We start from the raw sequence: 47,049 nt of genomic DNA on the forward strand, positions 1-47,049 counted from the left end.
CACCGGCAACACCGGCAACACCGGCAACACCGGCAACACCGGCAACACCGGCAACACCGGCAACACCGGCAACACCGGCAACACCGGCAACACCGGCAACACCGGCAACACCGGCAACACCGGCAACGGGCCGACGGTGGCGGAGACCGGTGAGTTCGGGCTGATCCGGGCGATCACCCGACGCCTCCCCGTCGGGGCGGACGTCCTGCTCGGGCCCGGTGACGACGCGGCGGTGGTGGCCGCTCCCGACGGACGGGTGGTCGTCACGACCGACCTGCTCGTCGAGGGTCGGCATTTCCGGCGCGACTGGTCCTCCGCGTACGACACAGGGCGCAAGGCGGCGGCGCAGAACCTCGCCGACGTCGCCGCCATGGGCGCGCGCCCGACCGCCCTGGTGGTGGGTTTCGCCGCGCCCGGCGAGCTGCCCGTCGCCTGGGCCGAGCAGCTCGCCGACGGCCTGCGTGACGAGTGCGCGCTGGTCGGCGCGTCCGTGGCCGGCGGCGACGTCAGCTCGGCCGCCGGGATCGTGCTGGGGATCACCGCGCTCGGCGACCTCGCCGGACGAGCCCCGATCCGCCGGGACGGCGCCCGCCCCGGCGACCGGGTGGTGCTGGCGGGACGGATCGGATGGGCCGAGGCCGGCCTCGCCCTCCTGCGCGCCACCGAGCTCCCCCCCGAGATCCTGCGGGCGCACGCCGAGGTTGTGGACGCGCACCGGCGGCCCCACCCGCCCTACGCGCTCGGCCCGCTGCTCGCGGCGGCGGGGGCGCACGCGATGTGCGACGTGTCGGACGGTCTCCTCGCCGATCTCGGCCATGTCGCGGCGGCCTCCGCCGTGTGGATCGACATCGACCCCACGGCGCTGCCGGTGCCCGGACCGATCCGGGACGCCGCCGCGGTGCTGGGCGCCGATCCGCTGACCTGGGTTCTCACTGGAGGTGACGACCACGCGCTGGTCGCCTGCCTTGCTCCTACCGCCCTGCTCCCGGCCGGCTGCGTCGTCATCGGACGGGTACTGGCCGTCCCCGCCCATGTGGGCCCGGACGGGACCCGGCCTGATGACCGCGGCGCGGGTCACGGGGTGCTCGTCGGCGGGCTCGACTACCGGCGGGGCACCGGATGGGACCACTTCCGCCAGGCCACCTGAGCCCGCGGGCTCGACAACCCCCGGACACGACGGCGCCCCGTCCTCTGGAGAGAGGACGGGGCGCAACGTGTTAGGGCGCCGGCCCGCCAGGTCGCCTCGCGGCGCGATGTCGCACGTAGCGACTCAATTTGGGTCCGGGGGCCATGATACGGACCGGCGCTGTTCATAGTAACGGCCCACACCCCGACCCTGTTCCCGTTCGCTGGATACCCGTCAAACAATCCAGCGCCGCCCACCCGACTCCGTCAGACAGCGGACGGCGGACGGGTTCAGACGGCGGACGGCGTCGTGTGGGTGAGGACGATCGTCCCGATGTCGTCCACGACGCCGGTCCAACCACGGCGGAGCAGGCAGGTCGCCTCGGCGAACTCCACGACGGCCGGGCCGGTCACCGTGTCTCCCCGTCCGAGGGCCGCCCGGGGGATCACGTCGATCTCGTGCCACGCGCCGTCCGTCCAGGCCCGGCGCCGGCCGCGGCGCGCCGTGGGGTCGGGGCGCGGGGCGACCGGTCTCGGTCTGGGCCCGGGCACGGTCACCACCAGGCGGACGGCCACCGTCTCGATCTCGCGGCCCGCCGCGATGTGCCCGTAGCGGCGCAGGTGCTCGGCCTCGAAGGCAGCACGGACGGCGTCGACGAGCCCGCCGGCCCCCGCCGCACCACCGCCGCTTGCCGCACCACCGCCGCCCGCGGCCTCGCTGCCGCCGCCCCCGGGCTCCGCCACGTCGATGGTCAGCTCGTGGGACTGCCCCACGTAGCGGCAGTCCAGCCGGTGTTGGAGCACGACCGCGCCCGCGGAATCGTGGCCCCCGGCCAGGCCGGCGCCTGCCGCGAGGTCGGCGCTCGCGACGAGGTCGGCGAACGCGGCCGCCAGGTCGACCTCGCCCAGACGGCCGATCAGCGGGCGGGCGTGGTCACGCCGGACGTCGCCGATCGCCAGGCCCAGCGCGGAGAGGACGCCGGCCGCGAGCGGGACGAGGACCCTGGTCATCCCGAGCTCCTCGGCGAGCGCGCAGGCATGCGTCCCACCGGCTCCGCCGAAGGCGACCAGCACGAGCTCGCGCGGGTCGAGGCCGCGTTCCACGGAGACGACGCGCAGGGCACGGGTCATCTCGGCGTCCGCGACCGCCACCACCCCGGCGGCGGTCTCGACCGGTGAGAGCCCGAGGGGAGCGCCCAGCGCGCCCAGCGCGGCCTCGGCCGCCGCCCGCGAGAGGGTGACCTCGCCGCCGAGCCCGGCGCCGTCGGCGAGGTATCCGAGGCAGAGGTCGGCGTCGGTCACCGTGGGCCGCGTGCCGCCGCGGCCGTAGCAGGCCGGTCCCGGGTCCGCGCCGGCGGAGCGCGGGCCGACGCGCAGCGCGCCGCCGGCGTCGACCCAGGCGATCGACCCGCCGCCGGCGCTGACCGAGTGGACGTCCACGGTGGGCAGCACGATCGGTACCCCGGCGAGCACCGACTCGGAGGTGGTCAGCGCGCGGCCGTCGAGGACCGGCGCCACGTCGGTGGAGGTGCCGCCCATGTCGAAGGTCAGCAGGTCGCGCACGCCGGACAGGCCGGCCACGTACGCGGCGCCGACCACTCCCCCGGCCGGCCCGGAGAGCACGCAGCGGGCGGCGTGGCCGGCCGCCTCGGCCAGCTCGGTGACCCCGCCCGAGGACTGCATGATCATCGGGACGGTGACGTCCCGGGCGGCGCAGCGCCGCTCGAGCGCCCGCAGATAGGACGACAGCCGCGGGGTCAGGTAGGCGTCGGCGACGGCCGTGGTGAACCGTTCGTACTCGCGGAAGACCGGCAGGACCTCGCTGGAGGCCACCACCGTGACCCCGGGCAGCCGGGCGCGCAGGGCGGCCGCGACGGTGCGTTCGTGGTCGGGGTGGGCGAAGGAGAACAGCAGGCACACGGCGACCGCGTCGAGGCCGGGGACGGCCGCGACCTCCTCGACGACCCGGTCCACCTCGGCGGCCCGCAGCGGCTCGAGCACCCCGTGCGGGCCGCACCGTTCCGCCACGGTGAAGCGCAGCTCGCGCGGGACGAGGGCGGGCGGCCGGTCGAGGGTCAGGTCGTAGAGCGACGGCCGGTTCTGCCGGCCGATCTCGATCACGTCCCGGAACCCGCGGGTGGTCACCAGGGCCGTGCGGGCACCGGCCCGCTCCAGCAGCGCGTTCGTGGCGACGGTGGTGCCGTGGGCGAACGTGCCCACGAGTGGTCCGTCCAGCCCCGCGGCGGTGAGGGCGGCGAGCACTCCGTCGGACGGGTCGACGGGCACCGAGGGAACCTTGGCGAACCGCACCGCGCCGTCCGGGTCGACGGCGACCAGGTCGGTGAAGGTGCCGCCGACGTCCACCCCAAGGCGGATCTTGCCGCTTGGACGGACCCGGCCGGCGGATGACTCCTCGTGATCGACCACTCGGCTTTCCACCCCTCTGACGGCTCCCCTGACGTGCTCACTCCCGCGCCCGCCACCCTCCGGCAGGCAGTCACCCAGAGCGACGGCGCCGGGCCTCCCGATCGGCCGGTGAACGTCGGGCGCGAGCCTGGCACCGGGAGCTCCGGACGGGCGTCACAAGACCTCGCGCTCTGCACCGGACGGCCGACGCGAACCGGGTCCGTGGCCTGACCATTGCTTCTGGTGTCAGGGAAAGCCACCGACGGCCGACGGGCGGCACGGCGAGAACGCCGGCCGACCGATCGACCCGGCCAAATGGTGTCAATTGTGATGTGACGTCCGGCAGGGCACCTCAAGCGGGTCCGTCCACAGCGGGTAACCTGAGCAGACGGTAGCGAAGGGCCTGTGAACAGGCAGAGATGTACACCGTGGATAGAGGCGATTGGCCCCGTGACAGCACCGACGGTACCCGCGTCAGAACCTGACTTCGGCCCCAACGAGTGGTTGGTCTTCGAGATCTACCAGCAGTATCTCGAGGACCCGGAGAGCGTCTCCGCCGAATGGCGTGAGTTCCTCTCCGACTACCGTCCCGCGAACCCGTCCGCCCCGCATGTGGCGGGCACACTGGTCGCCGGCGACGGACAGGCGGCCGCCGCCACCGACCCCGGTTCACCGCGCCCGCCCGTGCCCTCCGCACCCTCCCCGGCACCGGGGGCGCCCGCAGCCGCGGCGGCTCCGGCGCAGGCCCAGGCCACGGCGCCGGCTGCTGCGCCCGTGGCGAAGCCGGCGGTGGCGAGGCCCGCCGCAGCCGGGGCCCAGACCCCGCTGCGCGGCGCGTCCGCCCGGGTGGTCTCGAACATGGAGACCTCGCTGCACATCCCGACGGCGACCTCCGTGCGCGCCGTGCCGGCGAAGCTGCTGGCCGACAACCGGATCGTCATCAACCGGCATCTCGCCCGGTCCAGCGGCGGCAAGATCTCCTTCACCCATGTCATCGGCTACGCCATGGTCAAGGCGCTGGTCGACCACCCGGCGATGAATGCTTCGTACGCCGAGGTCGGCGGCAAGCCCACCCTGGTGCAGCCCGAGCACGTCAACCTTGGTCTCGCCATCGACCTGGTGACGCCCAAGGGCCGCCAGCTCGTCGTCGCCGCCGTGAAGAAGGCCGAGACGCTCGACTTCAGCCAGTTCTGGCTGGCGTACGAGGATCTCGTCCGCCGTGCACGGACGAACAAGCTGACGATGGACGACTTCGCCGGCGTCACGATCAGCCTGACCAACCCCGGCGGCATCGGGACGGTGCACTCCGTCCCGCGGCTCATGGAGGGCCAGGGCACGATCATCGGCGTCGGGGCCATGGAGTACCCGGCCGAGTTCCAGGGCGCGTCGCAGCAGACCCTGTCGAAGCTCGCCATCTCCAAGATCATGACTCTGACCAGCACGTACGACCACCGGATCATCCAGGGCGCGCAGTCCGGAGAGTACCTGCGGCGCATTCACGAGCTGCTGCTCGGCGCCGACGGGTTCTACGACGAGATCTTCCACTCGCTGCGCGTGCCCTACGTCCCGGTGCGCTGGCTGCCCGACATCTCCGCGCACCACGAGGGCGACCTCGACCACGGCGCGCGGGTACTCGAGCTCATCCACGCCTACCGGGTGCGCGGGCACCTGATGGCCGACACGAACCCGCTCGAGTTCGCCATCCGCAGCCACCCCGACCTCGACATCATCGGGCACGGGCTGACCCTGTGGGACCTCGACCGGGAGTTCCCCGTCGGCGGGTTCGCCGGCCAGCGCACGATGTCGCTGCGTGACGTGCTCGGCGTGCTGCGCGACTCGTACTGCCGCCGCGTCGGCATCGAGTACATGCACATCCAGGAGCCCGCGGAGCGCACCTGGATCCAGGCCCGGGTCGAGCGCTCGGCCGAGCGGCCCGACCCGGCCGAGCAGCTCTACGTGCTGGAGCGCCTCGGCGCCGCCGAGGCGTTCGAGTCCTTCCTGCAGACGAAGTACGTCGGCCAGCGCCGGTTCTCCCTCGAGGGCGCCGAGTCGACGATCCCGCTGCTCGACGAGGTCCTCAGCCGGGCGGCGGAGGCCGCCATGGACGAGGTCGTCATCGGCATGGCCCACCGCGGGCGGCTCAACGTGCTGGCGAACATCGTCGGCAAGTCCTACCGGCAGATCTTCGACGAGTTCGAGGGCTACGTCGACCCGCAGACCGCCCACGGCTCGGGAGACGTGAAGTACCACCTGGGTGCCGACGGCGTCTACACCGACCAGGACGGCCGCACCGTCCCCGTGTCGGTGGTGGCGAACCCGTCCCACCTCGAAGCCGTCGACGCGGTGCTCGAGGGCGTGGCCCGCGCCAAGCAGGACGTGCTGGACAAGGGCTTCAGCGGCTACACCGTCCTGCCGGTGCTGATCCACGGTGACGCCGCGTTCGCCGGCCAGGGTGTGGTCGCCGAGACGCTGAACCTCTCCCAGCTGCGCGGCTACCGCACCGGCGGCACCGTGCACGTGGTCATCAACAACCAGGTCGGCTTCACCACGTCGCCGACGTCCAGCCGCTCCTCGGTCTACGCCACCGACGTGGCGCGAATGGTGCAGGCGCCGATCTTCCACGTCAACGGGGACGACCCCGAGGCGTGCGTCCGGGTCGCCACGCTGGCCTTCGCCTACCGGCAGGAGTTCAACAAGGACGTCGTCATCGACCTCGTCTGCTACCGGCGCCGCGGCCACAACGAGATGGACGAGCCGTCCTTCACCCAGCCGCTGATGTACGACACCATCGCCTCCAAGCGCTCGGTGCGCAAGGTCTACACCGAGGCGCTGATCGGCCGTGGGGACATCACCCGCGACGAGGCCGAGCATGCGATGAAGAGCTACCGCGCCGAGTTGGAGAAGGCGTTCGCCGAGACCCGGGAGACCACGACCCGGCCCACGCCGCAGCCACGGATCGTGACCACACCGGCGGAAGCAGCCGCGGCCGCCGCGGTCACCACCGCGGTGTCGCCCGAGGCGGTCAAGAAGGTCGTCGACACCCAGGTCAGCCTGCCGGACGGGTTCGTCATGCACCCGCGCCTGCGCCCGCAGATCGAGCGCCGGGCGCAGATGGTCGAGACCGCCTCCATCGACTGGGCCCTGGCCGAGACCATCGCCTTCGGGACGCTGCTCCTCAACGGCGTCTCGGTGCGGCTCACCGGCCAGGACAGCCGGCGCGGCACGTTCGGCCAGCGGCACTCCGTGCTGGTCGACCGCTACACCGCCGAGGAGCACACCCCGCTGCGCACCCTGCGCGAGGAGGGTGACTCGCAGGTGGGCACCTTCTACACCTACGACTCGCTGCTCTCCGAGTTCGCGGCGATGGGCTTCGAGTACGGCTACTCGGTGGCCCGCTCCGACACCCTGGTGCTGTGGGAGGCGCAGTTCGGCGACTTCGCCAACGGAGCGCAGTCGATCATCGACGAGTTCATCTCGGCCGGTGAGGCCAAGTGGGGCCAGCGCTCGTCGCTGACGCTGCTGCTCCCGCACGGCTACGAGGGTCAGGGCCCCGACCACTCCTCCGCCCGCATCGAGCGCTTCCTCTCACTCTGCGCGGACGGCAACATGACCGTCTCGGCGCCGTCCAGCCCGGCCAGCTACTTCCACCTGCTGCGCCGGCAGGCGTTGTCGCCCGTGCGCCGGCCGCTGATCGTCTTCACACCGAAGTCGATGCTGCGGCTCAAGGCGGCGGCGTCCTCCGTCGAGGAGCTCACCGGCGGTTCCTGGCAGCCGATCATCGACGACGCGGCGGTCAGCGACCCGGCCAGCGTGAAGCGCGTGCTCCTGTCCGCCGGCAAGGTCTACTACGACCTGGCCGCCGCGCGGGTGAAGCGCAACGACGCGCAGCGGTTCGCCCTGCTCCGCGTCGAGCAGCTCTACCCGACCCCCGGGCCGGAGCTCACCGCGCTGCTGCGCCGCTACCCGAACGTGACCGACCTCGTCTGGGTCCAGGAGGAGCCGGCGAACCAGGGCGCCTACCCGCACATGGCGCTGAACCTGCCCGAGTCGCTGCCGGACGGCCTGCGGTTGCGGCGGGTCTCGCGGCGGGCCGCGGCCGCCCCCGCGGGCGGCTCGTCCTCGGTGCACGAGCGCGAGCAGGCCGCGCTGGTCGAAGCGGCCTTCGAGGGCTGATCACCCCGCGGGCACACCCGTGCCCGCTGGCCGCATGCCGGTCAGGAGACATTCGGCGGTGAGCCGGGCCCGCTTGCTCCGGGCCCGGCTCACCGCCGGACCTCGTTGAGGCCGCCGCAGCGTCGGGACGGATACCTTTCCACCATGTACTTCACCGACCGGGGCATCGAGGAGCTGGCTGCCCGCCGCGGCGAGGAATCGGTGTCGTTCGACTCGCTCGCCGACGCTCTGCGCACCTTCGTCGACCTGCACCCGCAGTTCGAGGACGCCGTCGAGCAGCTCGCGACCTGGCTGGCCCGCCCCGACGACGACCCGGACCTCTAGCGCCACCGGCCGAGAGCAGGCCGGCGCGCCGTGCCGCGCCGGGATCAGCCCGTCGCTGTCGGGTTCGGGGGAACGGCGCCCTGTCGGCCGATCACCCGAGCGTCCCCGAACACGGTGCTGCTGCGGTAGTAGGCATAGCTGCTGTCGACGGTCTCCTCCTCGCCGAGGAGCGTGGTCGACAGCCTCAACCGCAGGATGCCGGTCACATCCAGGTCGACCTGCTCCGCCTCGCCGAGGCCGAGGGTGTACTCCGTGAGCCGGCGGCCGTCACCGTGCACCTCGACCAGGTATTTCACCGAGCTCGTGGCGTCGTCGGCGAGACCGACCGTGGTCTGGAAACGCAGGAAGTGCCGGCCCAGGTCGAACTCCACCTGACCGACCTTCAACGGCTCTTCGTGGTAGGAGTACGCGACGGCATTGATGATCAGACTGCGCGGTTGCGCGACACCGCCCACCGTCGCCTGCCCGGTCTCCACCGACCCCCGGACCTGTAGTTGCCTGCTGTCGGCGAGATGGACGGTGACCTCGGCGTTCGGGTCGTCCGAACCGTTCTCCGCCAGTGCGGCGGCCGGATCCCGGGGACCGGACGAGCGTTCCTCGACGGCGTCGATCGCCCCCAGGACCACCCCGAGACCCACCAGACCGGCAAACGGCACGATCAGCACCAGCAGGAGGATCCCCACGGGGCGCCGCCAGAACGACCGCGGGCGGCGCGGTGGCGAGTGCGGCCAGGTCACATAACCCGCCGGACGGCCCGGTGCGGGCGACCACGCCTGGCCGGCTGCCGGGTGTCGGTACTGCGGCACGGGAGTGTGCGGCGCCGGGGACCGCTGCCACCACTGCGCCGCGGGGACGGCCGCGGAGGCCCCCGGCCAGTGAGCATGCCCCGGACGCGGCGCGGGAGCGGGCCCAGGCACCGATCGCGACGTCGGGTCCGGAGAGGACGCCGGCTCAGGCCCCGCGCCGGGCTGCGACCGCGGATACGGCGGGTCGGCCCCACCTCCCGAGTCCGCCCCGCTCACGGCCCGTGCGGCCGCCCCCTCCGCGGCATCAGCCGCTCGTGCGGGCTCGTTCTCCGGTCCCGGCGCCGCCAGGGCGTCGGCGGCGGGCCGCGGATCGGCTGCGGCCGGGTTCTCGTCACCGGGCCCCAGTTGCTCCCACGAGTCGTACTTGCGGGTCCCCATCCGCGTGGGCCCGGTGTCGAGGACCGCCGCTGCCGGGCCCGACACCCGGGTACCCGCCGGCGGGACGTCCAGTGCCGGCCAGGGTGGCAGGCCCTCAAGCCCCTCGGCCGCCGCCGCCAGCATGCGCACAGTGTCCTGTGCCGTCCGCGGGCGCTGAGCCGGATCCTTCTCGAGCAGGCCGGCGACGACGTCCCACAGCGGCTCGGGGATACCGGGTGGCCGGCCAGGCACGAGGTCGACGTGCGCGCGCAGCGCGGCGATGGGCGGGCGGTCCGCGAACGGGCTCACCCCGCAGAGCAGCTCGTAGAGGACGACTCCGACGGCGTAGAGGTCGGCGGCGGTGTCGGCCCGGCCCGCCTCGATGGTCTCCGGTGCCATGTAGTGCGGGGTGCCGAGCACCCCCGACAGCTTCGTCAGGCTCGTCGAGCCGTCCAGCAGCCGGGCGATGCCGAAGTCGGTGACCATGGCCCGCCAGGCATCGGTGTCGCCCCGCGCCATCAGGATGTTCTCCGGTTTGAGGTCACGGTGGACGATCCCGAGCTCGTGGGCGGCACCGACGCCGTGGAGGATCTCGCTCGTCGCGGTCACGGCCTCCAGCGGGGCCAGGGTGCGGCGGCGGCGGATCTCCCGGCGCAGGTCGGATCCGTCGACGAGGTCCATGACGATCGCGAGCTGCCCGCGCTCGGCCACAAGGTCGTGCACCCGCACCGTGTGGGGCGAGTCGAGCCGGCGCAGGATGGAGCGCTCACGCAGGAAGCGGGCGACGAGCTCCTCGTCGGTCGCCAGCTCGGCGCGCAGCACCTTGAAGGCGAACACGGTCCCGTCGTCGGAGCGGCCGCGCCACACCTCACCCATGGCGCCGCGGCCGATCAGGGAATCCAACGTGTACGCACTACCGAGGCGTTGGGCCAATGTCCCGTCCCGTGTTCGTCATGCCGGCAACCGCGTCCACGCCCATGACACCGCGCGGACGGGATGGTCGACGACATAGTGTCGCAGATCGGACGCGGAACGGCGCAGAACCACAGAAGCCCAGGTACCGGGTCCTCCCACTCGCCGGGAGCGGTCAACCGGCTACGGCGTGAGAACGAGTTTCCCGAAGACCTCGCCATCCGCGAGACGCTCGAACGAGGCGCGGGCGTCGGTGAGCGGGCGGACGTCGTCGATCAGCGGGCGGGTACCGGTGCGGTCGAGGAGCTCGACGAGGTCCGCGAGTTCGCCGCGGGTGCCCATCGTCGAACCGATCACCGAGAGCTGCAGGAAGAAGATCCGGTTGAGCTCGGCCGGCGGGTTCGGGCCGCTCGTGGCGCCGGAGCAGACGATCCGTCCGCCCGGGCGCAGTGAGCGCACCGAGTGCGACCAGGTCGCGGCCCCGACCGTCTCGATCACTCCGTCCACGCGCTTCGGCAGGCGCGCGCCCGACTCGACGGCGAGATCGGCCCCGAGCTCGAGCGCCCGCCTACGCTTGGACTCGTCCCGAGAGGTGACGAACACGGTGTGACCGGCCGCCTTGCCGATCACCAGGGCCGCGGTGGACACTCCGCCACCGGCTCCCTGGACGAGCAGCGTCCCGCCACCACCCGCCGGCAGGCCCGCCCGGTTGACCACCATGCGGTACGCCGTGAGCCAGGCCGTGGGCAGGCAGGCCGCCTCCTCCCACGACAGCGCCGCCGGCTTGGGCACAAGGTTCCCCCGCGGGACGGCGATCCGCTCCGCGAGCGTGCCGGGATGCAGCTCGGAGAGCAGGGTCCGCTTCGGGTCCAGGGTCTCGTCACCGCCCCCGCGAGCCGGGTCACCGATGACGGCATGGACGATCACCTCGTCGCCGTCCGCGCTGACCCCGGCCGCGTCGCAGCCCAGGATCATGGGCAGGCGCTCGGGCGGCAGCCCAACTCCGCGCAGGCTGAACAGGTCGTGGTGGTTGAGCGCGGCGGCCCGCACGGTGACCGTGGTCCAGCCCTCGGGCACGACCGGTTCCGGCTGGTCGCCGACCACGAGGCCGGCCAGCGGGTCGTCCGGGTTGATGGAGACGGCGGCGGCGGCGAGCACGAGGGTAACCCTAGGATGACGCTCCCCACCAACGCCACCGAACCGTCCGCTCCACGCTCGGTCCGATCCGTGTCCGATCCGTGTCCGGTTCCGGTGAACGCGGCATACGACAGCGCCCGACGCCGCCGTTGCTCTTCGTCATGGTTCGCCCCGATCCCGCCGCACGCCGCGGAAGCCGGGGAGATCGACCACAGGCCGATTGACAGGCTTCGGGCAGCCCGGCCGTCGCGCGGTCGGACCGGATGTGTTGAACTCAATCCCGTGGTTACACAGGGGAGTACGCCGGCCCCCCTCAGCCGGGACACAGTCAGCCGGGACGCAGGCGGCCGGGACGGGGGCGGCCGTCGGTTCGGCTGGCGACGGCGCCGGCCGGCGCCCGTACCGGAACCGCCGGTGGTGCTCGTGACAGACGGCGATCCAGTGATCATCGTCCCGTCAGCGGACTTCGTCTGCTGCTCCTACAAGGGCTGCGGCGCGCTGCGCCCACTGACCGAGGCCAGCGAGAACCGCCCCTGCCCCGGCTGCGGCCGGGTCTGAGGCGGCGCCCCGGGCTCCTGGGCGGCGGCGGTCTCCCGGATTCCGAACGGCGACCGCCGCGGAACTCTGAGGTTCCGCGGCGGTCGCGTTAGGCTCTGTCTTTCCCTGCCCGCAGCGCTCCGGACGACCCGAGCCCTGCCGCGGCGGAGGTGCTAGCGGCGTGCGACTCCGTCGGCGCGGGCTGCCGCGGCAACCGCGGTCGAGACCGCGGGCGCGACACGCTCGTCGAAGACGCTCGGGATGATGTGGTCGTCGGCCAGCTCGTCGGCGATCACCTCGGCGAGTGCCCGGGCGGCCGCGAGCTTCATGCCCTCGGTGACCCGGCTGGCGCGGACGTCCAGCGCACCGCGGAACAGACCCGGGAAGGCCAGCACGTTGTTGATCTGGTTCGGGTAGTCGCTGCGGCCGGTCGCCACGATCCGGGCGTACTTGTGCGCGATCTCGGGGTCGATCTCCGGGTCCGGGTTGGCCATCGCGAAGACGATCGCCTCCGGCGCCATCGTGGCGACGGCCTCCTCGGGCACCTTGCCCGCGGAGAGGCCGAGGTAGACGTCCGCCCCGGCGAGTGCCTCGTTGATCGAGCCGCGCAGGCCGGCCTTGTTCGTCTCGGCGGCGAGGGCGGCCTTGACCGTCGTCAGGCCGTCCCGACCGGGGTAGATCATGCCGCGACTGTCGCCGACGGCGATGTCACCGATGCCGGCGGCGAGCAGGATGCGGGTGACGGCCACACCGGCGGCGCCGGCGCCCGACACGACGGCCCGCAGGTCGCCGAGGGTCCGCCCGGTCAGCCGGGCGGCGTTCTCCAGCGCGGCGAGCGCGACGATCGCGGTGCCATGCTGGTCGTCGTGGAAGACGGGGATGTCGACGCGGTCCTGGAGCATCGACTCGATCGCGAAGCACCGGGGGGCCGAGATGTCCTCGAGGTTGACGCCACCGAAGCCCGGGGCGAGGCGGGCGACCGTGTCGACGATCTCCTCGACGTCGGTGCAGTCGAGGCAGATCGGCACGGCGTCGACCCCGCCGAAGTGCTTGAAGAGGGCGGCCTTGCCCTCCATGACCGGCAGGGCGGCCGCGGGGCCGATGTCACCGAGGCCCAGGACGGCCGTTCCGTCGGTCACCACGATCACGGTGTTGGAACGCCAGGTGTACTCGTCGGCCAGGGCCGGCGTCTCGGCGATCGCCGTGCACACCCGGGCCACGCCGGGGGTGTAGGCGAGCGAGAGGTCCTCGCGGTTGTTCAGAGGTGCGGTCAGCCCGATCCCGATCTTCCCGCCCCGGTGCAGCGCGAAGGCGGGGTCGTCGTCGGACGGGCGCGGGCTCGGCCCGTCGAACCCCGGCGACGTCACCGGTGCCGCGGGCGAGACGGGCCCATCGGTCGGGGCCGCGAGGGACGAGTCGAGGGTCGTGTGGTCTGTGGTTGCGGTCACGAAAGGGGCTCCTCGGACAAGCCACGGCGGTTCCGTCCGGCGAACGGTGTCACTGACCGGACGTGGCTGGACGTTCCCGGGGCCCCGGCGAAGATCGGGCGTTCGCGGGGCGGCGGGCACTGCTGCGCCACCTCGACGTGTGAGGTGGCTGGACTGCCACATGCCTGCGACGGGGGTGGCCCGACGCTGCTTCCAATATGGCACGCGCGAGGCTCCGGGCCTCCCGGTCCGGTTCACCGGCGGCCAACCCGGGATGACATCCGCGTGAAACATGCGTGCGTCGCCCGGGCGCCGTGACGTAGCTGAACTGTGACGTAATGGCACTTGTCGGGCTCCCCGGGATGAGTCCAACCTCCGCCGCTCACAACCGTCTGTCGCCTCGTGTTTCCCTACCTGTCGCCCATCCGACTCCGACGGGCGGTGCCGCCGGAGTCCGCACCGCCAGGTCCGGCACACCCGGCCGCCTGCCAGGCCCACCTGAGGGCCGGGGCACGGCGGGAGCCAGGGCACACGACGGCCGGCCGCCGCACGTCCTCGCGCCGGCCACCCTACCGATCAGCCGATCAGCTCCCCGGCCGCGCCCGCCAGCCGACGCGGGCCGGCGCCGGTCCGCTCCCGGGGACCCGCTGGAAGGCCGCCACCGGAGCTGCCGTTGCGTTTCTGGAAACGACCTGAAACCGGCCCGCATCGTCCGACCCGGGTGCGGAATCCACCGCGTTTCAAGCCGGTTTCCACACAGGCGCGACGGCAATGATCTCGTGCCTCGCGACACATCCACGACCGATAAAGCGTGAGACGATTCACTCGAAACGCGAGCGTTGTTCGTCCGTGGACCTGCGGAGTGCGACAGGCGACACGCGGGGGTTTCGAACACGGCTCGAGCCGGCCCGCGATCACCATCCGCCGACCGTCATCTCACAGAGCGGAAGCCCCGCGTGTCAGGCTGATCCTGATGTCAACCAGTCGAAGCGGGACGTCCACCGACGGCACACGGCAGGCGACGAGGCTGACCGGGAATCGCCGCGCCCAACCTAGTAGCGTGCGTTGTCGTGGAGGTAACCGAGCTGCCGATCGCCGATGCCTGGTTGTTCACCCCTCGCCAGCACTCCGACCCGCGCGGAACATTCCTCGAATGGTTCCGCGTCGACGCGCTGGAATCGGTGACCGGGCACCGGCTTGAACTCGCCCAGGCGAACGCCAGTGTCAGCCGGGCGGGAACGCTGCGCGGCGTGCACTACGCCCAGGTGCCGCCCAGCCAGGCAAAGTACGTCACCTGTGTCAGCGGCCGCGTGCTGGACTGTGTCGTCGACATCCGGGTCGGTTCGCCGACCTTCGGGTCGCATGCGGCCGTCCTGCTCGACGACGTCGACCGGCGGGGCCTCTATGTCTCCGAGGGGCTCGGGCATGCCTTCATGGCGTTGACGGACGGCGCCGCGATCACCTATCTGTGCTCCACGCCGTACACGCCGGAGCGCGAGTTCGGGATCAACCCGCTCGATCCCGACCTGGCCCTGCCGTGGCCGGCCGAGCTGACCCCGCTGCTGTCGGAGAAGGACACCGCCGCGCCGACACTGAGCCAGGCCGCGGCGGCGGGCCTGCTCCCCACCTACGCCGACTGCCGGGCGTTCTACGACTCGCTGCGGCCGCTGAGCACCGGCGCGAGCCGCGGCTGACCCGCCGCCCGCCCGGGCGGCTCACGCCCGGGGTGGCCGGCTGCGGCGCAGTGCACGCGGGCGCGGCCAGTACCGCGCCACGACCCGACCGAGGACGTCGCCGGCCGGGATCATCCCGAACGTCGCGCTGTCGGTGCCGGTGCGCACGTTGTCCGAGCGCAGCCACCAGGATCCGTCCGGGTCGGTGAACTCGGCCCGTTTGACCCCCAGCCCGCGCTCGGGCAGCCGCGCCACCACCACGTCACCCGGTCTGGGTGACGCGCCCCACAGCACGAGGCATGTGTCGCCGTCGTTCAGGGTTGGTTGCATCGACTCGCCGCGGACAGCGACCGCCCGCACGGAAACACGTGGCCTCACGGGGGTAGGTTGCCAGAAGGCGGGAAACTGGTCCGCGGACTCCTACTCGCGATCCACGTCCCGCGATCGCAACCACCCAGGGCCGACCCGCCCGGCGCGGACGCGGCCGCCCCTGGGCGACAGACCCGAGGCGATACAGAGAGGACGGCGGCATGAGCCTGCTGCATCCCGCGATCAGCGTCAGTGCCCACTGTGACCTGCCCTGCGGCGTCTACGACCCGGCCCAGGCGAAGGTCGAGGCCCAGTCGGTCAAGGCCATCCAGGAGAAGTACCAGGCCAACACGGACCCGGAGTTCCGGGCCCGGGCGCTCGTCATCAAGGAGGAGCGCGCCGAGCTGGTCAAGCACCACCTCTGGGTGCTCTGGACCGACTACTTCAAGCCGAACCACCTCGAGAAGTACCCCCAGCTGCATGACCTGTTCTGGCAGGCCACCAAGGCAGCCGGCGCGGCCGGCGCCAAGGGCTCGGTCGACCCGACACAGGGCCAGAAGCTCCTGGACCTGATCGACGAGATCTCCACGATCTTCTGGGAGACGAAGGCCGCCGCCTGAGACTCGGGCGACAGGTAGGGCCGGGCGTTCCCCCGGGTGGCCGAGTGCCATCCCGGCGGGGGCGCCCGGTTTTGTGTGTGGGTCGGGTGTCCCGTCGGCCGGTGGGGCGAGCGCCTGTGATCCCGTCCACCGGGGATCTAAATGATCACATCCCGGGAGCGGACATGATCAGACCTGCCCGGCACGGGGACGTCGAAGCCGTCCTCGCCCTGGTCCGCGGCCTCGCCGCCTACGAGCGCGAGCCGGACGCGGTCGCGATGACCGCCGACGACCTCACCATGGCCCTGTTCGGCGACCCACCCGCGGCGCACTGCCTGGTGGCGGGGTCGCCGAACCCGGCCGGCGACGTGGCCGACGTTGTGGGCTTCGCGATGTGGCACCCGACCTTCTCCACCTGGACGGGGAAAAGCGGGATGTACCTGATCGACCTGTTCGTCCGGCCCGAGCACCGCCGCGCCGGGCACGGCCGGGAGCTGCTGACCGAGCTCGCCCGGATCTGCGGGCGGCGCGGCTACCTGCGGCTGGAATGGGCCGTCCTGGACTGGAACACCCCCGCGCACGCCTTCTACCGGTCGGTGGGGGCGGCACCCACCTCGGAGTGGACCACCTGGCGGCTGGACGCCCGCGCGATCGACACGCTGGCAGGCCCCCGCCCACATCACGACAGCGTTACCTGACGTGCGCCTTCCCGGCTGAAACCGTGCCCTGAAGGTCACTGTCACCTGACCTCCGCACCGGCACCCCGGCCGCCCGCGGCCACCTGGTCGGCCGTGCCCGGCGCCGAGAACACCCAGGTGGCCGGGCAGGAAGCGGCCATCCGCGACCAGTCGGGCCTTCGGCGCCCTCTTCTGATCACCCGACCTGCGATACCCCAGGCGGGCTGGGTACGGTGGTGAACGACGGGGCCCACGCGAGTCGGACCTCCTCGGCAGGGCCATCATCGGAGTAACGCCCCGATGGATCGGGCAGGCGCCGGCACCGGAGTGTCGTCCGGAAACGGACGCAACACCACGGGTCGCGGGAAACCCGCCTCGCAGCGCCGGCGACCGCAAGACACCGGCAACAGCAAGGCACCGATCACGGGACGGAACCCGAGCCAGACCCAGCCAGATCGAGATCCACGAACGAGCGACACCCGGTGGCGGAAACACCCGACACAAAGGCACGAAGACCGACATCATCGACGAGGACCTTCCTCGCACGACCCGGGCTCTTGGGGGTAGGAACGTGAATCCGACGCCTTCGACCGGCGGCGCGGAGAACTCCGGCGGCACCTCGGGCGAGGCCACCCACGGCGGCGGCCCGCACGACGTCGTCCAGCTCACCCTGCCCGCCGCGAGCGCCTATCTGACCGTCCTGCGGACGGCCACCGCGTCGCTCGCGGCCCGGCTGGACTTCACCCTCGACGACATCGAGGATCTCCGGATCGCGGTGGACGAGGCGTGCGCGCTGCTGCTCGTCTCCGCCGTTCCCGGCTCGTCGCTGGAATGCAGGTTCGCCCTCGAGCCCGGCGTCATGAAAGTCCTGGTAACCGTCGAGAGCCTCGACGGCGAGCCGCCCTCCACCGAGACGTTCGCCTGGACGGTGCTGACCGCGCTGGCCGGCGACGTCTCCAGCTCGACCGGTCCGGGCTCCCGGGTAAGCATCGCCCTCCAGAAGCGCCGCGGTGTCCGGGCCGACCTGGGTGAGCCCCCGGCCGGGCACGTCCGCGGCTCCGGCGCGGCCTCCACAGCGGCCCTCGGCGACACGGTAGGCACGTCGTGACTTCAGCCGGCAGAACACCCACCACCCCTCGTACGGTCCCCACGAACCGCGCGGGCGACCCGGTCGCGGCACTCAGCCAGCGCGGTGCCGGCGACATCACCAGCGCTGACATCGCCAGCGCTGACACCGCCGGCCCCGACGTCGGCGGGATCACCGGGACGGCGCACGAGGCCGACGGCCTGGCCGAACGCGGATCCGGGCCTGGCGCCGAGCACGGTGGTCCGCCGCCCGCCTCGGCCGTGGGCGAGCAGGCCCAGCCCGACGAGGCCGTCGACGCCGCCGGTGCGGGCTCCCGCTCCGGCGCGTCCGGGCACGGCGCCGGGTCGCCGGATCGGATCCGGGCCCGCGCGCTGTTCGTCCGGCTGGTGTCGCTGCCCGAGGGAGATCCGGAACGGGCCGCCCTGCGCGACCAGCTCGTCCGCATGCACCTTCCCCTCGTCGAGTACCTCGCCCGGCGGTTCCGAAACCGCGGCGAGCCGCTCGACGATCTGGTGCAGGTCGCGACCATCGGGCTGATCAAGTCCGTCGACCGGTTCGACCCGGAGCGCGGGGTCGAGTTCTCGACCTACGCGACCCCGACCATCGTCGGGGAGATCAAGCGGCACTTCCGCGACAAGGGCTGGGCGATCCGGGTGCCCCGTCGGCTCCAGGAGCTCAAGCTCTCGCTGACGAAGGCGACCTCCGAGCTGTCCCAGTCGCTGGGCCGCTCGCCGACGGTCAGCGAGATCGCCCGTCACCTGGAGATGAGCGAGGAAGAGGTCCTCGAGGGCCTCGAGTCGGCGAACGCCTACTCGGCCGTCTCGCTGGACGCGCCCGACTCCGGGGACGACGAGGCTCCGGCCGTCGCCGACACCCTGGGGGTGCAGGACGAGTCGCTGGAGGGCGTGGAGTACCGCGAGTCCCTCAAGCCGCTGTTGGAGAAGCTTCCCCCGCGGGAGAAGCGCATCCTGCTGCTCCGCTTCTTCGGCAACATGACCCAGTCGCAGATCGCGAACGAGCTCGGCATCTCGCAGATGCACGTGTCCCGGCTGTTGGCCCGCACACTGGCCCAGCTCCGCCGCGGGCTACTGGAAGACGGCTGAGCCGACCAGCATTCGGTACGCCCCGGGGCCGCACCCCCGCCCCTGGCCCGGCCAACCGCCCGGCCTGAGCCTGACTGCTCACCAGCAGCAGCCCGTCCAGCACCTGTCTGTCCAGCAACGCCTGTCCAGCAACGCCTGTCCAGCAACGCCTGTCCTGTTCGCTGCCCGTCCGACCCGCGCTCGGCGCGGGTGCCGCACGGCACAGCCTGCCGGCGAACCGACCCCTGGGCCCGGGTCGGTTCAGCTCCTCACCCGGCCGCCCAGCCCGCCACGATCAAGCGTCGCCATCTTCGGCCGGCCTGGCGTACCCGCCGCCGAAGCCCAGGGACACGATGATCGCGAGCGGAACTACCACCAGCGGCACACCATAGCCGTACAGACCACCCTGCAACAGGCCCCAGGCAACGGGGAGACACAGAACCTGTGTCACCAGCGCAGGCGACCGGAAACCGGACCGGCCGCGCAGGACCCCCCAGGTCACCAGGCCCAGGCAGGCCGCGCCCACCAGAGCGAGCACACCACCGGTCTCCGCCCGGCCGACGTCCTCGATGTCGGAACCGAAGCCCCGGACAACCAGCAGCGCGCCCAGGCCCGCGAGCACCGCCGTCTCAACGCCGAGCAGCACGCCAGCGGCAAGCAGCGGACGCGGTACGACCCGCGCGCTCGGTGCCGGAGCAGGGCCGGACGCCCCGACGGGGCCGCGGTTGGTACCCATCCGCCGAGATTACGTCCCGTTCGCCACGACGGCGCTGGGGACCACGCCGCGAGGCCCACGCCACGGCGCGGGATCCGCACGGACGGTGTGAGAGTTTTCCCAGCCGACGCCCGGAATGGTTGCGCAGGCTACCGTATTGGCATGCGCGGGCTGCTGGTCGTCAATCCGGTCGCGACCACCACTACCGAGCGGGTCCGCGACGTGCTCGCCACCGCTCTCGCCGCGGACGTCGCCCTGGAGACGGTGGTCACCAAGGGGCGCGGCCACGGGCTGGAGCTGGGTGCCCGGGCCCGCGAGCTCGGCATCGACGTGGTGATCGTCCTCGGTGGCGACGGCACCGTGAACGAGATCGTCAACGGCCTGGTCGAGAGCGGCCCGGCGGGCGAGGGCCCGGCACTCGCCGTCGTCCCGGGCGGGAGCACGAACGTCTTCGCCCGAGCGCTCGGGTACTCGGCGTCGCCGGTGGAGGCCACCGGGGAGCTGCTTGCCGCGCTGCGCGAGGGCCGCTCCCGGCAGGTGAGCGTGGGCCGGGCCCGGTACGGCGACCAGACCCGCTACTTCACCTTCTGCCTCGGCATGGGTCTCGACGCCGATGTGGTCGCCGCGGTCGAGCGTCGCCGTGACAAGGGACGTCGCAGCACCGCCGGGCTCTTCCTGCGCTGCGCGACCGCCGAGCTCGTCCGCCGGGTCGGGCGCTCCGGCCCGGCGATCAGCATCACCGCGGCGGGCGGCATCCTGGGTGGGGTGGCCACCGGGCGCGCGGCGCCCGACGGCGACGCGCCCGACGGCGACGCGGCTGACGGCGACGCGCGGGACACCGAGGCCGGCGGGGCGGCCGGCACCGGGGAGACCGGCGGGGCGGCTGTCGACCACTCCGAGCCCGGGGCGCAGGGCCGTGAGCCCGTCGAGGTGTCGCTCGCGATCGTCTGCAACACCCGGCCCTGGACCTACCTGAACAACCGGCCGGTCGCCGCCTGCCCGGAGGCCTCCTTCGACACCGGCCTCGACCTGGTGGGGCTGCGCCGCGCCAGGCTGTCGAGCGTGCTGCGGACGGGGCTCCAGATGCTGGGCGACGAGCCGACCCCCCGGGGGCGCAACGTCGTCACGCTGCACGACGCGGCGGCGGTGACCCTGCGGGCCGATCAGCCGGTCGCGGTGCAGATGGACGGCGAGGTCCTGGGGAACTTCGAGCTGGTGGAGCTCACCGACCACCCGCGGGCACTGCGCGTCATCGCCTAGCCCGACCGAATCGCCCGAGGCTCCTGAGCGTCGTCACCTGAGCCGGGACCGAGTCGACTGAAGCTCCTGAGCCGACTGAGAGCGCTCGCTCAGGGGCGCCGCAGCGCCTGGCCGACGCCCACGGGGTCGTCACAGATCACGCCGTCCACACCGGCGTCGCGCAGCTCGATCGCCGTCGCCGGGTCGGTGACCGTCCAGGTGACGAGGCGGAGGCCGGCCCGCCGCGCGCGCGGGACCGCGTCGGTCACGCCCAGCACGGCGGACACGTGCGCGTGCAGCTCCGTGTGGCCCGCCGAGCGGGCGTAGGCGACCCCGCCGCTCACCGACATCCGCGGCATCGTGAGGAACGCGGTCGCGACGCCGAGCCCGGCGTCGCGGATCGCCTCGATCGCGAACCAGTCGAAGGACGAGACTGTGATTCCCGACACAGATCGGCTTGCCGGCGCCGGGTTCCCGGTGGAGCTCGGCCCACTCGATTCGCCGGCCGGCCCACTCGATTCGCCGGCCGGCCCACTCGATTCGCCGGCCGGCCCACCCGCCGAGCCGGTCGCGGAAAGCGCTCCGTTCGAGGGAAGCGCTCCGTTCGCGAATGGCGTACCGGGGCCGGGCGGCGCACCGGCGGCCAGCTGGGCGAGCTGTGGGTCGACGTCGGATGGCGCACCAGGGGCCGGCGCTGTCGCCTGATCGAGGTGCGCGCCGGTGACGGAGGAGCCCGGCAGCCCGCGAGCCCGCAGCAGCTCGATGAGCGCGCGGGCCGTCCGCTCGCGTGGAGCGTCGAAATCCGGCTGGCCCGGCTGGTTCTTGATCTCCAGGATGAGGCGGCCACGGCCGTCCCAGACGTCGAGCATCTCGGTCAGCAGTGGGATGCCACGGCTGGCGAGCTCACTGGTCGACCGGCGGATGACGGCCCGACCGCCCAACCGCGGCAGCCGCGCGTCGTGCACACACACCAGGTCGCCGTCGGCGCTGCGGCGCACGTCGAGCTCGACGCCGTCCGCACCTGCCCGTAACGCGGCGTCTACCGCCTCGAGCGTGTTCTCCGGACCGGGTGTCCGGCTTCCACGATGGCCCAGAACCTCCATCGCCCCATCCTGCGCGGTCCGTTCCATGCGGTCACGCCGCGTGGAGAGTGGATCGGTCGGGTGTTCCGCGACTCACCTGCCGTCGGTTACCTGCGGTCAGTTCACGTGCTGGTCGTATGCCCCGCCGTCAGCGCGGTTGCCTGCGTGGTCCTCAGTGCTACGCCGGCCGACCGCGCCACTCCACACGGCGACAGCCAGATCGACACCAAGAGGGCAGCCTAGCACGAGATGACTAACCGGCATCACCCGACAGGCCAACATCGTTTGACCCTGCGGGGCGAGCCGACCCATCGTTACGCCACAACGATTCAACATGATCCGAAGGGCCTCGAAGTACTACAAACCACGGGATCCACTCGTGATGACCACCGGCCGACGTAGGGCAGGGTGATCCTTGGTCCGCTTGTGTCCCCGTCGGACAGGTGGCGGCCAGACCGGGCGTGACGGACCATGCAGGTTCTTGCGCCCCTGCCCGTTCCGGTGGGAGGGTGGCGAATGTCCGAGGTGGATGCACGTGCAGTTGGGTCCGCACACATGCACTCGCACAAGCCCCGGTCGCCGCGACCCGATCAGACATCCGGAATTTTCTTCTGGGACGCGACGCAACCAAGGCGGCTCACCGAGCGTCTGATGTGCAGTGTGACCCGAGACGAGAGAGGGAGTAGTACGCATGGACTGGCGCCACAGAGCGCTCTGCCGTGAAGAGGACCCCGAGCTCTTCTTCCCGATCGGTACGACCGGTCCGGCAGAACGCCAGGTCGAAGAGGCGAAGGCCGTCTGCAGGCGGTGCGCAGTCACTAGTGACTGCCTCAACTGGGCACTGGACACCGGGCAGGATTCCGGCGTCTGGGGCGGGTTGAGCGAGGATGAACGTCGGACGCTCAAGCGCCAGGTGCGGCTGAGAGTCCGGACCGCCTGAGTCCGGACCACCCAAGCCCGGGGCGCCCCACACTGGGCGCGATCGAGCCGGTCGGCATCAGGACCGATCAGGCCTACCTGAGGTAGGCCGCACACAACCGAACAATGATCGTGAACCGCCTGTCCGCGTACGGACGGACCGGATGTCCACTGCGGAGCCACGCAGTGGTCCGTTCCCATCCGCTCGCGGGTCGATCGACGCATGCCCGAGGCGAGATTCACGATACGCATCACCATCGGCCGCTCTGTCCGCTGGTCCGGCGCACACCCCTGCGCGGACCCGGACGGAGCGGCCGAAAAATCTTTCGGGTCGGCATCCCCTTCGGGGTACTCGGCCTCCCCGCCGGCACCATCGGCGGCGCCCGATGCGCCACGACCGCCCTGCGGCGACGACACGACCGCCGTACGCGGGTCGTGAACAGAGGACACATTGGCCTGCATACCCGCGCCAGCGAGGCCCAAACACACAACTTCAAGAAAGTGGGATCGACAGGAGCGCCTCGGTCCCTCGTGCCGGACCGGCCTGCAGCCGGATGGTCCCGCGCATCTCGCCCAGCACCAGCTGACGGACGATCTGCAGCCCGAGTCGGGGTGAGTGCTCGAGCTGGAAGTCGTCCGGCAGGCCGGCGCCGTCGTCGGCGACCACGACGTCGAGGCGGTCCTCGGCGCGCCGCACGCGGAGCTCGATCGCTCCCGACGATCCATCGAACGCATGTTCGACAGCATTCTGCAGAAGTTCCGAGAGCACAAGGGCCAACGGCGTGGCGAGTTCGCCCGAAAGCCGGCCGAACGACCCGATCCGCCTGGTCGTCGCGCGGGTCCCGGTCGACGCGAGGTCGACGGTCACCGAGGTGATCTGGTCGGCGATCTCGTCGAACGGGACGGACTCCCCCAGCGTCTGGGAGAGCGTCTCGTGGACGACGGCGATCGAGGTCACCCGGCGCACCGACTCGCGCAGCGCGTCGCGGGCCTCGTCCGCCTTCGTCCGGCGCATCTGCAGGCGCAGCAGCGCCGCCACGGTCTGCAGGTTGTTCTTGACCCGGTGGTGGATCTCCCGGATCGTCGCGTCCTTGCTCAGCAGCTGGGCCTCCCGGCGCCGCAGCTCCGAGACGTCGCGGACGAGGACCAGCACCTCGCGGATCGCGCCGGGGAAGAGCGGGATGGCCCGCAGCAGCACGACCGTGCTGCCCACCTCGATCTCGACCTCGACCGGCCGGCGCCGGCTGATCGCGTGCCAGACCGCGGGTGTCGTGGCCGGCAGGTTGAGCGCGCGGTGCACGGTGCGCAGGTCCTCACCGGTGACGTTCCCGGTGTGGCCGAGCCGGCGGTACGCCGACAGCGCGTTCGGGCTGGCGAAGATCACCTTGCCGGCGCCGTCGAGGCGCATCATGCCGTCACCGACCCGCGGCGCCTCGGGCAGCTCGGCGGAGCTGCCCCGGAACGGGAACGCACCCTCGGCGATCATCAGGGCCAGGTTGTTCGCGCCCTGCAGGTAGGCGGACTCCAGCGCGCTCGGCGTCCGGGTCGTCGCGAGGTTGGTGTCCCGGGCCAGGACGGCGATCACCCGGTCGCCGTGGCGCACCGGGATCGCCTCGGTGCGCACCGGCACCCCGCCGTCCCACTCAGGCTCACCCTCCCGCGCGATCCGGTGCTCGCGCCAGGCGTTCTGCACGACCCACCGGTTGATGACGACGCTGCCGACCTCGTCGTTGTGATACGCGGTGGGTCCGGTCGTGGGACGTACCTGCGCGACGACCTGGAACTCCATGCCGCCGGCGTGCCCCGCCCGCACCGAGCCGGACCGCACCGGGACAAGCAGCAGCAGGTCCGCGAAGGACAGATCGGCGAGCAGGGCCCAGTCCGCGACGAGCGCATGGAGATGGTCGATGTCGTCGCCGCTGAGATCGGTGCTCGCTCGCAGGGCGTCGGCGAGGGTTCCCACGGGACGCAGACTGCCAGACGCCGTGGTGGGCGTGCCGGGCGGCCGGGCCGGAATGCGCCGTACGCTCGCCGACGTGACGCCCGACAGCACCATCACCACCCCATCCGCGACCTCGGCCGACGCATCGGACGGCGTCCCGGCCAGCCCCGCCGGCACCGTGCCCGGCCCCGCGGGCGGCGCGACCAGCCACGCGAACAGCCCCGCCGCCAGCCCCGCCCCGCTCGGCTGGCTGGGCGAGGCGGCCCGGCTGCGGGCCGAGGCCGGGCTGCACCGCGTGCTGCGCCCCCGGGCGCCCCGCGCCGAGCGCGGGCCCACGGGCGCGCCGGCGCTGCCCGCACACGGCTCGCTGCAGCCGTGGACCGACGGTGATCTCCTGCTCGACCTCGCCGGCAACGACTACCTCGGGCTGGCTCGCCATCCGGAGGTGGTCGAGGGCGGCATCGCCGCGCTGCGCGCGTTCGGCGCCGGGTCCACCGGCAGCCGGCTGGTCAGCGGCACCACGACGCTGCACGGGGAGCTCGAGTCCGCGCTCGCCGAGCACCTCGGCTTCGGCTCCGCGCTCGTCTTCTCCTCGGGCTACGCCGCCAACCTGGCGATGCTGACCGTCCTCACCGGGCCTGGTGACCTGGTGCTCTCCGACGAGCGCAACCACGCCTCACTGGTCGACGCCTGCCGGCTGTCCCGCGCGGACGTCCTGGTCACGCCACATTCGGACGTCGATGCGGTCGACGAGGCGCTGGCCACACGTTCCTGGCGGCGCGCGTTCGTCCTCACCGACTCGATCTTCTCCGCGGACGGCGATCTCGCCCCGCTGGCCGCCCTGCACGCGGTCGCCCGGCGACACGGCGCCGTCCTGCTCGTCGACGAGGCGCACGGGCTCGGCGTCGTGGGCCCGGGCGGGCGCGGGGCGCTCGCCGCGGCCGGGCTGGCCGGCGAGCCGGACGTGATCGCCACCGTGACCCTCTCCAAGTCGCTGGGCAGCCAGGGCGGTGCCGTCCTCGGGCCGGCCGCGCTGCGCGACCACCTGATCGACACCGCCCGGACGTTCATCTTCGACACGGGGCTGGCGCCGGCGTGCGCGGGCTCCGCACTGGCGGCGCTGCGGCTGCTCACCCGACACCCGGACCTGCCGGAGCGGGTCCAGCGGCGGGCGCGGGAGATCGCCGCCGCGACCGGGGCCCCGGAGCCGGCCGGCGCGGTGGTGTCGGTGGTGCTCGGCGATCCCGAGCGGGCCGTCTCGGTGGCCGCGGCCTGCCGCGACGCCGGGGTCGCCGTCGGCTGCTTCCGGCCCCCGACGGTCCCCGCCGGGACGAGCCGGCTGCGGGTGGCGGCCCGCGCCGACCTCACCGAGGCCGATGTGAGCCGCGCGGTCGGCGTGATCACCGACGCCATCGGCCGGTTCCCCGCGCCGTGAGCGTGCTCATCGTCACCGGCACCGGGACGGAGGTCGGCAAGACCGTGGTGACCGCCGCCCTCGCCGCCCTCGCCGCGGACAGGGGGACGGCGGTCGCCGTGGTCAAGCCGGCGCAGACCGGCGTCCGGGCCGGCGAGCTGGGCGACGTCGACCTCGTCCGGGACCTCTCCGGGGTCGACGACGTGCACGAGCTCAGCCGGTACGCCGACCCGCTGGCGCCGGTGAGCGCCGCGCGGCGGGCCGGCCTGCCCACGCCCGACCTCGGCACGGTGGCGGTGGCGGTGCGGCGGCTGCAGGCCGACCGCGGGCTGGTCCTCGTCGAGGGCGCCGGCGGTCTGCTCGTCCGGTACGACCACGACGGCTCCACCCTCGCCGACCTGGCCCGGACGCTGGCGGCACCGGTTCTCGTGGTCACGACCGCCGGGCTCGGCACGCTGAACGCGACGGCGCTCACCCTGGAGGTCATGGCCAACCGCGGGCTCGACCTGGCGGGCATCGTCGTGGGCTCCTGGCCGGCCGAGCCCGACCTGGCCGCGCGCAGCAACATCGTCGACCTCGAGCTGCTCGCCGCGCGGCCGCTGGCCGGGGCGGTGCCGGCCGGGGCCGGGCTGCTCGGCACCGGGCAGTTCCTGCAGATCGCGCGATCCTCGCTCGAACCGGCCCTCGGCGGCGCATTCAACGCCGCGGAGTTCCGACGCCGGTACGCCGTGTGACGACCCCGGCCGGACTCACGTCACAACACGGGCACGAGTCACGAGGATGACTGAACAATGGTCTCGGCGCGGATCGACCGGCCCCGGCCGGCCACAACCCCCGCCACCCGACCGCTGATACGAGAAGACGGACGTCCAGCCCGACCGCTGGCCGCGAGCCACGCCGCCGGCACGACCTCCTGATGGAGATCACCTGTGACCGCACCTGTGACCACGCCCGCGACCGCGGAAGCGTCCCCGACCGTCGAGACCACCAACGTCACCGAGGCACCCCGACCCGTCGACGACGACATTCTCGCCCGTGCCCGCCGGCAGGTGCTCGACGAGGGGCGCGGCCTCGACGAACAGGACGTGCTCGCGGTCCTCCAGCTGCCGGACGAGGCACTGGGCGACCTGCTCGCGCTCGCCCACGAGGTGCGGCTGCGCTGGTGCGGGCCGGAGGTCGAGGTCGAGGGCATCATCAGCCTCAAGACCGGCGGCTGCCCCGAGGACTGCCACTTCTGCTCCCAGTCCGGCCGCTTCGACTCCCCCGTGCGCTCCGCCTGGCTGGACGTCCCGTCCCTGGTCGAGGCGGCGAAGGCGACGGCGGCCACCGGCGCCACCGAGTTCTGCATCGTCGCCGCGGTCCGCGGCCCCGACCAGCGGCTGATGGAGCAGATCCGCGAGGGCGTGGCGGCGATCCGGGCGGCCGTCGACATCAACGTCGCCTGCTCGCTCGGCATGCTCACCCAGGAGCAGGTGGACGAGCTCGCCGGCCTGGGCGTGCACCGCTACAACCACAACCTGGAGACGGCGCGCTCGCACTTCCCGAAGGTGGTCACCACCCACAGCTGGGAGGAGCGCTGGGAGACCTGCGAGCTCGTCCGCGCCGCCGGGATGGAGCTGTGCTGCGGCGCGATCATCGGTGTGGGCGAGTCCCTCGAACAGCGCGCCGAGCTGGCCGCCCAGCTCGCCGCTCTGGAGCCGGACGAGGTGCCGCTGAACTTCCTCAACCCGCGACCCGGCACCCCGTTCGGTGACCTGCCCGCGGTGGACTCACGCGAGGCCCTGCGCACCATCGCCGCGTTCCGGCTGGCGCTGCCCCGCACGATCCTGCGCTACGCCGGCGGGCGCGAGATCACGCTGGGCGACCTGGATGTCCAGGGAATGCTCGGCGGCATCAACGCGGTGATCGTCGGGAACTACCTGACCACGCTCGGCAAGAATCCGGAGAGCGACCTGGCCATGCTCACCGAGCTGCGGATGCCGATCAAGTCCCTGCAGGCCACGCTCTGAGCAAGTGAGTCCGGACCTTCCGTCACCCTAATGTTGATCTATCATCGGGGGTTCGTGTCCGGTTCGGGTGTTCCGCGGAGCACCGCGGTCGACCGTGGTTCGTGGTGATCACGGCTCGCGGGAGTTCGGGTGTTCCGCGGAGCACCGCGGTCGACCGTGGTTCGTGGTGACCACGGCACGGCCAGCCGTCATTTATCGGACAAAACCCCTACACGTCGGGGTGGCCTGCTCGCCGTTTGACATCCTTCTCGCCCTCCCAGAGCGAACGTCGCAGGGCGTGCCGTCTGAAACGGCGAGAAAGAAACCAAACGGCGAGTAGCCGAGCGCGCGGAAGCGAACCGGAGCCTGGACGGTCGGCACCGAGGGCGAAACTGTCGGACTACTCGTCCAGACCACGAGCCCCGCCACCGACCCAGGGCCGGGTAGCGGGACGAGCCCGGCCCCGCGGCCAATGCTGGGAAGCGGCCACGGGTCAGGCCGACACCGACGTCCCGTGCTCGGCGCAGCGCGCGCTCCAGCCCAGCGGGGTCACCTGGACGACGAGGCGACGCCGACAGGACGAGCAGTACCGCGGTGGTTCCAGCGCGCGCGCCCGCGCGCAGACGTCATGACTGCCAATGCTCGCGAGCTGGCCACACCGGTCGCAGAACGAGGCCTCCATGACAGAGCAGCCTAGGGCACCCGGCCCGCGACCGGCGGCGGGAAGTCCGCGCCGTCACGTCACCACCGGTGGCCTGCCGGGCGGCTGCCTGCCGGGCCGTCGCGGGCCACCGGCGGCAGCATGTCACCCGCGCAGCATGTCACCGGTGACCGGTCAGGAGTCGACGACGGCGATCAGGTCCCCATCCTGCACGACGTCGCCCTCGTTGACGGCGATGCTGGCGACGGTGCCGCCCTCCTCGCTGATCACCGGGATCTCCATCTTCATGGAGTCGAGGATTACCAGGGCGTCACCCGCCGCGACCGAGTCGCCGACACCGACGACGACCTTCCAGACGTTGGCGACCATCTCGGCACGGACTTCCTCGGACATCGGAATCCCTTCTCCACGTCGACCGCTCTCCCGGTCGACCGCGCTGCGGCGCCGGCTGATGTGAGCGTAGTAGCCGCCGGGTCGGCGCAGGATCGCAATCGACCCGACGCGCCATCCGGACGACCCGCGGCGGGGCCGCGCCCGGCTGGGAGGACGACCCCACACCCCCGGGCCATGCCGGTGCGCGGCGCCGGATCGGGCGCCCACGCGGGCACGGGCCGCGACCTCGTCGTCGGCGCCGTCGTCGGCGCCGCTGCGTCCCGGGCCCGTCGCGGAAGGGTCACACCGGCGGGCGGTGCTGCGCGATCGAGCGGCGACCCTCCACACTTACGGATGTGCTCGTACTCCTCCTCCTGACCCTGTTGTGCGGGTTGGCCGTGGGGCTCGCGAGGGGCGGAACCCTCGACGCCCTCAGTCGCGTCCACGTCGCCAGGCCCTGGCTGTTCGTCGGCGTACTGGTCGTGCTGGCCGTCGGCAGGCTCGTCGGAGCACTGCACAGCCCGGCCTGGATCCTCGCGTCAGCCGGTCTGGTGGTCTTCGCCGTGGCCAACCGGCGGCTCCCCGGCCTTCCGCTGCTGTGCGCCGGCGTGCTGCTCAACGCGCTCGTGATCAGCGCCAACAGCGGGGACATGCCGGTCTCGGCGTGGGCCGCCGACCGGGCCGGCGTATCGGTCCAGAGCATCCACGACTCGCACTTCCACACGGTGGCGGGAGGGGACACGTCGCTGCGCCTGATCAGTGACATCCTGCCGCTCCCGACGCCGGGCGCACCGGCCGTGGTGAGCCTCGGGGACGTCCTCATGGCCGCCGGCCTGGGCATGTTCGGCGCGGTGGCACCGGTGCGGGCACGGCGGACGTTGCAGGCCCGGCTCGCCGCCGGCCTCGCCCGACCCCGGCGGGCCGCTGGCGCACCGGACACCGACGGACACGACGCGGACGACAGCGACGGCGACGGGCCCGGCGACGACGAGGGACACCTCGACGACGAGCACCTCGAAGACGAGAGACCCCGCGTCGACGGGCACGGCAGAGACCACGAGGACGTCAGGGATCACGAGGGTGACGGGCTCGAGAGCGACGGGCGGGACGGGGACCGTGAGGACGACGGATACGTCCTGGACCAGGACCCGTCGGCCGAGGAGCCGCTCGCCGAGGGCCCGCCCGGCGACGAGCACACGGAGCGGGACGGCACGCCACGGCTCGTTCCCGCCATGACCGGGCCCGCGGACGACCCGGCCGGACCCGTGGGCGCCACGGCCGCGCCGGAGCGCCCCGGAGCGGGGGACGTGCCGCCCGGCCGCGAACCCGCCGACGATCATCCGGGCGGTGACGGGCCCCCGCCCGGCGACGGGACCAGGCTCGGCGGACGCGCCGGCGCGGGCCCGGACTCCGGCCCCACCAGCGGCCTCACCCGCCCCGTCGACAGCGGCCACGCCGCCGAGTAGGCCGACCAGCCGGGTCCGCCGCCGCTGCGCGGCAGCCGGCGGCTGGCAGTATGTGCCCAGAGCGACCATGTGCTCAGAGCGGCGGAGAGGAGTTCATGATGGCGAAGAAGAAGCGCAAGCGGCGCGCGCGGGCGAAGAGCAAGGCCAACCACGGCAAGCGCCCGAACACCTGACAGGTGGACCGGGTGGGACGCCCAGCGCTCCCACCCGGTCTCGTCAGCCGGTCACGCCGGCCGAGCCGGAGGCGGCGGCGTGGGCGCTGATCCGGGCCCGGATCCAGTCGACGGTCCGGGTGAGCCCGCCGTCCAGGTCCATCCGCGGCCGCCAGCCGATCTCCCGCTCCGCGAGGCCGACGTCCAGGCTGATGCGCTGCAGCTCGCCGGGGCGCGGCGGGGCGAACTGGGGCTCGTCCGGCACCCCGACCACCCGCGCGATGCGGCTGTGCAGGTCGAGAACGGTGGTCTCGGCGCCGGTCCCGATGTTGATCCGCAGGCCGTTGGCCGCCTGGGCCGGCACGCACCGGGCGAAGGCGTCGGCGACGTCCCCGACGAAGACGTAGTCCCGGCTGGTCGTCCCGTCACCGAAGATCTTGGTCGGGCGCCTCTCGAGCATGGCGGTGCCGAAGATGGCGACCACCCCGGCCTCGCCGTGCGGGTCCTGGCGGGGCCCGTAGACGTTCCCGAGCGCCAGCGCCGTCGTCGCGACACCGTAGGTCACCCGGTACACGTTGAGGTACAGCTCGCCGGCGGCCTTCCCGGCCGCGTACGGCGACTCGGGCGCGGGCGGCACGGACTCGTCGACGGGCAGCGCGGCCGGCGTGCCGTAGATCGACCCGCCGGACGAGGTGTGGATGACCTTCGCCACCCCGGCGGCCCGGGCCGCCTCCAGCAGGTTGATCGTGCCGAGAACGTTCAGCCGGGCGTCGAGCAGCGGGTCGGCGACGCTGATCCGGACGTCGATCTGCGCCGCGAGATGAGCCACCGCGTCGGGGCGGACCCGGGCGACGAAGTCACCGAGATCGGGCGACGTGATATCGCCCTTCTCGAACGAGAACCGGGCATCGGCCGCCGCCTGCGCGAGATTCTCCATGCGCCCGGACGACAGGTCGTCGATGCCCACGACCGAATGACCGTCAGCAAGCATCCGATCGACGACGGTGGAACCGATGAAACCGGCCGCGCCGGTGACGAGGATACGCACAGCAGGCAGCCTAACCGCCCGCCGCCGACCTCCCCGCACGAGCGGGGAGGCGCTCGCCTAGTCGGGGCGGAACTCGGTCGCGTCGGCGCCCGTGCGGGCCGCGCGCAGCCGGGCCAGCACGCTGAGCCGCAGCGAGTCCGGTGCCCGCTCCCCGCCGCACTTGCGCGCGACGAGCATTTTCACCTCGTGTTCGACCCCGAACTCCCGCAGGCACGGCGAGCACTCGTCGAGATGTGCCCGGATCAGGTGCTGCTGCGGGTCGTTGCACTCCCCGTCGAGGTAAAGAAAGACCGCGTCGAGCACCTTGCGGCAATCGATGTTGTGAGGTCCTCCGCAGCTCACGACCCACCGCCCTCGTTCTCGGCAGACCCCGCCGGAACCAGCCCGCGCTCCAGCGCGTACTGCTCCAGCGACTTTCGCAGACCACGCCGCCCACGGTGCAGCCGTGACATCACGGTACCGATGGGAGTGCCCATGATCTCAGCGATCTCCTTGTACGAGAACCCCTCGACGTCGGCCAGATAGACCGCCATCCGGAAGTCCTCGGGCAGCGCCTGGAGCGCCTCGGTGATGTCGCTGTCGGGCAGGTGCTCCAACGCCTCGGCCTCGGCGCTCTTCAGGCCGGTGGACGTGTGCGACTCCGCCTCGGCGAGCTGCCAGTCCTCGACCTGCTCGGTCGGGCTCTGCAGCGGCTGCCGCTGGCGCTTGCGGTACGTGTTGATGAACGTGTTCGTCAGGATGCGGTACAACCAGGCCTTGAGGTTGGTTCCCTCCTGGAACTGGTGGAAGGCCGCGAATGCCTTGACGAAGGTCTCCTGAACGAGATCCTCCGCGTCCGCGGGGTTGCGGGTCATCCGCAGCGCGGCAGCGTAGAGCTGATCGAGGAACGGCAGGGCATCCCGCTCGAACCGGGCGCCGCGCTCCTGGGTGGACTCGTCGTTGGTCTCGTCGACCAGGATCACTCCTTCGCCCCGCCGGGAACCGATCGCCGGCCCGCCGGCTGCCGTCCTGACTGGACCGCTCTCCGCGCCGGACGATACCCCCGCCACCGCCCTGGTGCGCACCGGCGCGGCGACCGGCCGCCCGCGGCCCGGCCCCGTCACCCGGCGATCCTGCGAGCGCGGGCCTGGTGTGCTGTGCTGGAACGTCATCGAACCTCCGTGACGCGGGCACTCCGGCGGTCGCACCACCTCCGTGCGACACCGGCCACGCCTGGCCTCCCGCGCTTCCCACTGGCGCCAACCACCGCGGGCTGTTCTCGATTCCCGGCGGGTGCTGTTCTCGATTCCTGGCGGGTCAGGTGGGTCGAACGGGTCGCGGGTGGGTAACCGAAACAGACGTGAGCACTCAGCCGCGGCGCGCTCAGGCCGTGCCGCCGGGCCCGTCTCCGACCATGCCTCCGGGCTCATGTCCGACCGTGTCCCCGGGCTCGTGCCCGACCGTGCCGGAGGGCTCGTCCCCGAGGCGGGCGAGCAGCCAGGACGCGCCCACCTCCGCGGCCTCCCCGATCACCTCCCCCACGGGCCGGCCGTCCCGGACCCGCACCCGGAACGAGTGGTCGGCCCCCGCCACGACGTGCACCCTGATCCCGCAGGACGGGTCGGCCACCGGCATGCCGAAGGCGTCGCGCGATCCCTGCACCACGAGGACGGGGACGCCGGCCCCCGCCAGCTCCGGCCCGCGCGACGGCTTCCCGCCCGGCGGCTCGAGCGGGAAGCCCAGCGCCAGCACCGCGCGGGCACCGACGGCACGGGCGCAGCGCACCGCCACCCGCGATCCCATCGACGCCCCGGCCAGCGCCAGGCGGTCGGGCGGGCCCAGCGCGGCGACCGCCGCGGTGAGCACGGCGTCCAGCCGGGCGGGGCGGTCCGGGGCGCGCCGGCCGGCCACCCGGTAGGGCATCTCCAGGGCGGCCACCCGGATCCCGGCGGCGGTGAGGCGTTCCGTGAGCGCGGTCAGCGCCGGCGTGTCGGTGCCGCTGCCCGCCCCGTGCAGGAGGACGACGGTGCCGACAACCTCGGCGCGTGGCGGGACGGGAACCACCCGCAGTCGTCCACCGTCCACAAGGAGGGGATCCTCGCCTGCCGTCGCGGCCGCCCTGACCGGCGCCGGTGGCTCGGCCGGGTCACTTCCGTCCGAGCCGCCCGGGAAGGACACTGCGTGGTCGGCCCGAACATCTGTCAGAATTTCACCTTGCGCATGTGACGTGCCTCGCATCATTGCCCCTTGAAGGGTAGGAACGGTCCATGTTGTCTGGCCCCGACGCCGACACTCACTCGTCCCGGGGGTCCTCCAACACGCTGGTGTGTGAGGCCCCCGCCGGCAGTGACGACCCCTACTGGGCCTTCTACGAGGAGGTCGCCTCGGCCCAGCTGAAGGAGTGGCTGCCCGCCGATCCGGTCCGCGTCCTGGACGTCTCCGGCCCGCGGGCCAGATTCGCACGCCAGATGGTCGCGGCCGGGCACGAGGTGGTCCGGGTCGTCGGGAGCCTCAGCAGCGTGGACACGCCGGGCGAGAGCGAGCCCGCTCCCGGCCCGGGGGCCGTGCGGCGGGTCGTCGGTGATGCCCGCTCGCTGGACTGGTTCCGTCCCGGCTCGTTCGACGCCGTGCTCGCCGAGGCACGGGCCCTGTCGTTCTGCCTGGCTACCGAGACCACGCTCGAGGAGATCCACCGCATGCTCCGGCCGGGCGGCCGGCTGCTGCTGTGCGTCGACTCCCTGCTTCTCGGGCTCGCCCGGCTCGCCGAGCAGCACCGCTGGGCGGAGCTGTCCGACGTGCCGCGCGCGGACGTCGTGCTCGTCCCGGCCGAGGACGGCACCATCACCCGGTGCTTCTGGCCCGAGGAGCTGCGCGCCCTGCTCACCAGTGCCGGTCTGGAGGTCGACTGGATCCGCCCGCGCACGGTGCTCTCCGCCGAGGCGGTCCGCCGGGCCGTCGCCGAGGACGTCTCCTGCTTCCCCACCCTGGTGCGCACCGAGGTCGAGCTCGCCGCCGAGCGTGAGGGCGAGTCAATCGGTATTCACCTGATCGCCTCGGCCCGCCGGCCCGACTAGCGCCGGGAATCCGGCATGCTGGCACGGTGACCACCATCACCGAAGTGCAGCGCGGGCAGGGCGACCCGTGGTCGGCTCCGGTCGCGACCGGTCCGGTCCGGGCGACCGTCACCGTGCCGGGCTCGAAGTCCGGCACAAACCGGGCGCTCGTGCTGGCCGCGGCGGCTGACGGGGTCTCCCGCCTGCGCGGGGCGCTGCGCTCCCGGGACACCGTCCTGATGGCCGCCGCCCTGCGCGAGCTCGGCGCGACGGTGACCGACGAGGCCGCACCAGGCGGCGCCGAGCCGGGCAGGCCGGGTGAGCCGGGCGCGGACCAGGGCGCCGCCGACATCGTCGTCACCGGCCCGGTCGGCGCCGTACGGGGCACGGCCGCGATCGACTGCGGCAACGCGGGAACGGTCGCGCGCTTCACTCCCGCGCTGGCGACACTGGCCCGCGGGGACGTGCGCTTCGACGGCGATCCCCGGATGCGGGACCGCCCGCTCGCCCCGCTGCTGCGCGCGCTGCGCGAGCTGGGCGCCCACATCGACGGCGACCGGATGCCCTTCACCGTGCGCGGCACCGGGGCGGTCTCCGGCGGGGCGGTGACGGTCGACGCGTCGGATTCCAGCCAGCTCGTCTCCGGCCTGCTGCTCGCCGCGGCGCGGTTCGAGCGCGGTGCGACCGTGACCCACGCCGGTCACCGCCTGCCGTCCGGGCCGTACCTCGACATGACCGTCGCCGACCTGCGGGCGGCCGGGGTGGTCGTCGACGTCGACGACCCGACCGCGGACCTGCTGCGCGCCGGGGGCACTCCGGCCGCGTCGACCCGGCGCTGGCGGGTCGAGCCCGGCGGGCCGCGGCCGCTGGACCGCGTGATCGAGCCCGACCTCAACAGCGCCGCCCCCTTCGTCGCCGCCGCGGCGGTGACCGGCGGCGAGATGACGATCACCGGCTGGCCGGCGTCCACCGAGCAGCCCGGCCGGATGCTGCCGGACCTGCTGGTGGCCATGGGCTGCCGGGCGGAGCTGGTGCCGGAGGGCCTGCGCGTCACCGGCGGCGGGCGGATCACCGGTATCGACGTCGACCTCTCCGACTTCGGCGAGGCGGCGCCGGTGCTGACCGGGCTGGCCGTGCTGGCGGACTCGCCGTCCCGGCTGCGGGGCATCGCCCACCTGCGCCTGCAGGAGACCGACCGGCTCGCCGCGCTGGCGAGCGAGCTCGGCCGGCTCGGCGCCCGTGTCACCGTCACCGACGACGGCCTGTCGATCACCCCGGTGCCGCTGCGCGGCGCCCGGCTCGACCCGCACGCGGACCACCGGCTGGCGATGACCTACGCCGTGGTCGGCCTGGCGGTGCCCGGGGTCACCGTCGACGACATCGCCACGACCGGCAAGACAGTCCCCGACTTCGCGCGGATGTGGACGACGATGCTGGCCGGCTGACCGTGGCACGCGAGATGGACGAGGACGACGTCCGTACCCGACCCGGCCGGGGCTCCCGGCCGCGGACGCGGATCCGGCCCGAGCACGCGGACGCGGCCCGCGCGGTGGTCGTCGCGGTCGACCGCGGCCGCTACACCTGCCGCCCGGAGATTGGCCCGGGCGGCCGCCCGGGCACGGCCCGGCGTGACACCCCCGCCGGCCGGCGGGAGGGCCCGGCCGGCCTGGTGGCGGCGGTGCGCGGCGGTTCCATGCGGCGGACGTCCGTCGTGGTCGGCGACCGGGTCGAACTGGTCGGGGATCTCTCGGGCAGCGCCGGCTCGCTGGCGCGCATCGTGCGCCGCGACGAACGGACGAGCCTGCTGCGGCGCACCGCCGACGACTCCGACCCGGTGGAGCGGCCGATCGTCGCCAACGCCGACCTGCTTGTCATCGTCTGTGCGCTGACCGATCCGCCGCCGCGCACCGGGCTGATCGACCGGTGCCTGGTGGCCGCCTACGACGGCGGGCTGACCCCGGTCCTGTGCCTGACCAAGGCGGACCTCGCCGACCCGGCCCCCGTGCGGGCGTCCTACGAGCCGCTCGGGCTGCCGGTGGTCGCCACCCGGCCGGACGGCGACCTCGACCCGCTCCAGACGCTGCTGCGCGACACGACCAGCGTGTTCTTCGGGCACAGCGGGGTCGGCAAGTCGACGCTGGTCAACCGCCTTGTCCCGGACGCCGACCGGGCCATCGGAGTGGTCAACGCGGTGACCGGCCGTGGCCGGCACACCTCCTCTGCGGCCGTCGCGCTCGCCCTGCCGGACGGCGGGACCGTCGTCGACACCCCGGGGATCCGCTCGTTCGGGCTGGGCGCCGTCCAGCTCGAGCGGGTCCTGACGGCCTTCGACGACCTCGCGGCCGCGACCGCCGACTGCGAGCCCGGCTGCGACCACCTGACCGCGCCGGACTGCGGGCTCGACGAGGCCGTCCGGCAGGGGCGGGCCGACCCCGCGCGGGTGGCGAGCCTGCGCCGTCTGCTCGCGGCCCGCGCGACACCCGTCTGACCGGACGGCGCCGGTCGCACGCGGTCGCACAACCGTCGGCGTCGCAGCACAGCGTGCGGCCCCACAGGGCTCCGGCCAGCCATGTGATCGACAAAGGCTGCCCGGCGGATGCCGATCATGGCTGTGCCGCACCTAGTCTCGGTCTGTGACCGATCAAGGAACGGTGCCGCGGGCGGGTGAGTTCGCCCGCGTGGCCCGGCGCCGACGCCGGCAGCCGGTGGAGGCCGAGCGCGAGATCCTCCAGGCCGCGATCGAGATGATCGGCTCGGACGAGCCCGGCCCGATGACCGTCGCGGCGCTGATGAGCCGCACCGGGCTCGGCCGCTCCGCCTTCTACGCGTACTTCCGGGACGTCCCCGACCTGCTGCGGCGGCTGCTGCGTGAGATCGAGGGCGAGCTGTCGGCGGCGTCCGCCGGCTGGTTCGACGGCAACGGCGACCCGGTCGAGGACTGCGTCCGCTCCGCCCGGACCATCGTCGGCGTGCACCTGCGCCACGGGTTCGTCCTGCGGGTCATCGCGCAGGCCGCGGCCACCGATCCGGAGCTGGCCGCCGGGTACCGGAGGGCGGCGGTCGAGGGATTTGTCACAGCGGTGACCGAGCGGCTCGGCCGGGAGCAGGCCCGCGGCCGGGTGCGCCCCGACCACCACCCGCAGAGCGCGCGGGCGTTGATGGCGATGACCGATGCTTACCTGCGCGAAACACTGGGCCACCACCCCCGGGCGGATCCCGCCGAGGTCATCCGTACCCTCACCGTGGTCTGGTCGCAGGCGCTCTACGGGCGGGCACCGGCAGAGCCTGCCGAAGCCGCCACGCCGGGCGGGCGGATCCGGGCCGACGTCCGGTGACCACCGCGCCCGTTCCCTCGACGCCGGAACTCGTAGTCTTCCCTCGTGACTCCGCCAAACCCGAGCCCCGTCAGCGCCAACCCGGTCGAGGCGGTCGACCCTGCCGGCTGGCTCGCCGACGACCTCGCACTCGCTCTGAGCCTCGCCGACGCCGCCGACCGGATCACCCTCTCCCGCTTCCAGGCGGTGGACCTCCACGTCGAGTCGAAGCCCGACAACACTCCGGTCTCGGACGCGGACACCGCCGTCGAGTCCATGATCAGGGAACGGCTCGCCACCGCGCGCCCCGGTGACGGAGTTCTCGGCGAGGAGGAGGGCCTCGTCGGCGAGAACACCCGCCGACGCTGGATCCTCGACCCGGTCGACGGCACCAAGAACTTCGTGCGCGGCGTTCCCGTCTGGGGCACCCTGCTCGGCCTCGAGGTGGACGGCGAGATGGTCGTCGGCGTGGCGAGCGCCCCGGCCATGAGCCGCCGCTGGTGGGCCGCCCGCGGCACCGGGGCGTTCACCCGGGACGCCACCGGCGACACCCGTTCACTGCAGGTCTCCTCCGTCGCCCGGCTGTCGGACGCCTTCCTCTCGTTCGCCTCGCTGGAGGGATGGCGCACCGCCGACCGGCTGCCCCAGTTCCTGAGCCTGGCCGAGCAGATCTGGCGCAGCCGCGCCTACGGCGACTTCTGGTCGCACATGATGGTCGCCGAGGGCGCCGTCGACCTCGCCTGCGAGCCGGAGGTCTCACTGTGGGACCTCGCCGCCCTGCAGGTCATCGTCGAGGAGGCCGGCGGCCGGTTCACCGACCTGCGTGGGCGGCGCGGGCCCGGCTGGGGCACGATCCTCACGACCAACGGGCACCTGCACGACGTCGCCCTGAACCACTTCCGGGACTGACCCGAGCGGGCACCCGTCCCACGATGATCGGTTTCGCGCACCGCGGCGCGCCGGCCCCGTTCCAGCGGGAGAACCGGCTGCCCGCCTTCCGCCGTGCGCTGGCGGCCGGCGCCAACGGCCTGGAGTCGGACGTCTGGCTCACCGCGGACGGAATCCCCGTCCTGCGGCATGACGGCACGCTGGGCCCACCCGGCCGCCGGCGGCGGCTGGGTGAGCTGCGCGGCGCCGATCTGCCCGGGTGGCTGCCGACGCTGGCGGCCTTCTACGACGATCTGGGCTGGGGTTTCGATCTCAGCCTCGATCTGAAGGGCCATCCCGATCACATGTCCGCGGCCGAGGCGGCGGGCGCCGTCCTCGCGGTCACCCGTGCGGCGGGTGGCACCGAGGCCGCCGCACGGCTGTGGCTGTGTGGTTCGTTTCCCGACCTGCACGAGTGGCGGCAGGCCGACGGTGACGTCAGGCTCGTGAACTCCACCACGGTGGCAAACGTGGAACAGAACGGCGGCGCCGCCGCCTACGGGGGCATCCTGCGCGCGGCGGGCGTCGACGCCCTGAACCTGCGCACACGGGAGTGGACACCACCGCGGGCGGCGATGGTCGGCGAGCTGCACGCCGCCGGTATCGCGGCGTTCGGATGGGACGCCCAGTCGACGGCGACACTGCGCCGGCTACGCGGTTACCGCCTCGACGCCGTGTACTCGGATCATCTCGGGCGGTTGATCGATGTCACCGTCGGGCACACCCGATCCGCGATCGGCGACGACTGGCCGGCGGCGGGCTCATCGTAAGGACGCGGGATGGTTGGGCCTGATGGGCCGGCCCGATCACCCGGAAGCGCTCACCCGCAATACATCATGACCCCACACGCGCGAGCAATGGGTCACCCGATTGAGGCGGGCCGGGCCGAATGTAGCCGTCTCACTACCAGAACGATTGACCTGACCGGTCGAATTTGACGAGGTACTCGCGATGGATCGCCCACCGCGAAGACCACATGTCAAGGACATCTAGGCGAAGGGACACGGGCGGACAGGCCCGCAGGGACGTATTCATGACACCGACGGCGACCAGTACCACACGCCCCGCACTACAACCGAGACCGCACGGCCCCGGCGCACACGGCCACGGCCGCCGGCCTGGTCCGCGACTTCACGGGCACGGGCATGGGCGAACGGTCAGTCTTTGACGGCGACTTTGAGCATCTTCGCGGGAAAGCCGGTGCGTTCCGCGACGTTGTCGATGGAGTAGCCCTGCTCTACCAGGTCACGAGCCTGTTCGAGGGTCCAGCCCCGACCGGGGTCGACCCTGCGGACGATCACCTCACTCGCCTGATGATGTTCCTGCGGCCAGCTCAGTCGCGCGCGGCGTGCCAACGGTCGACCTCCGAAGTTATGGCGGGCATTAGCGTTACGAACCAAGGATAAGCCAGATACGCGCCTTCCCGCTCCATGAACTTCGCGATAGAGACCACGCCAGAGTAATGCGCAACCCGTCGACCGGACACCGTCGGGACCACGGCCCGGCCCCATCATCGATGCTCACCGGACACCTGACGCTGCGCGCCGGGCCGCGTGGACAACACCGTGGTGAGACAACTGTTGACCCGGCGACTGTGCGGCGCCGAGTTGTCCGATCGACATGTCCACTTAACTTGTCCGACCGGTACTTGTCCGGTCGGTTCTTGTCCGGTAATGTCCAGCGCCCGCCGCGAACGGACGGGTGCGAACGGGTCTCTCGAACCGTACCGCCCGGATCGCGCCGGCCCGGGCGGCGGAGGTCACCTGTGGCGGTATCCCTTCATCCGGCGCCACGGGACCGACCGGCCGCCCGGGGCGCGACCGGCGGCGGATCAGTCGTCCTGTGCGGGTGCCGCCGTGCCGTGGGAACGCAGCAGGGTGCGCCACTGGCGGGCGGAGTGGCTGGCCGGTCTGGTGGTCGCCAGAAAATCCTCGAGAACGGCCCGGAATCGCACCGGGTCCGCGTGGTGGGGGAAATGGCCCGCGTCCGGGAAGATCTCCAGCCGGCTGCCCGGCATCGCCTCGTGGGCGATCCTCGCGTGCTCCACCGGGATCGCCGCGTCGTGCGCCCCCCACACGATCAGCGAGGGCATGCCTGCCGCCAGGTAGCACCGGTCCAGCATCGTGATCGCCTGGCCGTGGCCGTCCACCGCCGAGCGCAGGGTGCGCAGGAAGGCCTGCCGGGCCGTGGGGACGTCCAGCGAGGCGAACACGCGCATCAGGTCGTCCGCGTCCCGCCCGACGTCGGTGTGCAGCAGCCGCAGCGCGCGGGTGGCCGCCCAGCCGACCCGGCGCACGGGCGCTCTGGTCAGCAGCGACAGCGCATGGCCCGAGCCCGGCACCGTCGCCGCCCGCAGCACCGGGTGCAGGTCCGGCCCCACGCCCCCGGTCGACACCAGGACGAGCCGCTCGCACCGCTCGGGGAACTGGTAGGCGAACTGCATCGCCACTCCGCCGCCCAGCGAGTGGCCTACCACCGTCGCCCGCTCGACGCCCAGGACGGTCAGCAGGTCGCGCATCCCGCAGGCGTAGCCGGCGATCGAATAGTCGCCCCGGGGCTTGTCGGAGCGGCCGTGGCCCAGCAGATCCGGCGCGATGACGGTGCGGCCGCGCGCCAGCTCCGGGATGAGGTCCCGCCAGGTTCCCGAATTGTCCCCGATGCCGTGGATCAGCAGCAGGGCCGGACCACGACCGGCCCGGAGATAGGCCCGCCGGTAACCGTGGACCGTCACGAACCGGGTGGACAGCTGCCGCCCCGGCCCATCGGAAGCCCGCGCGGCCGCGGTCCCGGCCGCACCCGCACCCGCAGCCGGAGCCGCGACCTCGGTCTTGTCCCCGGCACCGGCCTTGTGCCCCGCCGCTTGCCCGCCGTCCGTCACCGCCACCGACCCTAGAACTCGATGTTGTGCATCACGTGCTTGATACGGGTGTAGTCCTCCAGCCCGTAGACCGACAGGTCCTTTCCGTAACCGCTCTTCTTGAATCCTCCGTGTGGCATCTCCGCAACGATAGGAATGTGCGTGTTGACCCATACGCACCCGAAGTCGAGGCGGCGCGCCACCCGCATCGCGCGGGAGTGGTCACGCGTCCAGACGCTGGAGGCGAGGCCGTACTCGACCCCGTTCGCCCACGCGACCGCCTCGTCCTCGGCCGAGAACTCCTGGACGGTGACGACCGGGCCGAACACCTCCTGCTGGATCAGCTCGTCGTCCTGGCGCAGGCCGGCGATCACGGTGGCCGGGTAGAAGTAGCCGGGCCGGTCCAGCGGCGTCCCGCCCGCGAGCAGGCAGGCGTGCTCGGGGGCACGCTCGACGAACCCGCTGACCCGGCCGAGCTGACCGGCGCTGTTCAGCGGGCCGTAGTCAGCCTCGCCTCCGCCGGCCGCGGCCCCGCCGGCGGCGGGCGGGCCGGTCGTGGTGGCGCGGGCGGCCTCGGCGAGCGCGTCGGCGAGCTCGCCCGCGATGCCGGGCCCGGCGAGCACCCGGGTCGCGGCCGTGCAGTCCTGGCCGGCGTTGAAGTACGCCGCCCCGGCGATCTCCGCGGCGACCACGGCCGGGTCGACGTCGTCAAAGACGATCACCGGGGCCTTGCCTCCGAGCTCGAGGTGCACCCGCTTGAGCGAGTCGGCCGCCCCGCGGGCGACCTCCATGCCCGCGCGCACGCTGCCCGTCACCGAAATCATCGCCGGGCCCGGGTGGGCGACGAGGGCACGGCCGGTGTCCCGGTCACCACAGACCACGTTGAGCACACCTGGTGGGAGGATCTCGGCCGCGATCTCGGCGAGCAGCAGCGAGCTGGCGGGCGTGGTCTCCGCGGGCTTGAGCACGACCGTGTTCCCGGCCGCCAACGCCGGGGCGATCTTCCAGACGGCCATCATCAGCGGATAGTTCCAGGGGGTCACCTGGGCGCAGACACCGATCGGCTCACGCCGGACGTAGCTGGTGTGGCCCGCCAGGTACTCCCCCGCCGACCGGCCCTCCAGCAGCCGCGCCGCCCCGGCGAAGAACCGGATCTGGTCGGCCGACGGGGCGATCTCCTCGTCAAGGGTGAGCTGGCGCGGCTTGCCGGTGTTCGCGCACTCCACGTCGGCGATCTCGGCCGCCCGTTCCTCGACGGCGTCGGCGAGGCGGAGCAGGGCACGGGAGCGCTCGCTCGGCGTGCTGTCCCGCCAGCCCTCGAACGCCTCACCGGCGGCCCGCACGGCGGCGTCCACGTCGGCCGGCCCGGAGCTCGGCGCGTGCGCGAGGACCTCGCCGGTGGCGGGATTGAGCACCGGCATCGTCCGCCCGTCCAGCGACGGTGCCTGCTTCCCCCCGACGAAATTGCTCAGCGTCCGCTCCATGGGTGTCCGTTCCATGGGTGTCCGTTCCATCGGTGTCCGTTCCATGCGTCCGGCTCCCTCCGGTCGTCCGAGCGCCACCCAACGGACACGATGGTTCCACGAACCTGGTGCCACCGATAGCGCATTCAACTCGCTCTTATGCAACCGAAAACTTCGAGAAAGGACCGTTTCAGCGATGTCTGTAGCCCGCCGTGCGGGCCCGGGAGGGGCCGGGTGCGACCCTGGTACACCGGGCCCGACCGGTCCCGGTTCCGGTGGCACAGTCATCACGACGGAACGATCTGTTCCGGCGGAGCGGGAGGCGACGGGCACCGTGCGCGACACCGACACCGGAGCAGAGGCCGACGAAGCGGTCACACCGACGGCCGTCAGCAAGGCGCCGGCGCGCCGGGCGATGGTCAGCCCGACGGGCTGGTCGCTGTGGACGGACACCCTGGACGGCGCGGCGCGCCGCCCCCGGCCGCGGGCCCGCGGCGCGCTCACCGCCGACGTCTGCGTCGTCGGAGCCGGCTACACGGGCCTGTGGACGGCCTACTACCTGGCCCGCACCCATCCCGCGCTACGGGTGATCGTGGTGGAGAAGGAGACGGCCGGGTTCGGCGCCTCCGGGCGCAACGGGGGCTGGTGCTCGGCGCTGTTCCCCAACACTGCCCTCGCCGGGCAGATGCGGCCCGCCCTGGCGGCGACCGTCGACGAGGTCGGCGCGGTCGCCCGTGAGGAGGGCATCGACTGCGACTTCGTCAAGGCCGGCTACCTGAGCGTGGCGACCACACCGGCACAGGCTGCCCGGCTGCGCCGCGAGGCCGGCTCCGCCTGGCTGGACGCCGCCGCGGTGGCGGGCATCGTGCGGGTCGCGGGGGCCGAGGGCGGCGTCCTGGACCCGGACTGCGCCGCGCTCCATCCCGGCCGGCTCGCGCGCGGGCTCGCCGACGCGGTCGAGCGCCGCGGGGTCACGTTGTTCGAGCGCAGCCGCGCGCGCCGGATCGTCCCGGGCCGGGTCGTACTGGAGGGCGGGGTCGTACGGGCGGACGCGATCGTGCGCGCGACGGAGGCCTACACCGCGGCGCTGCCCGGTCTGCGCCGCGAGCTCGTGCCCGTCTACTCGCTGCTGATCGCCACCGAGCCGCTGCCGCCGGCGGTCTGGGACGAGATCGGCTGGGAGCGCCGGGTCACCGTCGGCGACGGCCGCCATATGATCATCTACGCGCAGCGCACGGCGGACGGGCGGATCGTGCTCGGCGGCCGCGGGGCGCCCTACCACTTCGGCTCGCGGGTCCGGCCGTCCTTCGACGTCGTGCCGGCCGTCTTCGACCATCTGCGGCGCACTCTCGGCGCGCTGTTCCCGGCCGCCGCGTCGGCCCGGATCACCCACCGCTGGGGCGGGCCACTGGGAGTTCCCCGCGACTGGACACCCGCCGTCCACCTGGACCGGGAGACCGGGCTGGCCCACGCGGGCGGGTACGTGGGCGACGGGGTCGCGGCGAGCGCCCTCGCCGGCCGGACGCTCGCCGAGCTGATCACCGGGCGCACCTCGGAGCGCACCGGCCTGCCCTGGGTCGGCCACTCCCGGCGGCGTTGGGAGCCCGAGCCGCTGCGGTGGCTGGGCGTGAACGGCGGCGCGCTGCTGGCGTCCGCCGCCGACGCCCGCGAGAACCGCACCGGACGGCCGTCCCGCCTCGGCTCGGCCCTGTCCGCCCTCACCGGCGGCCGCTGACGGCCAGAGACCGCTGACAGTCAGCGGCCGCGACGGCCGGCGGGCGCTCACGGCCGGCGGGCACAGGACCCGTCAGCCGCGGGCGAGGTCCGCGGCCATCGCGTCGAGGCTCGCCAGGTAGCGGTCGACGTCGGCGTCGGTGTGCTGGACGGACAGCGTCCACTCCTCCTCCCGGCCGGGGGCCATCAGCACCTGCCGGTTGGCGTTGTAGAGCCAGCCCAGCTCCGGCAGGACCGCGTTCTGGTGGGCCATGAAGGACGTGTAGTCCCGGATCGGGGCGTCGGTGAAGTGGACGCATCCCTTCGAGCTGATCCCGACTGCGTAGCCGGCGATGCCGTGGCGGGCCAGGATCGCGGTGCAGCCGTCCACCAGGCGGTCGTTGAGGCGGTCGAGGTGGGCGTAGGCGTCCGGGGTCAGGACCTCGGTCAGGCTGGCCCGCGCCGCCGCCATGACCAGCGGGTTGCCGTTGAAGGTCCCCACCTGTTTCACCCTGTCCTCGGCGACCGCGGCCATCAGCTCCGCGGTGGCGCCGATCGCGCCGGCCGGCAGTCCGCCGCCGAGCGCCTTGGCGAGGGTGACCATGTCGGGCAGCACCCCGAACCGCTCGACGGCGCCGCCGGCCGCGACGCACAGCCCGGTCTTGACCTCGTCGAAGATGAGCACGATGCCGTGCCTGCGTGTGATCTCCCGGACGGCCTCCAGGTAGCCCGGCTCGGGCAGGACGACGCCGAGGTTCATCATCGCCGCCTCCATGATCACGCAGGCGGGCTTGCGCCCCTCGGCCTCGAGCGCGGCGATCCGCCGTTCCATCGCCGCCGCGTCGTTGAACGGCACGGGCACCGTCAGGTCGACCACCGCCTGCGGGATTCCCGCGCCGTAGGCCAGGGAGTTCATGTGGTCCGCCGGCCCGATGTCCCCGTAGGGGGTGCCGATCGAGACCATCACGTAGTCGTGATGGCCGTGGTACGAGCCGAAGATCTTGACGATGGTGTCCCGGCCGGTCACCCCGCGGGCGATGCGGATGGCGTCCATGGTCGCCTCGGAGCCGGAGTTGACGTAGCGCCACTGCGGCAGCCCGAAGCGGCGGGCCAGCTCCTCGCTGACCAGCACCGAATCCTCGGTGGGCATGGCGAAGTGCGAGCCGAGCGCCATCCGCTCGGTCACCGCGCGCACGATCGCGGGGTGGGCGTGGCCCTGAACCATCGAGCCGTACCCGTTGTGGAAGTCGGAGTACTCGTTGCCGTCGACGTCCCAGACCAGCGAGCCGCGGCCGTGCGTGAGGTAGATCGGCCAGGGGTCGCGCAGCTGGTAGGAGGACGGGACCCCGCCGGTCATCGTCCGCAGGGCACGGGTGTGCATGGCCTCGGACGCCGGAGTGCGGGCCTGCAGCGCGCGCTCCTCCCGCTCGAGGAGGTCGGTCACCCGCCCGGCGTGCCCGATCCGCGGCGGGTCACCGGGACGAGGAGTCGTGGTCGTCGCGTTGGACACCGTCACCGCACCCTTCCTTTGCTCTCGACTATCGAAAGCGTAGCCCCGGGGCGCTGTTTGCGATGGAATCCGTGGAGACGGAGAGGTAGAAATGCCATATCCAGGCCAACGCCCCCGCGCCCATACGATGACGCGCAGCGAGTACTTGCCCCATGATCGGCGTCCATCGGACGAAACATCCAGGAGGATGTCGCGTGCAGTCACGCAGGTCGCCCGGTCAGCGCCAGACTCCGGAACCGCTGCTGGACGACATCAACAAGGCGATCATCGAGCAGCTCCAGCAGGACGGCCGCCGGTCCTACGCGGCGATGGCCACGGCCGTCGGCCTGTCGGAGGCGGCGGTCCGCCAGCGCGTGCAGCGCCTGCTCGACGCCGGGATCATGCAGATCGTCGCGGTGACGGACCCGCTGCGCGTCGGCTTCCGCCGCGAGGCGATGGTCGGCGTGCGGGTCTCCGGGGACACCCGCCAGGTGGCCGAGGCCCTAGTAGGACTTGATTAGGTCTGTCATTGGTTGTACTGACTGTCGTCTTCGTGTGTGTGGCGGTGGTTGGTATGGAACTGGGTGAGATGGGCCGTGTGCGGCCGGTGATCGAACGGTTCGCGG

At 72.8% G+C, this 47,049-nt stretch carries 40 protein-coding genes and 1 pseudogene; 23 read left to right on the top strand and 18 right to left on the bottom strand.

All coding sequences use genetic code 11. The annotated features are described in order from the left end of the window. Nucleotides 1–136: 136 nt before the first annotated feature. Nucleotides 137–1,147 (top strand): thiamine-phosphate kinase, encoded by a 1,011-nt coding sequence (locus tag FMEAI12_RS23805; protein WP_112107927.1) that lies wholly within the window; start codon nt 137–139, stop codon nt 1,145–1,147. Between the two features lie 269 nt (nt 1,148–1,416). On the opposite strand, the gene FMEAI12_RS23810 is transcribed toward FMEAI12_RS23805, so the two are convergent. Continuing rightward, on the bottom strand, nt 1,417–3,552 hold the full coding sequence (locus tag FMEAI12_RS23810) for a hydantoinase/oxoprolinase family protein (protein WP_112107912.1): 2,136 nt from the start codon (nt 3,550–3,552) through the stop codon (nt 1,417–1,419). Nucleotides 3,553–3,981: 429 nt separating this feature from the next. Between FMEAI12_RS23810 and FMEAI12_RS23815 the strand changes: the two genes are divergently transcribed. Beyond that, the gene (locus FMEAI12_RS23815) at nt 3,982–7,704 is read left to right on the top strand and encodes a multifunctional oxoglutarate decarboxylase/oxoglutarate dehydrogenase thiamine pyrophosphate-binding subunit/dihydrolipoyllysine-residue succinyltransferase subunit (RefSeq protein ID WP_112107913.1); all 3,723 of its coding nucleotides are present in this window, start codon (nt 3,982–3,984) and stop codon (nt 7,702–7,704) included. Nucleotides 7,705–7,848: 144 nt separating this feature from the next. Then, nucleotides 7,849–8,028 (top strand): DUF6104 family protein, encoded by a 180-nt coding sequence (locus FMEAI12_RS23820; protein ID WP_018502297.1) that lies wholly within the window; start codon nt 7,849–7,851, stop codon nt 8,026–8,028. Between the two features lie 44 nt (nt 8,029–8,072). On the opposite strand, the gene FMEAI12_RS23825 is transcribed toward FMEAI12_RS23820, so the two are convergent. Together FMEAI12_RS23825 and FMEAI12_RS23830 are read right to left on the bottom strand one after the other, a co-directional pair. Continuing rightward, on the bottom strand, nt 8,073–10,124 hold the full coding sequence (locus tag FMEAI12_RS23825; protein ID WP_112107914.1) for a serine/threonine-protein kinase: 2,052 nt from the start codon (nt 10,122–10,124) through the stop codon (nt 8,073–8,075). Nucleotides 10,125–10,286: 162 nt separating this feature from the next. Beyond that, nucleotides 10,287–11,261 carry a zinc-binding dehydrogenase gene (locus FMEAI12_RS23830; protein ID WP_112107915.1) on the bottom strand — a complete coding sequence of 325 codons (975 nt, stop codon included), beginning with the start codon at nt 11,259–11,261 and terminating at the stop codon, nt 10,287–10,289. Nucleotides 11,262–11,654: 393 nt separating this feature from the next. Here FMEAI12_RS23830 and FMEAI12_RS38570 point away from each other — a divergent pair, with 393 nt between their 5' ends. Beyond that, nucleotides 11,655–11,798, top strand: coding sequence for a hypothetical protein (locus tag FMEAI12_RS38570; RefSeq protein ID WP_198145458.1), 144 nt, complete (start codon nt 11,655–11,657; stop codon nt 11,796–11,798). A gap of 152 nt (nt 11,799–11,950) precedes the next feature. Here FMEAI12_RS38570 and FMEAI12_RS23840 read toward each other — a convergent pair whose 3' ends face one another. After that, nucleotides 11,951–13,225: an NADP-dependent malic enzyme gene (locus tag FMEAI12_RS23840; RefSeq protein WP_112107916.1), complete on the bottom strand. Its 1,275-nt coding sequence runs from the start codon at nt 13,223–13,225 to the stop codon at nt 11,951–11,953. A gap of 1,049 nt (nt 13,226–14,274) precedes the next feature. On the opposite strand from FMEAI12_RS23840, the gene FMEAI12_RS23845 reads away from it, so the two are divergent. Beyond that, entirely contained in the window at nt 14,275–14,898 is a 624-nt protein-coding gene (locus FMEAI12_RS23845; RefSeq protein WP_018502293.1) for a dTDP-4-dehydrorhamnose 3,5-epimerase family protein, read from the top strand. Nucleotides 14,899–14,919: 21 nt separating this feature from the next. On the opposite strand, the gene FMEAI12_RS23850 is transcribed toward FMEAI12_RS23845, so the two are convergent. After that, nucleotides 14,920–15,255, bottom strand: a complete 336-nt coding sequence (locus FMEAI12_RS23850) for a S24/S26 family peptidase (RefSeq protein WP_112107917.1) — start codon at nt 15,253–15,255, stop codon at nt 14,920–14,922. Nucleotides 15,256–15,407: 152 nt separating this feature from the next. Between FMEAI12_RS23850 and sodN the strand changes: the two genes are divergently transcribed. The 4 genes from sodN (at nt 15,408) to FMEAI12_RS23870 (ending at nt 18,652) form a co-directional block, all read left to right on the top strand. Further along, nucleotides 15,408–15,806 (top strand): superoxide dismutase, Ni, encoded by a 399-nt coding sequence (gene sodN, locus FMEAI12_RS23855; RefSeq protein ID WP_018502291.1) that lies wholly within the window; start codon nt 15,408–15,410, stop codon nt 15,804–15,806. A 164-nt stretch (nt 15,807–15,970) separates the two neighbouring features. After that, nucleotides 15,971–16,483 carry a GNAT family N-acetyltransferase gene (locus FMEAI12_RS23860; protein WP_112107918.1) on the top strand — a complete coding sequence of 171 codons (513 nt, stop codon included), beginning with the start codon at nt 15,971–15,973 and terminating at the stop codon, nt 16,481–16,483. Between the two features lie 550 nt (nt 16,484–17,033). Further along, nucleotides 17,034–17,570 (top strand): anti-sigma factor, encoded by a 537-nt coding sequence (locus FMEAI12_RS23865; RefSeq protein ID WP_018502289.1) that lies wholly within the window; start codon nt 17,034–17,036, stop codon nt 17,568–17,570. Beyond that, nucleotides 17,567–18,652 carry an RNA polymerase sigma factor SigF gene (locus FMEAI12_RS23870; RefSeq protein ID WP_083390624.1) on the top strand — a complete coding sequence of 362 codons (1,086 nt, stop codon included), beginning with the start codon at nt 17,567–17,569 and terminating at the stop codon, nt 18,650–18,652. Before FMEAI12_RS23865 ends, FMEAI12_RS23870 begins: the two co-directional genes overlap by 4 nt. 274 nt (nt 18,653–18,926) lie before the next feature. Here FMEAI12_RS23870 and FMEAI12_RS23875 read toward each other — a convergent pair whose 3' ends face one another. Further along, the gene (locus FMEAI12_RS23875; protein WP_071059380.1) at nt 18,927–19,367 is read right to left on the bottom strand and encodes a hypothetical protein; all 441 of its coding nucleotides are present in this window, start codon (nt 19,365–19,367) and stop codon (nt 18,927–18,929) included. Nucleotides 19,368–19,508: 141 nt separating this feature from the next. Here FMEAI12_RS23875 and FMEAI12_RS23880 point away from each other — a divergent pair, with 141 nt between their 5' ends. Beyond that, a complete protein-coding gene (locus FMEAI12_RS23880) occupies nt 19,509–20,606 on the top strand; it encodes a diacylglycerol kinase family protein (RefSeq protein ID WP_112107919.1) in 1,098 nt (365 codons plus the stop codon). Between the two features lie 89 nt (nt 20,607–20,695). On the opposite strand, the gene FMEAI12_RS23885 is transcribed toward FMEAI12_RS23880, so the two are convergent. Then, nucleotides 20,696–21,688, bottom strand: a complete 993-nt coding sequence (locus FMEAI12_RS23885) for a glycerophosphodiester phosphodiesterase (protein WP_112107928.1) — start codon at nt 21,686–21,688, stop codon at nt 20,696–20,698. A gap of 670 nt (nt 21,689–22,358) precedes the next feature. On the opposite strand from FMEAI12_RS23885, the gene FMEAI12_RS23890 reads away from it, so the two are divergent. After that, entirely contained in the window at nt 22,359–22,607 is a 249-nt protein-coding gene (locus FMEAI12_RS23890) for a WhiB family transcriptional regulator (protein ID WP_018502284.1), read from the top strand. A 471-nt stretch (nt 22,608–23,078) separates the two neighbouring features. On the opposite strand, the gene FMEAI12_RS23895 is transcribed toward FMEAI12_RS23890, so the two are convergent. Next, the gene (locus FMEAI12_RS23895; RefSeq protein ID WP_041253694.1) at nt 23,079–24,548 is read right to left on the bottom strand and encodes a sensor histidine kinase; all 1,470 of its coding nucleotides are present in this window, start codon (nt 24,546–24,548) and stop codon (nt 23,079–23,081) included. A gap of 52 nt (nt 24,549–24,600) precedes the next feature. Here FMEAI12_RS23895 and FMEAI12_RS23900 point away from each other — a divergent pair, with 52 nt between their 5' ends. From FMEAI12_RS23900 to bioB, 3 genes are all read left to right on the top strand, one after another. Continuing rightward, nucleotides 24,601–25,962, top strand: a complete 1,362-nt coding sequence (locus FMEAI12_RS23900) for an 8-amino-7-oxononanoate synthase (protein WP_235014381.1) — start codon at nt 24,601–24,603, stop codon at nt 25,960–25,962. Further along, nucleotides 25,959–26,675 carry a dethiobiotin synthase gene (gene bioD, locus FMEAI12_RS23905; RefSeq protein ID WP_071059377.1) on the top strand — a complete coding sequence of 239 codons (717 nt, stop codon included), beginning with the start codon at nt 25,959–25,961 and terminating at the stop codon, nt 26,673–26,675. Before FMEAI12_RS23900 ends, bioD begins: the two co-directional genes overlap by 4 nt. Before the next feature lie 195 nt (nt 26,676–26,870). Then, nucleotides 26,871–27,950 (top strand): biotin synthase BioB, encoded by a 1,080-nt coding sequence (gene bioB / locus FMEAI12_RS23910; protein ID WP_112107920.1) that lies wholly within the window; start codon nt 26,871–26,873, stop codon nt 27,948–27,950. A gap of 472 nt (nt 27,951–28,422) precedes the next feature. On the opposite strand, the gene FMEAI12_RS23915 is transcribed toward bioB, so the two are convergent. Both FMEAI12_RS23915 and FMEAI12_RS23920 read right to left on the bottom strand, forming a co-directional pair. Beyond that, the gene (locus FMEAI12_RS23915; RefSeq protein ID WP_083390623.1) at nt 28,423–28,611 is read right to left on the bottom strand and encodes a hypothetical protein; all 189 of its coding nucleotides are present in this window, start codon (nt 28,609–28,611) and stop codon (nt 28,423–28,425) included. Between the two features lie 153 nt (nt 28,612–28,764). Further along, the gene (locus FMEAI12_RS23920; protein WP_020458608.1) at nt 28,765–28,983 is read right to left on the bottom strand and encodes a biotin/lipoyl-binding carrier protein; all 219 of its coding nucleotides are present in this window, start codon (nt 28,981–28,983) and stop codon (nt 28,765–28,767) included. Nucleotides 28,984–29,318: 335 nt separating this feature from the next. On the opposite strand from FMEAI12_RS23920, the gene FMEAI12_RS23925 reads away from it, so the two are divergent. After that, on the top strand, nt 29,319–30,428 hold the full coding sequence (locus tag FMEAI12_RS23925) for a DUF5317 domain-containing protein (protein WP_112107921.1): 1,110 nt from the start codon (nt 29,319–29,321) through the stop codon (nt 30,426–30,428). Between the two features lie 216 nt (nt 30,429–30,644). Here FMEAI12_RS23925 and FMEAI12_RS23930 read toward each other — a convergent pair whose 3' ends face one another. The 4 genes from FMEAI12_RS23930 to FMEAI12_RS23945 all read right to left on the bottom strand — a co-directional run bounded on the left by FMEAI12_RS23930 (nt 30,645) and on the right by FMEAI12_RS23945 (nt 33,845). Then, nucleotides 30,645–31,628, bottom strand: coding sequence for an NAD-dependent epimerase/dehydratase family protein (locus tag FMEAI12_RS23930; protein WP_112107922.1), 984 nt, complete (start codon nt 31,626–31,628; stop codon nt 30,645–30,647). Nucleotides 31,629–31,685: 57 nt separating this feature from the next. Next, the gene (gene rsrA, locus FMEAI12_RS23935; protein WP_020458605.1) at nt 31,686–31,970 is read right to left on the bottom strand and encodes a mycothiol system anti-sigma-R factor; all 285 of its coding nucleotides are present in this window, start codon (nt 31,968–31,970) and stop codon (nt 31,686–31,688) included. Beyond that, nucleotides 31,967–32,779, bottom strand: coding sequence for a sigma-70 family RNA polymerase sigma factor (locus tag FMEAI12_RS23940; RefSeq protein ID WP_020458604.1), 813 nt, complete (start codon nt 32,777–32,779; stop codon nt 31,967–31,969). The genes rsrA and FMEAI12_RS23940 overlap by 4 nt, the downstream gene beginning before the upstream one ends. A gap of 211 nt (nt 32,780–32,990) precedes the next feature. After that, the gene (locus FMEAI12_RS23945; protein WP_112107929.1) at nt 32,991–33,845 is read right to left on the bottom strand and encodes an alpha/beta family hydrolase; all 855 of its coding nucleotides are present in this window, start codon (nt 33,843–33,845) and stop codon (nt 32,991–32,993) included. Nucleotides 33,846–33,874: 29 nt separating this feature from the next. Here FMEAI12_RS23945 and FMEAI12_RS23950 point away from each other — a divergent pair, with 29 nt between their 5' ends. The 6 genes from FMEAI12_RS23950 to FMEAI12_RS23975 all read left to right on the top strand — a co-directional run bounded on the left by FMEAI12_RS23950 (nt 33,875) and on the right by FMEAI12_RS23975 (nt 39,671). Continuing rightward, complete coding sequence (locus FMEAI12_RS23950; RefSeq protein WP_020458602.1) at nt 33,875–34,681, top strand: methyltransferase domain-containing protein; 807 nt, start codon at nt 33,875–33,877, stop codon at nt 34,679–34,681. A gap of 26 nt (nt 34,682–34,707) precedes the next feature. Next, nucleotides 34,708–36,105, top strand: a complete 1,398-nt coding sequence (gene aroA / locus FMEAI12_RS23955; RefSeq protein WP_235014384.1) for a 3-phosphoshikimate 1-carboxyvinyltransferase — start codon at nt 34,708–34,710, stop codon at nt 36,103–36,105. A gap of 14 nt (nt 36,106–36,119) precedes the next feature. Beyond that, complete coding sequence (gene rsgA, locus FMEAI12_RS23960) at nt 36,120–37,148, top strand: ribosome small subunit-dependent GTPase A (RefSeq protein ID WP_071059459.1); 1,029 nt, start codon at nt 36,120–36,122, stop codon at nt 37,146–37,148. A 163-nt stretch (nt 37,149–37,311) separates the two neighbouring features. Further along, nucleotides 37,312–37,995 carry a TetR/AcrR family transcriptional regulator gene (locus FMEAI12_RS23965; RefSeq protein WP_235014387.1) on the top strand — a complete coding sequence of 228 codons (684 nt, stop codon included), beginning with the start codon at nt 37,312–37,314 and terminating at the stop codon, nt 37,993–37,995. A gap of 45 nt (nt 37,996–38,040) precedes the next feature. Continuing rightward, nucleotides 38,041–38,883 carry a histidinol-phosphatase gene (hisN, locus tag FMEAI12_RS23970; protein WP_112107923.1) on the top strand — a complete coding sequence of 281 codons (843 nt, stop codon included), beginning with the start codon at nt 38,041–38,043 and terminating at the stop codon, nt 38,881–38,883. A gap of 23 nt (nt 38,884–38,906) precedes the next feature. Next, nucleotides 38,907–39,671, top strand: coding sequence for a glycerophosphodiester phosphodiesterase (locus FMEAI12_RS23975; protein ID WP_112107924.1), 765 nt, complete (start codon nt 38,907–38,909; stop codon nt 39,669–39,671). Nucleotides 39,672–40,058: 387 nt separating this feature from the next. Here the strand turns inward: FMEAI12_RS23975 and FMEAI12_RS23980 are convergent, their stop codons facing one another. From FMEAI12_RS23980 to FMEAI12_RS23990, 3 genes are all read right to left on the bottom strand, one after another. Beyond that, complete coding sequence (locus tag FMEAI12_RS23980) at nt 40,059–40,256, bottom strand: hypothetical protein (RefSeq protein WP_041253691.1); 198 nt, start codon at nt 40,254–40,256, stop codon at nt 40,059–40,061. A 476-nt stretch (nt 40,257–40,732) separates the two neighbouring features. Next, complete coding sequence (locus tag FMEAI12_RS23985; RefSeq protein ID WP_235014391.1) at nt 40,733–41,647, bottom strand: alpha/beta fold hydrolase; 915 nt, start codon at nt 41,645–41,647, stop codon at nt 40,733–40,735. A 143-nt stretch (nt 41,648–41,790) separates the two neighbouring features. Beyond that, nucleotides 41,791–43,242 carry a gamma-aminobutyraldehyde dehydrogenase gene (locus FMEAI12_RS23990; RefSeq protein WP_112107925.1) on the bottom strand — a complete coding sequence of 484 codons (1,452 nt, stop codon included), beginning with the start codon at nt 43,240–43,242 and terminating at the stop codon, nt 41,791–41,793. Nucleotides 43,243–43,636: 394 nt separating this feature from the next. Between FMEAI12_RS23990 and FMEAI12_RS23995 the strand changes: the two genes are divergently transcribed. Beyond that, nucleotides 43,637–44,956, top strand: a complete 1,320-nt coding sequence (locus FMEAI12_RS23995) for an FAD-dependent oxidoreductase (RefSeq protein ID WP_235014393.1) — start codon at nt 43,637–43,639, stop codon at nt 44,954–44,956. A 72-nt stretch (nt 44,957–45,028) separates the two neighbouring features. Here FMEAI12_RS23995 and FMEAI12_RS24000 read toward each other — a convergent pair whose 3' ends face one another. Beyond that, nucleotides 45,029–46,378 carry an aspartate aminotransferase family protein gene (locus FMEAI12_RS24000; RefSeq protein WP_235014395.1) on the bottom strand — a complete coding sequence of 450 codons (1,350 nt, stop codon included), beginning with the start codon at nt 46,376–46,378 and terminating at the stop codon, nt 45,029–45,031. A 260-nt stretch (nt 46,379–46,638) separates the two neighbouring features. Between FMEAI12_RS24000 and FMEAI12_RS24005 the strand changes: the two are divergent. Further along, a pseudogene (locus FMEAI12_RS24005) lies at nt 46,639–46,929 on the top strand (Lrp/AsnC family transcriptional regulator); the annotation flags it as partial. Between the last annotated feature and the right edge of the window lie 120 nt (nt 46,930–47,049).

The sequence above is a fragment of the Parafrankia sp. Ea1.12 genome (assembly GCF_900465275.1).
Lineage (GTDB): Bacteria > Actinomycetota > Actinomycetes > Frankiales > Frankiaceae > Parafrankia > Parafrankia soli.

Coding starts and splice junctions, on each gene's coding strand:
- FMEAI12_RS23860 (WP_112107918.1), top strand. CDS start 15,971: ATGATCAGACCTGCCCGGCACGGGGACGTCGAAGCCGTCCTCGCCCTG.
- FMEAI12_RS23950 (WP_020458602.1), top strand. CDS start 33,875: ATGTTGTCTGGCCCCGACGCCGACACTCACTCGTCCCGGGGGTCCTCC.
- FMEAI12_RS23990 (WP_112107925.1), bottom strand. CDS start 43,242: ATGGAGCGGACGCTGAGCAATTTCGTCGGGGGGAAGCAGGCACCGTCG.
- FMEAI12_RS23945 (WP_112107929.1), bottom strand. CDS start 33,845: ATGCGAGGCACGTCACATGCGCAAGGTGAAATTCTGACAGATGTTCGG.
- FMEAI12_RS23820 (WP_018502297.1), top strand. CDS start 7,849: ATGTACTTCACCGACCGGGGCATCGAGGAGCTGGCTGCCCGCCGCGGC.
- FMEAI12_RS23900 (WP_235014381.1), top strand. CDS start 24,601: ATGCGCCGTACGCTCGCCGACGTGACGCCCGACAGCACCATCACCACC.
- FMEAI12_RS23880 (WP_112107919.1), top strand. CDS start 19,509: ATGCGCGGGCTGCTGGTCGTCAATCCGGTCGCGACCACCACTACCGAG.
- FMEAI12_RS23975 (WP_112107924.1), top strand. CDS start 38,907: ATGATCGGTTTCGCGCACCGCGGCGCGCCGGCCCCGTTCCAGCGGGAG.
- FMEAI12_RS23915 (WP_083390623.1), bottom strand. CDS start 28,611: ATGGAGGCCTCGTTCTGCGACCGGTGTGGCCAGCTCGCGAGCATTGGC.
- FMEAI12_RS23875 (WP_071059380.1), bottom strand. CDS start 19,367: ATGGGTACCAACCGCGGCCCCGTCGGGGCGTCCGGCCCTGCTCCGGCA.
- sodN (WP_018502291.1), top strand. CDS start 15,408: ATGAGCCTGCTGCATCCCGCGATCAGCGTCAGTGCCCACTGTGACCTG.
- FMEAI12_RS23885 (WP_112107928.1), bottom strand. CDS start 21,688: ATGGAGGTTCTGGGCCATCGTGGAAGCCGGACACCCGGTCCGGAGAAC.
- rsgA (WP_071059459.1), top strand. CDS start 36,120: ATGGACGAGGACGACGTCCGTACCCGACCCGGCCGGGGCTCCCGGCCG.
- FMEAI12_RS23940 (WP_020458604.1), bottom strand. CDS start 32,779: ATGACGTTCCAGCACAGCACACCAGGCCCGCGCTCGCAGGATCGCCGG.
- FMEAI12_RS23995 (WP_235014393.1), top strand. CDS start 43,637: ATGGTCAGCCCGACGGGCTGGTCGCTGTGGACGGACACCCTGGACGGC.
- FMEAI12_RS23920 (WP_020458608.1), bottom strand. CDS start 28,983: ATGTCCGAGGAAGTCCGTGCCGAGATGGTCGCCAACGTCTGGAAGGTC.
- FMEAI12_RS23890 (WP_018502284.1), top strand. CDS start 22,359: ATGGACTGGCGCCACAGAGCGCTCTGCCGTGAAGAGGACCCCGAGCTC.